Raw genomic sequence first — 57,671 nt, forward strand, 5'->3', positions numbered from 1 at the left:
CCATCGCAGCACCTTACGCCGGGTGAGGTGTTGCACTTCAGATTTGAGGCCGCCTATGGTTAGCATCTGTAGGCCTCAGCATCACACTGCTGTCAAGACCTGTGCTCCAGGTTTTGACGATAGGGACTCTAATACTCGCTGTCGCAAGCGTATTGTATCTTCGACGCAGCACCACAGTTCCCGCACTGAGCACGCTTCGAACCTTGATCCATGCGCAATTGTGCTGGGGTCTTGCTTTCGCCCTGCTACTGCCTTTGGCGGTAGCGATCAAGAATGGGCTCAGCTTTGACGTATGGAGTATCAGCACTGGCGCGGGCTCTGGCCTTTTATATGGTGTTAGCCCTTTCAAAATGGGAATGGAACCCGTATATTCCGGATTCCACTATGATGCTGTTATTACGCCTTTTACGGTGGATCCGAAAGTAGAAGGCAATCCACTAACAAAGCTGGCAGACAATATCAACACGCAGGTAGCGGTGGAGTTGATTAAACAGACCACTTTCGCTGACAACATTTCCTTTTTCGCATTCAAGCTGAAGGCCTGGTTGCTTTACAGTACGCCTGAGTTGACCATCAGGCCCTCTCAACGCGCGGTGCGGTGGTTTGAGTGGTTGAGCATCGCCAGCGCTGCCGCCGTTCTCGTCTGGAGGTGTCGACCGCGCGATGCGAAGAGCGCGTGGTCTCTCGCCAAGCTTCAATTACCGGGCGCGCGGGTGATGGCGCAAATCAAGCTTGCGACGATGGCAATTCTGCTTGGCTTGGTCTTGGCCATGGCGTTGCAGCTCGCACCCGTTCTCTACAACGAACGGTACAACAATTACTTTCTGGAGCCTTGGCTGATCGTGCTTTCCGGTGTTTCTGTCGGGATCTTGCTGCACCCACCGGTAGCTCGCTCACCGCGCCATCAACTCGCGCCGGTAAGCTTGCGCCCACTCTGGAAAACTACCGTTTCCCACTCGGGCGCGATATTGCTTTTGGTTTTGGTGGTAGCGTCTGTTGCGCTGGCGCAGTGGGCCATGCGTCATGAGAATTTCGCTATTGACCCTCACCGACCGGGTCCTACAGAAGTGGTACTCCAAAACAAAACCATGGGCACCGCGCGTATGGAGCACGCCGAATCCCTCGGCTCAAACAAATGGCGCACTGGAACCTCATCGACTTCCATCATTGTCACGCTGCCCTCGTTTGACCCCGCCAGCCTCGAGCCGAAGGCATTTATGGATGGAATTTGGCGAGTACGCCTCTCGGTCCTGACACCGCGTGGCTCCAGTTCCTGTCTTCCTGCCAACCTCTCAGTCTCGAACGCCCATCCCGTTTGGCAATGGTACAGCCCCGATCCAATGCTGCATCTCCGCCCTGATGGCAAGATGCGAACCTACGCAATTCATGGAAACGACAATCTACGACCCGCCGGTCCTGGCCAATTGATTCTAGCTTTGCAATGTCCCGAGGGCACTGAAGTTACTTGGGGCGGCGCGGAACTGTTGCGCGTCACGACGCCGGAAGCCGCGCGTGCTCTGATACACCACGGACAACCCATAAATCCGTATCGTCCATTAGAACTGGAATGAGTACCCGCCAACGCTTTCGCCCATGACGCCTCGCATCGCTTTCATCACCATCCTGTGCGTGATCGGAATTTCGCTAGGCCAGCTCTTATTCAAGAAGGCCGCCCAAGCCCTGCCAGCCACCGCAAGTTGGGAACACTGGGTATGTAATATCTGGCTCGTCACCGCCTTGATCCTTTATGCAGGCACTACGTTGGCTTGGGTCTGGGTGCTTCGTCATGCACCGCTGCACCTTGCCTATCCATTCATGGGTTTGGCCTTCTTGCTGGTGCCACTCATGGCCTCGTTGTGGCTTAAGGAACCCTTGCATTGGCAAACCTTAGTGGGTGGCGCACTGATTCTGGCTGGCGTATGGTTGGCCGCGTTCGGGCGCTAACAGCATGCAAGTTGCCGTCGCTATCCCTTGCTACAAGGTCCGTTCTCACATCCTGGACGTGATTGCGCGCATGCCGTCGCAAGTGCAACGCATCTATGTGGTAGACGACAAATGCCCCCAACAAAGTGGTCGACTCGTACAGGACCAATGTCGCGACGAACGCGTGCGGGTGCTTTATCACGAAGAGAACCAGGGCGTCGGTGGTGCGGTGCGCACCGGCTACCGGGCAGCGCTCGAGGAGGGTATGGACATCATCGTCAAGGTTGATGGCGATGGACAGATGGATCCAGCATTGATTCCGCACTTCACGCGCCCCATCGAGCGTGGCAAGGCCGACTACACCAAGGGAAATCGCTTCTACCGCCCCGAGTCACTCAAGGGAATGCCGCCGATCCGGCTGTTCGGCAATGCGGTGCTGTCGTTCATCAACAAGCTCAGCACCGGCTACTGGTCGATCATGGATCCGACCAACGGCTACACCGCGATCCACACGCATGTGCTGCGCAGGCTGCCGCTGGACAAGCTGGAGCAGCGCTATTTCTTCGAGACCGACATGCTGTACCGTCTGAACACGCTGCGCGCGGTCGTCCACGACGTGCCGATGGACGCGGTCTACGGCGACGAGCAGTCGAGCCTGCAGGTGTCCAAGGTGCTGCCCGAGTTCCTGTGGAAGCACACTGACCGGTTCGTACGGCGCTACGTCTACAACTACCTGCTGCGCGACTTCAACATCGGCAGCCTGTACAGCCTGATGGGTGTGTTGCTGCTGCTCGCCGGCAGCCTGTTCGGCCTGGCGCACTGGCTGCTCAGCAACGCGTCGGGCCAGCCGGCCACCAGCGGCACGGTGATGCTGGCGGCGCTGCCGATCATCGTCGGCATCCAGTTCATCATCGCCTTCCTGCACTACGACGTCAGCCACGTGCCGACCGAGCCGCTGCTGGCAGACCTGCACGACTGAGGGCCAGCCGAGGTGACGCCGCTGCATCGACTGCCGCGCGACGCCTGGGCCGGCGTGTGGGGAGTGTTCACCGATATCGACGACACGCTCACGACCGCGGGCGTCATCACGGACGAAGCGCTGGCCGCGCTCGCGAAGCTTGACGCGGCGGGTGTCACGGTCATTCCGATCACCGGGCGGCCGGCTGGCTGGAGCGCGCCCTTCGCCCTAGCCTGGCCGGTGCGGGCCATCGTGGCCGAAAATGGCGCCGTGGCCTTGCACCGCGCGAACATGGCCTCGGATGGAACTGCCGCCCTGGCCGGTAAAGACAGCGACGATCAGCTGGTGAAAACCTATCAGGCTGACCCCGTCACGCGGGCCGCCAACTACCGACGGCTGCAACAGGTGGCCGAGTGCCTGCTGCGCGAGGTGCCCGGCAGCACGCTGGCGCGGGATTCTGCCGGTCGCGAGACCGACATCGCCGTCGACCACGGCGAATTCACACGGCTTGACCCCGAGCAAATCGATGCCGTGGTGCGAATCATGCGCCGCGAAGGCCTGAACGTCAGCGTCAGCAGCATCCACATCAACGGCTGGATCGGCGAGCATGACAAGTGGCAGGGCGCTTGCTGGATCACGCGCGAACTGCTGGGGCACGAACTGCCAGCAGAAATCGAGCGCTGGATCTACGTCGGCGATTCGACCAACGACCAGGTCATGTTCCAGCACTTTCGCCACAGCGTTGGCGTCGCCAACATCCGCCACTTCGAAAACCAGCTGCAACACCGGCCGCGCCATGTCACCCAATCCGAGCGCGGCGCGGGGTTTGCCGAGGTGGCGGACCGGCTGCTGGCCGACCGCGATACGAGCTGAAGTCCGCCGACACCCGCGAGCATGGGGGCCGCAAACCAGGCGGTGGCGGCCCGCCGATATCCGGCACACATAATGGTGATTTTTTGCCCAGCGCCAAGATCGAGCCGTGAAAACACTGCCCCTGAGAGTTGCCTATTCCCTGAGCGGCCTGCTGCTGCTGGTTCTATTGGTGCTTGGCACGCAAATCCGGCACGGGCTCGAGTACCTGAACGAACCCCTGCGCGGACACTTGGACGCCCAGCCGGCCGACTTCCAGCCTGACGGCACGACCGTCATCAAGGGTTGGGCCTACCACGCTGCGGGAGTTCAGGCGGCCTCGCTCATCGTCGACGAGAAGCGGCGCCTGCCGCTGCAGGTCGGCTTGGAGCGCGCCGACGTGGCCGCCGCCCTGCCCGGTCGGCCGGGTGCCGAGCACTCGGGCTTCGCCGGGGAGTACGAGTTCGGGTCGGCCGTGCACGGCAGCCACACGTTCGAGCTGGAGGTGACGCTGCGCGATGGCCGCGTGATGCACCTGGGACCTTGGCGCCTGGACCTGGGCGCTCGCCCTTGGAAGCTTCCGGCTGCTGATACAGGCAAGACCGCCACGCCGTTCCACCTCTCGATCGCGACCAGCCACATCGCCGCGGGCGGCATCGATGGCATGCAGGAGAAATTTGGGCACTATGAGACCGATTCGATGCGCCTGGCCGTCACCGTGCCAGTCCTCTACATGCGGACCACGCGAGGACGTGCGGGCGACTGGGAGTTTGACCCCCACTTCGATATCGGCAGGAAATGCGGCGAGCGCACGCTGGCCGAGGACAACCTGGACACCATCATCGGCAACGCAATCCAGAAGCGGCGGCCCACGCTGTTCACGCTGAACGGCGGTGTCTGGGCCGATGCGGCTTGCGACGTGCCTGACTGGGACATCAACGACGAGCTTGAGAAGACCAAGGCGCACGTGCAATGGAACGAGCGCAATGAGGCGGTCGAAGACGATTACCTGAGCCACCTCCCGGGGTCCATTCACGCCCCCGAGTTGGCACGCATCCTGTCCTACAACGTCTACAACCAGACCGCCCGGGCCTACAAGAAGCGCAACCTCCAGAGCGCCGCGCGCCTGATCGCGGACCTGGATCGCCAGGCCCCCGAGTTGGTGGTCGGCATCAACCTGGACGCGGACACCTACGTCAACCCGTTCTTCGAAGGCAAGCAGTGGTTCGACTACAACCCGGATACGATCCGGCAGTTCCGCGAATGGCTGCAGGGCACCGGACCCTACGCTGCCGACTGGAACTCGCCCGAGATCCCCAACCTGTCAAGTTACCGGCGGCGCAAGAACTACAGCCTGGAGGAGGTCAGCGCCCTGGCGGGCACGCGTTTCGCGAGCTGGGACGAGGTCGATCCGCCGCGCCGGATGTCGGTGCCGAAAAAGTTCTTCGAGAACCCCTGGTTCGCGGTCTGGGACGAATTCCGGCGCCATCTGATCGACCTGCATTACGACGAGCTTTCCCAATGGGTTCACGAGGCAGGAATACCGGAGCAGAAGATCTTCTCCTCGCAGGGCTTTCAGGCACCGGGCGAGCTCATCAATCCCTTTGCCATCCATGTCGACAGCCCGCCCAAGAACTACGATTCGGGCGGCATGAGCGTGGAGGGGGCCGTGCCGTCGCATGGCCGCCTGGGTGCGATCCTGTATGGCCCATCGGCGCGCAACGACATCCGGACCGAGAGTGGCCAGCCCCTGTTCACCATCTTCAATACCTTGTCGCCCGGTGGCTGGGGTGTGGTGGAATTCCACCCGGCCGACCTCAAGCTGCCCAAGCGCGTACCCAGCTATGCTGAAAGCTATGAAGCGCTGAATCGCATGCTCACCGGCGGCGCCCGATTCGTTTCGGTCATGTCCTGGAATGGTGGCAGCGGCCTGTTCCGAGATCAGCCTGGTTACGTGGCGTTCACCGTGATCAAGGACTCGCCTCTGGAATCCGCCATCACCAGCTTGCTGTCCAATTACGGCGGCCTGCCGCGCGGCTCGATCGTTTGGACTTTCGGCAGTCTCGGAGCAACCAGCGAGGAAGGGTGGAAGACCACCGAAGGCGTCGGCAATTCGGCGTTCGGCCGCTATCACATGCGCACCAGCACGGCAGGCCGCGCCCGGATGGAGCATGTCCCCGAGCTTCGGGATCCGGCACCTCAGACCGCCAGCGCCCTGGTACTGGAAGTGCGCAATGACGCCCCGGTCACGCTCAGACTTCATTCGTCCGGCTCTGACACCGGCGCTGTCGCGTCAACGGCGTCTCTACCACAGGGCACGCAAGCTCAAACGGTAGTGCTGCCGATCCAGGATCGGGCCGTGAAGATGAACGAACTCAAGCTGGAAGTCACTGGATCGGCCAATGCGTCGATCTTCATCGATCGCATGGCACTCCTTCCGTGAGCGCGGACCCGTGCCTTCGTCGCAAGGGCGTACGACGCGCGCGTCGTACGGACGTCACGCCAGCTTGGACGCCAGCGCCCGCCCCGTATGCGTGCCCGCCGCCACCAGTTGCTCGGGCGTGCCAGCAGCGACCAGTTGCCCACCGCCATCGCCGCCTTCCGGCCCCAGGTCGATGACCCAGTCGGCCTCGGCGATCAGGTCGAGGTCGTGCTCGATCACCAGCACGCTGTGGCCGCCGTCGACCAGGCGGTGCAGCACGCGGATCAGCTTCTCCACGTCCTGCATGTGCAGGCCGACCGTGGGTTCGTCCAGCACGTACAGCGTGTGCGGCATCTTCTGGCCGCGCTTGCCAACGTCGTCACGCACCTTCGACAGCTCGGTCACCAGCTTGATGCGCTGCGCCTCGCCGCCGCTCAAGGTGGGCGAGGGCTGGCCCAGCGTGAGGTAGCCCAGGCCCACGTCCTTGAGCAGTTGCAGCGGATGCGCGATGGCCGGCATCGAGGCGAAGAACTCCACCGCCTCGTCGACCTCCATCTGCAGCACCTCGCCGATGTTGCGGCCGCGCCAAGTGACGGCCAGCGTCTCGGGATTGAAGCGCGCGCCGTGGCAAACCTCGCATGGCACCTTGACGTCGGGCAGAAAGCTCATCTCGATGGTGCGCATGCCCTGGCCTTCGCAGCCTGGGCAGCGCCCCTCGCCGGTGTTGAAGGAAAAGCGCCCTGGCGCATAGCCGCGTGCGCGCGCTTCCAGCGTGTCGGCGAACAGCCGGCGCACCGTGTCCCAGAACCCGATGTAGGTGGCGGGGCAGCTGCGTGGCGTCTTGCCGATCGGCGTCTGGTCGACCTCGAGCACGCGGTCGATCGACTCGAAGCCGCGCAGGCCGGCGCAGCCGACCAGCGGCGGCGCGCCGCCGGCGTCCATGGCTTCGCGCCCGGCCCGGGTCGCGCGCTGGCCGACCCAGGCGGCGACATTGGTCAGCAGCACGTCGCGCGCCAGCGTGGACTTGCCCGAGCCGCTGACGCCGGTGACGGCGACCAGGCGCCTGAGCGGCACCGCCACGTCGAGCTGGCGCAGGTTGTGCAGGTGGGCGCCAAGGACAGTGAGCCAGGCGGCAGCAGCTGATGAGGCGCCGCCGCCCTCACCCCTGCCCTCTCCCGCTCGCAGGAGAGGGAGCAGCACCTCCGCCGACTTGCGGGCCCTGCTCCCTCGCCCCTTTGGGGAGAGGGTGGGGGTGAGGGACTGGTCCGCGCTGACATCGACGTCGTCCGATCGAGCGGCGGGCGTGCCCCCACCGTTGCCCTCCTCCAGCGGGGGAGCGAGCGTGACGACGGCGCGCCGCGCCTGCATCGGATGCCGCATCGCATCACGCAGATAGCGACCGGTGGCCGAGTCGGCGGCAGCTTCCAGATCGGCCGCCGTGCCCTGCGCCACCAGCCGGCCGCCGCGCACGCCGGCGCCGGGGCCGATGTCGATCAGGTGCTCGGCCTGGCGGATGGTCTCCTCGTCGTGCTCGACCACCACCAGGGTGTTGCCCTTGTCGCTCAGGCTGCGCAGCGCGCCCAGCAGGATCTGGTTATCGCGCGCGTGCAGGCCGATGGTGGGCTCGTCAAGCACGTAGCACACGCCCTGCAGGTTGCTGCCCAGCTGCGCCGCCAGCCGGATGCGCTGCGCCTCGCCGCCGGACAGCGTGGGCGCGCCGCGGTCGAGCGTGAGGTAGCCGAGACCGACCTGCTCGAGGAAGTCCAGCCGGCTCCGGATCTCGGGCAGCAGGTCGCGCGCAATGTCGGCATCGCGGCCTTCCAGCCGCAGGCCGTCGAACCAGGTGCGCAGGTCGCGGACGCTCAGGCAGGCGAGTTGGGTGATGGAGATGCCGCTTCCCTCACCCCTGCCCTCTCCCGCGAGCGGGAGCGGGGGTAAGGCCGCGCTCGGGTCACTGCGCTCATTCGCGCCCCAGTCTTGCGCCCTCGCCCCTTTGGGGAGAGGGCTGGGGTGAGGGGCCGACGGCGCTTCGACGAGCGCGGCCGGCCCCCCTCCCAGCCTCCCCCCAGCGGGGGGAGGAGCAAGTTCCAGCAGCACCGCACGCGCCATCGGATTCAGCCGCGTCCCCTGGCAGCTGGGGCAGACCGCGTCGCCCATGTCCTCCACCTCGGGTTCGGCAAAGGTCTGCTCGCGCCCCTTCTGGTCGCTGCCCAGCACCGAGTCGTCGAGCGCCTTGCGCTGCTCGCGCGTCAGCCTGACGCCGGTGCCGACGCAGTCGGGGCACCAGCCGTGCTTGCTGTTGTAGGAGAACAGGCGCGGGTCCAGTTCGGCGTAGCTGGTGGCGCAGACCGGGCAGGCGCGCTTGGTGGAGAACACCTCGATGCGGCCGATGCCGGCCGTGGGCGCGCCGGTTTCCATCGCGTGGCGCAGCCCGGCCATGTCGTGCAGCACATGCACCACGCCCTTGCCATGCTCCAGCGCACGCGCCAGCGATTCGCGCAGCTGCGCCTCGTTGCCGGCGCTGACCGGCAGGCTCATCACCGGCAGCTCGATGGTGTGTTCCTTGAAGTGGTCGATGCGCGGGAAGCCGGTGGTGGGCAGGAACTCGCCATCCACCCGCAGGTGCGTGAAGCCGCGCGGCCGCGCCCAGTCGGCCAGCTCGGTGTAGACGCCCTTGCGGCCGATCACCAGCGGGCTGAGCAGGCCGACGGTCTGGCCGGCAAAGCGCTGCAGGATCTGCGCCGCGATGCGCTCGGGCGTCTGCGGCTGCACGGCGGCGCCGTCGTGCACGCAGTGCTGCACGCCCAGCTTGACGTACAGCAGGCGCAGGAAATGCCAGACCTCGGTGATGGTGCCCACCGTCGACTTGCGGCCGCCGCGCGACAGGCGCTGCTCGATCGCCACCGTGGGCGGGATGCCGTACACGGCGTCCACCTCGGGCCGGCCGGCCGGCTGCACGATGCTGCGCGCGTAGGCGTTCAGGCTCTCCAGGTAGCGCCGCTGGCCCTCGTTGAACAGGATGTCGAAGGCCAGCGTCGACTTGCCCGAGCCGCTGACGCCGGTGATGACGTTGAACCTGCCGCGCGGGATGTCGACGCTGAGGTTCTTCAGGTTGTGCTCGCGCGCGTGCACGATCTCGATGGCTGGCTCCACGTCTGGCGCCGGGACGTCCGCCTGATAGCCGACTCGCCGCTCCTGCACGCCGAACGCCGACTGCGGGGCGTTCAGGGCCGCGACATAGTCGCGCAGCGCAGCGCCGGTGTGCGAGGTCGGGTGCTGCGCCAGGTCGTCCGGCGTGCCTTGCGCCACGATCAGGCCGCCGCCGTCGCCGCCTTCCGGCCCCAGGTCGATCAGCCAGTCGCTGGCCCGGATCACGTCCAGGTTGTGCTCGATCACGACCAGCGAGTGGCCGGCGTCCAGCAGCTTGCGCAGCGCGCGCATCAGCTTGGCGATGTCGTCGAAGTGCAGCCCGGTGGTCGGCTCGTCGAACAGGAACAGCGTGCCCTTCTTCGCCGTCGGCTGGCGGCTGGCGGTGGCGCGGCTGGACGCCGGGCCGCCCCAAGTCCAGCCAGTCCCCTCGGGGGGCAGCGAAGCACGCGAAGCGGCAAGCGTGGGGGCATGTTTCGCCGCCTCGGCCAGGAAGCCGGCCAGCTTCAGGCGCTGCGCCTCGCCGCCCGACAGCGTCGGCACCGGCTGGCCGAGCTTCATGTAGTCCAGCCCGACGTCGACGATCGGCTGCAGCGCGCGCAGCACCTCGCGGTCCGGCGCGAACAGCCGCACCGCCTCGGCCACCGTGAGCTCGAGCACGTCGGCGACGTTGAGATGGCGCGCGCGCAGCTCGCCGACGGCGTGGCGGTCGATCCGCACTTCGAGGATCTCCGGCCGGTAGCGCTTGCCGTTGCAGTCGGGGCAGCGCAGGTAGACGTCGGAGAGGAACTGCATCTCGACGTGCTCGAAGCCCGAGCCGCCGCAGGTCGGGCAGCGCCCGTCGCCCGAGTTGAAGCTGAACTTGGCCGCCGTGTAGCCGCGCTGGCGCGCCAGCGGCGCGGCGGCGAACAGCGCGCGGATGCTGTCCCAGGCGCCGACGTAGCTGGCCGGGTTGGAGCGCGCGGTCTTGCCGATCGGCGACTGGTCGACGAACACCACGCCGGCCAGCTGCACGGCGCCCAGCAGCCGCTGGTGCGCGCCGGGCGCCTCGGTGGCCTTGCCGAAGTGGCGCAGCAGCGCCGGCGCCAGCACGTCCTGGATCAGGGTCGACTTGCCCGAGCCCGACACGCCGGTGACGGTGACCAGGCGCTGCAGCGGCAGGGCGACGTCGATGCCGCGCAGGTTGTGCTCGGTCACGCCCTCCAGGATCAGGCGCGGCGTGTTGGCCGCCACCAGCCGCGTGAAGCTGGCGTCGATGGCCTTGCGGCCGCCCAGGTAGGCGCCGGTCAGCGTGTCGGCGCCGCGCAGCTCGTCGGGCGTGCCGTCGAACACGATGCGCCCGCCGGCCACGCCGGGGCCGGGGCCGAAGTCGAGCACGCGGTCGGCGGCCAGCATCACGGCCGGGTCGTGCTCGACCACCACCAGGGTGTTGCCGGCGCGCTTGAGGCGCAGCATGGCCTCGGTGATGCGGTCCATGTCGCGCGGGTGCAGGCCGATGCTGGGCTCGTCCAGCACGAACAGCGTGTTGACCAGCGAGGTGCCCAGCGCCGTGGTCAGGTTGATGCGCTGCACCTCGCCGCCGCTGAGGGTGCGGCTTTGCCGGTCCAGCGTCAGGTAGCCGATGCCGACGTCGGCCAGGTATTTCAGGCGGGTCTGGATCTCTTCCAGGATCAGCTTGCGGGCCTGGGCGTCGGCGCTTCTTGCCCGTTCCCCCGCTGGGGGAAGGTTGGGAGCGGGGTCAGCTGGGTCTGCATCAGATCTGGCATGCCCCGACCCCTGCCCTCCAGCGGAGGAGAGGGTGGACTCACTCAGCGCATCGAAGAAGCGCCGCAGCCGATCGATCGGCAGCAGCATCAGGTCGTGCAGGCACAGGCCGGGCAGCGCTTCCAGCTGCGCGCGCGTCCAGTCGACGCCGACCGGCATGAAGCGCTGCGCCGGCGGCAGCACCGCGTCGGCGTCCTGCTTGCTGCCGACGCGCCACAGCAGGCTTTCGAGCTTCAGCCGCGCGCCGCCGCAATCCGGGCAGCTGGTGTAGCTGCGGTACTTGGACAGCAGCACGCGGATGTGCATCTTGTACGCCTTGCTCTCCAGGTACTTGAAGAAGCGGCGGATGCCGTACCACTGCCGGTTCCAGTTGCCTTCGCGGAAGTTCGGCGTGCCCTCGATCACCCACTGCCGCTGCTCGGGTGTCAGCTTGTTCCAGGCGGTGTCGCGCGGGATGCCGGCGCTTTCCGCATGGCGCATCAGGTCGTCCTGGCACTCGCGCCAGGCCGGCGTCTGGATCGGCTTGATGGCGCCGGCGCGCAGCGTCAGCCGCTCGTCCGGGATCACCAGGCCCCAGTCGACGCCGATCACGCGGCCGAAGCCGCGGCAGCTGTCGCAGGCGCCCACCGCCGAGTTGAACGAGAACATCGACGGGATCGGGTCGGCGTAGCGGATGTTGCTCTCGGGGCAGTGCAGGCCGGTGGAGAATTTCCACAAGTCGCCTGCCCCCACGCTCCCCGCTTCGCGTGGTTCGCTGCCCCCCGGGGGGACTGCCCCGCCTTGGGACGGCCCGGCGGCGGGGCCGACTCCGGCCCCCACGCTTCCCGCTTCGCGTGGTTCGCTGCCCCCCGAGGGGGTGGCCCCGCCTTGGGACGGCCCGGCGGCGGGGCGAGCACCTTCATCCGGCAGCGTGTAGACAACCATGCGCCCGCCTCCGCGCCGCAGCGCCAGCTCGATCGCCTCGATCACGCGCGCGCGCTCGGCATTCCCGATGCGGAAGCGGTCGGCCACCACGTCCAGCACCTTCTTGCCGTCGCGCTCGCGCTCGGCCTGCACGCGGGTGAAGCCGCTGGCGGCCAGCCACTGCTGCACCTCGTCGGCGCTGGTGCCGGCGGGCAACTCGACCGCGAATGCGACCACCAGGCGCGGGTCACCAGCCTCCATCGCGCGACGGCGGATCTCGTCGCAGATGCTGTCCGCGTTGTCATGGCGCACCGGCAGCGCGGTCGCGCGATCGAACAACTGGCCGGCGCGCGCGAACAGCAGCTTCAGGTGGTCGTTCAGCTCCGTCATGGTGCCGACGGTGGAGCGCGACGAGCGCACCGGGTTGGTCTGGTCGATGGCGATCGCCGGCGGCACGCCATCGATCCGGTCCACCGCCGGCTTGTCCATGCGGTCGAGGAACTGGCGCGCATAGGCGCTGAAGGTCTCGACGTAGCGCCGCTGCCCTTCGGCGTACAGGGTGTCGAACACCAGGCTGGACTTGCCCGAGCCGCTGGGGCCCGTCACCACCGTCAGTTCGCCGGTGCGGATATCGAGATCGAGGTTCTTGAGGTTGTGCTGGCGCGCGCCACGGATGCGGATCAGGCCGGGCGGCGAGGACGGTGTGTTCATGGGCTGGGCCAGAATTCTAGGTGGGCTCTGCGACAATGGTCCGGCACCCGGCAGGTGCCCACCCCGGCGGTGCTGTCACCGCTTCCCGATCCACTCCGGCATAGGTTGCGCCATGCAAGCTTTGGACATACCCACCCTGCTGGCGGCCCACCGCGTGTTCGGCCTGCTGCCCGAGGGCGAGCGGCTGGCGCTGGCAACCCACTGGCAGTACCAGCATTTCGCCAGCGGCGAGATCGTGCTGACCGAAAGCGAAATGCCCGAGCGCATGGGCTGGCTGCTGTCCGGCGGCGTCGATCTGGTCGATCCGGACGCCGTGTGGCACTTGCCGCTCAGGCCGCATGAACTGTTCGGCGCCGGCGCCACCGCGCTCGAGTACGACGACGCGCTGCACGCCGTGGCGACCGCGCCCAGCGAGGTGCTGTTCCTGGGTGTCGACAGGCTGCGCGAGCTGGTGCAGGCGAACCCGCGGCTGCTGCCGCTGCTGCCGGCCGTTCCGCGGCTGCCACGCGCCCGCCCGCGTGCGGCCACGGCGCAGTCCGGCAACATCATGACGCAGCCGATCGCCAGCCTGATCAAGCGCACGCCAGTCAGCATCGACCGCGCGCAAAGCATTCGCGAGGCGGCCCGGCGCATGGCCGAGGCCAAGGTATCGTCGATCCTGCTGACGCAGGACGAGCAGCTGTTCGGCCTGGCCACCGACCGCGACCTGCGCAGCCGCGTGCTGGCGGCCGGTCTGGACACCGAGCGGCCGGTGGCCGACATCGCCACGCTGGCGCCGCTGACGCTGCAGACGCGCGACTCGGTGTTCGACGCCATGGTGCTGATGGCGCGGCAGAACGTGCACCATGCGCCGATCCTGGACGGCGCCAGGCTGGTCGGCATGGTCACCGCGACCGACCTGACTCTCTACCACAGCCCGTCGGCGGTCTACCTGACCAGCGACATCTACCAGCAGCCCGACCTGGCCGGCCTGGTGGCCTGCAGCGGCCGCGTCAAGGACCTGCAAAGCAGCCTGGCCAAGGCCGAGACCAGCGCCTACAGCACCGGCCACATCATCACCTCGGTCACCGACGCCTTCACCGTGCGCCTGATCCAGCTGGCCGAGCGGCAACTCGGGCCGGCGCCGGTGCCCTACGCGTGGGTCGCCGCCGGCTCGCAGGCGCGCATGGAGCAGGCGGCGCGCACCGACCAGGACAACTGCCTGGTGCTGTCTGACGACTACCGCGCCGAGCAGCACGGCGAGTACTTCCGCGCCTTCTCGAAGCTGGTCTGCGACGGACTGGACGCCTGTGGCTACGTGCATTGCCCGGGCGAGATCATGGCGATGACCGACAAGTGGCGCCAGCCGAAGGCACGCTGGCAGCAGTATTTCACCCAGTGGATCAACAAGCCCGAGCCGATGGCGTTGATGCTGACCTCGGTGTTCTTCGACCTGCGCGCCGTGCACGGCGACACCGATCTGCTCGACGGCCTGCGCCAGGAGGTGCTGGGGCGCACGCGTGGCCACACCCTGTTCCTGGCCCACATGGTCAGCAACGCGCTGAAGCAGCGCCCACCGCTCGGCCTGTTCGGGCAGATCACCGTCAGCCGCGGCGGCGAGCATCCGCGCAGCGTGGATCTCAAGCACGGCGGCGTGGTGCCGATCGTCGACCTGGCCCGCATCTACGCGCTGGCCGGCGGGCTGGCGCCGGTGAACACGCAGGACCGGCTGGAGGTGGCGGCGCAGAGCGGCGAGGTCAGCCCGCAATCCGCGCGCGACCTGGTCGACGCGCTGGAATTCATCGCCGGCTTGCGCATCGATCACCAGACGCGCCAGATCGCGGACGGCCAGCCGCCCGACAACCACCTGAAACTGGAGGAACTCTCCAGCTTCGAGCGCGGCACGCTGCGCGACGCCTTCGGCGTGGTGCAGAAGCTGCAGGCGGTACTGGCGCAGCGCTACCAGGCCGGCTTCTGAGCGGAGCTTGAGCGCAGCGCGCGTTGGCGGCTGCGCAGCGGTGCGCCGGTTCTCACGCCCAATGCCGAACGCCGGACCCCCCTAGTACTTGAGCCGCGCGTAATAGGTCTTCTGCGCCGCCGCGCGCGCCTGGCCCAGGGTGGTGATGCCCATGTCCCTGAGCAGCGGGATCAGCTTGATCAGGATCTCGGCCGTCACCAGCGCGTCGCCCAGCGCGGTGTGGCGGCCCAGCACGGTGACGCCGAAACGCTCGGCGATGGCCTCCAGCCGGTGCGATTCCTGGTTCGGATGCACCGCGGCCGACAGCAGCAGGGTGTCCAGCACCGGCTGGTGGAAGGCCAGGCCGGTGCGCTGCTCCAGCAGCTGCAGGAACTTCATGTCGAAGGCCGCGTTGTGCGCCACCAGCACGGTGTCCTGCGCGTACTGGTGGAACGCCGGAATCACCTCCTCGATGCGCGGCTGGCCGGCCACCATCTCGGGCGTGATGCCGTGGATCGGGATGCCGGCGGCCGGAATGTCGCGCCCCGGATCGACCAGCTGCTCGAACGATTCCTGCCGCAGTAGCCGGCCGTTGACCACGCGGGCGGCGCCGATCTGGATGATCTCGTCGCCGCCCGAGGGGCTGAGGCCGGTGGTCTCGGTGTCGAACACGGTGTAGGTCAGCTCGCCCAGCGGGCGCTCGTCCAGCTCGCCGGCACCGGCGGCGGCGCCGAACAGGTCGAAGTCGAAGAACTCGGGCCGGCTCTCCACCGCCTGCACCATGTCCATGTCGAGTTCGTCCTGGGCACTGGCCAGCGGCAGCAGGAAGCGGAAGAAGGCCTGGTGGCGCACCCGGTCGCGCTCGAACCACATCTCGGCATCGTGCCGGTCCAGCACCTCGCGCACCGACATCGGCGAAGCCTCGCCGCCGATGCGCATCGGGTCCAGCTCCCAGCTCATCACGGTCTCGGTGCTCATGGCGTGGCCGGTCCACACCAAGTCGAGCTGCGCGCGCCCGCCCTGCGGCGCCAGCCGCAGCGCCAGCGTGCGCAGCTGGAACTCGCCAGCCAGGCGCTCGCCCAGGTAGGTCAGCGCCTGCAGCATCGAGAAGCTGTCGAGCCGCAGCCACAGCGCCGGGTCGGCGGCCTCGATGGTGACCGGCAGCCGGCACTGCGCCTCGATCTGCTTGGCCGCGACGTCGACGAACTCGAGGCCGCGGATGTCGTCCAGCGGCCAGCGCGTGTGCAGGTTGCGTGACGACTTGTGGGCCACCTCATCGATGTGGGCCTTCATGGTCGCCGCCTCGTCGCGCAGCACCGCCAGGAAGCGCTCGCGCATCGCCGGCTCCAGGTCGTCGTAGCCCAGCATCTCCACCGCCGCCTGGGTGCTGGCCAGCGAGGACCGGCTCTTCTCGATCAGCCCGTACAGCAGGCGGTCGCGCGCGGTCTGCTCGTCGAAGCTGCGCGTGATGTTGTCGAGCATCAGCAGGAAGCCGCTCAGCTCGGGCGGCCCGGCGGCATCCTGCGCGGTGTCGGTCACCGGCGCCATCTGCACCCGCAGCAACTGGCCGCCGCGCGTGCTGGTGACGAACTGCGCCGCCGGGTGCTGGGCGCCGCGCGCCAGCCGCTGCTGCACCGTCTCCAACGCGTGCTCGACCAGCTTCTTGTCGAACACCGCGTAGATCGAGCGGCCGATGCCGATCAGCTCGGCGCCGCCGGTCAGCTGCGGCGCGCTCGACAGCGCGCGGAACTGCATGCGGGCCCGGTTGTTGTAGAGCAGGATGCGGCCGTCGCGGTTGCACACCACCACGCTCTGCGTCAGCTCGGCCATCAGCGCCGCCAGCCGGTTGCGCTCCTGCCGCACGCTGGCGCTGGCCTGCGCCACCTGGGCGGCGACGTCGCCGCGCAGGCCGTCGCGCTGCGTGGCCAGGTCGTTGATGGCCTCGATCAACGCCTGGCGCTCGGCGGCCGGGTGGGTCTTGAGCTGCAGCGGCTCGGTGGCGTTGACCAGCGCCCGGGTCTGCTCGGCCAGCTCGGGCAGCGCCGCCACGCGCGGCACCCACCACTTCATCAGGGCGCCCATCACGGCAAGCACCCCGATCAGCCAGGCCAGCACCAACAGCGAGATGCGCGGCGTCAGCAGCTCGGCGAACTGCACCCGGCCGGGCTCGTCCAGCGTCAGCTGCACCATGCCCAGCGTCAGCGCCAGCCACAGCGCCAGTACCAGCGCCACCAGCACCAGCGGCAACAGCAGCAGGCGCCGGTTCCTCAACTGGCTGCCCCGATCAGCTTGCGCACCTTCTCGACCAGCTCGCGGGTCGAAAACGGCTTGGTCATGTAGCCGTCGGCGCCCAGCGCCAGGCCCTTGCTGACGTCGTTCTCACGCCCCTTGGCGGTCAGCATCAGGATGCGCACGCCGTCCAGCGAGGCATCGGCGCGGACTTCCTGGCAGACCTCGAAGCCGGTCTTGCCGGGCATCATCACGTCCAGCAGCACCAGCGCAGGACGCTCGCGCTGGATCATCTCCAGCGCCTGGATGCCGTCGGTCGCCACCAGCACGTTGTAGCCTTCGCGCTTCATCAGGTATTCCAGCGAGATGACGATATTCGGCTCGTCGTCGGCCACCAGCAGTTTGTGCGTCATGTCGTCTCGTCCTCCAGCGCCGGCGCCCCTTCCTGCCGGTCTTGCGGCGGCGCCAGCGGCAGCGTGAAATGGAAGGTGGCGCCCTGCCCGGGAGTCGAGCGCACACCGATGCTGCCACCATAGTGTTCCACGATTTGGCGGCTGATGGGCAGGCCCAGGCCGGTGCCCTGGCGGCGCTCGCGCGGATCACCGACCTGGCGGAACTTGTCGAAGGCGGCTCGCTGATCCGCCGCCGAGATGCCCGGGCCGTTGTCGGTCACCGACACCGTCAGATCCGCCGCGCCGACCTGCAGCGCCAGCCGCACCCGCCCGGAGCCACGGGGCACGAACTTGGCCGCGTTGGACAGCAGGTTCAGCATCACCTGCTGCAGCTTGTCCGCGTCGGCGTGCACCAGCGGCGCCGGCTGCGCCTGCGGCTCCGGCACGGCCAGCTCGAGCTGGCAGCCGTGCTCTCGGAACAGCTCGCGCGTGATCTCCGCCGCCTGCAGCACCAGCGCCCGCATGTCGACCGCGGCATCCTGCCACTCGACGCTGCCGGCCTCGATCTTGGCCATGTCGAGCACCTGGTTAACCAGGCGCGACAGGCGCTCGGTCTCGGTGACGACGATGCCGGTGAACTGCTGGCGCTGCTCCAGCGGCATGTCCGGGTCGTCGAGCATCAGCTCGGCCAGCGCCCGGATCGAGGTCAGCGGCGTGCGCAGCTCGTGCGTCACCGAGGACATGAACTCGTCCTTCAGCACGTCCAGGCTCTTGAGCTGCTCGTTGGCCTCGCGCAGGCGCGCGGTGGCCTCCTCCAGCGAGCGCGACTTCTCTTCCAGCGCGCGCGAGTAGGCGCGCAGCTGCGAGGCCTCCTCCAGCATGCTCAGCACGTCGTCGGTGGTCAGCGGCTCCTCCTTGGCCACCGACGACACCAGCACCCGCGCCGACGCGCCGCCGACGGCGCCGGCCAGCTTGGTCTCGACGAAGCTGACGAAGCGCGCATCGGCGCGGCTGGCGGCCTCCTGGCCCCAGCGCGCGGCGTACTCGTCGATCATGGCGCGCGCGCGCTCGTAGCCGAAGAAGCGCTCGCAAAGCTGGCGCAGGTCCTCGACCCGGACCTCGCCGCGCCAGAACACCGGCGTGGCGCCGCCGCTGCGGCTGCCGGCGTCGACGAAGATCAGCGCCTGGCTGGTCTCGCGCGCCGACGGCTCGCGCGCCAGCGACAGCGCCACGTAGACCGAGACGTTGAGCAGCAGGCTCCAGAACAGCGAATGGGTCAGCGCGTCGAGGCCGGTGAGGCCGAACAGCGCCTCCGGTTTGAGCCAGCCGATGCCGCCCGGGCCGTCGCGCACGAAGGCGTCACCCATCCAGCCGGACTTGGCGATGGACGGCAGCATCAGCGTGTAGACCCAGATGCCGAAGCCGGCCGACAGCCCGCCCAGCGCGCCGAGCCGGGTGCCGGCGCGCCAGTACATGCCGATCAGCGCCGCCGGTGCGAACTGCGCCACGGCGGCGAAGCTGATCAGGCCGATGCTGACCAGCGCGTAGGCTTCGCTGGCGATGTGGAAGTAGGCGTAGCCGAACAGCAGCAGCAGCAGGATGGTGACGCGCCGGATGTTGAGCAGGATGCGCGTCAGGTCGGCCATGCCCTCGCCCAGCACGGCGCGCCAGCGCAGCAGCAGCGGCAGCACCAGCTCGTTGCTGACCATGATCGATACCGCGATGCTCTCGACGATCACCATGCCGGTGGCCGCCGACAGGCCGCCGATGAACACGAACAGCGCCAGCGCCTGCTGGCCCGCCGCCAGCGGCAGCGACAGCACGAAGTTGTCGGGGTTGGCGTCCTGGCCGGTGAAGTACAGCAGGCCGCCGAGCGCGATCGGCAGCACGAACACGTTGATCGCCAGCAGGTAAGCCGGGAACACCCAGCTGGCGCGCCGCAGGTGGTGCTCGTGCACGTTCTCGACCACCATGATCTGGAACTGGCGCGGCAGCATCAGCACCGCCAGCATGGCCAGCAAGATCATGGTGAACCACTGCGGCCAGGCGAACGCGGCGCCCTGCTCCAGCCGCATCAGCTGGCGCAGCTCCGGCAGCGCCCGGGCGCGCGTGAAGATGTCGGTGAAGCCGTCGTACAGCCAGTAGGTCACGAACACGCCGACCGCCAGGAAGGCGATCAGCTTGACCACCGACTCGAAGGCGATCGCCGCCACCATGCCCTCGTGGCGCTCGGTGGTGTCCAGGTGGCGGGCACCGAAGATCATGGTGAAGCCGGCCAGCACCAGCGCCAGGTAGAAGGTGCCGTCGCGGCTCCAGGGCACCTGGCTGCTCGATTCCGCCACGCCGGGATGGGTCAGCAGGCCGTAGGCCGCCGACACCGCCTTCAGCTGCAGCGCGATGTAGGGCACCACGCCGACGATGGCGATCAGCGTCACGCTGACGGCCAGCAGCCGGCTCTTGCCGTAGCGGCTGGCGATGAAGTCGGCGATCGAGGTGATGCGCTGCACCTTGGCGATGCGCACGATCTTGCGCAGCACCATCCAGCCCAGCACCATCGCCAGCGTCGGCCCCAGGTAGATCGGCAGGAACCACAGCCCGCCGCTGGCCGCCCGACCGACGCTGCCGAAATAGGTCCAGGCTGTGCAGTACACGCCCAGCGACAGGGCGTAGGTCCAGGGGCTGCTGATCAGCGAGTGACCTTGGGCGGCACGCCGGTCGCCCCAGTAGGCGACCACGAACAGCAGCGCAAGATAGGCCAGCGACACCGTCAGGACGAGCGCCGTGCTCATGGGTTCGACCAGCGGCACGGGTATCGCCTAGCGATCCAACTGCAAGGGGCGCTGGGCCTGCTCGTCTTCGCCCGGCTCGCCGCTGGCGGCGCCGCGCAACTCCATCAGCAGCGCCAGCGCGACGATGATCAGCAGCCAGATGACGAAGGCAGCGGTCGGCAGCAGCGGCCAGCCCAGCACGAACGCATCCTGATCCCAGATGCTGAACAGCGGGAAGTTCAGCAGCAGGCCGCCCAGCACGAACAGCCCGAGCAGGCGCTCCGTCAGCTTGATCTTCCCCATGGTCGCAGCCTCCTGTCCCGTATCAGCCGCGCTCGCAGGCAGGCTGCGAGCCGGTCCGTGCTTGCGGCCGGATCCGGAGTGCCGCCACCCCAGTCACGCCGGCGCCTCTTGGCATGCTACCCAAAAAAGTCTGTTGCGCAAACCAGACGCCAGTGCGGCGCACGCCGGCACGCCATTCACCGCGGCCGATCAGCGGCACGCCTGCCGATAGATCGCGTCCTGCGCGCTGATTTTTTCCACCGCACCCGCAGCTCGGCGCTCTTTTGGATCGATGGGCACCCGCTCCAGGGTCTTGCAGTTCAGCACGAAGGCCTGCGTATCGAGCCCGTCGATCGGGTCGACGCGGAAGGTGTATTCGATATATTCCACCAGCACCTGGTGATCCTGCAGCTTGCTGGAGAATTTTCCGTCCAGGATGGTGAATGCGCTGACCGCCGGATAAGCGTAGCGCCAGGGTTTGAGAAAGGATTGATCGCGCTTTTCCGCAATCACCGTGGTGCCCGCAGGCAACTGGCTGAGCTTGAATGCATACCAGCTGTAATCGTAATAGGCCAGATAACCCATCATGCCGGCCGCTGCCGCGACGGGAATCGTCCATTTGGGCACTTTGCCACGCGTCAAGCGCCTGAGCCCAAACGCAGCACCTCCCATGCATACCGCCATGATCAACACGGCAAACAGGTGCCAAATCATCTTTTATCTTGCTCCGGAGAAAAAAGTGGGCTTTCTGTTCGAAAGCCCACCTGGAACTCAGCGTATCAAATCAGACACGCATCACGGATAACGCACCCGGCGCACCATGGCACGCAGCTCTTCGCTTGGTTTCTCGGTGGCGTTCGATACCACCACCGAGGTGATGATATTGATCGCGGCACCGATGACGCCGAAGGACAGCGGCGAGATTCCCAGCATCCAGTGCTCGGGCGTATTCGGGAAGTTGTTGGTGCCCGGAATGAACAGCCAGCCGAGGTACATGAAGATGTACGACACGGTCGCCAGGCCACCGGCCAGCATGCCGGCCGTCGCGCCCTTGGAGTTGATGCGGCTGACGAAAACCCCCAATACCAGGGCCGGGAATATCGTCGCCGCCGCCATGCCGAAGGCCAGGGCCACCGTCTGCGCCGCAAAGCCTGGCGGGTTCAACCCGAGCCAGGTGGCAATGACGATGGCGCCGACCATCGCCAAGCGTGCATTGAGCAGTTCCTGCTTCTCCGACAGATGCGGCATCAAGGTGTTCTTCAACAAGTCGTGACTGACCGCCGACGATATCGCCATCAGCAGGCCGGATGCAGTCGACAGCGCCGCCGCGATCCCGCCCGCCGCCATCAGACCGATCAGCCAGGGCGGCATGTTGGCCACCTCGGGCAGCGCCAGCACCAGGATGTCGTTGTTCACCGACAGTTCGTTGCCGTTCCAGGTCTTGGCGTGCTCGGCCTGGGTCGGCAGTTCCTTGTTGGCGTTGTTGTAGAACTGAATGTGGCCGTCGTTGTTCTTGTCCTCGAACTTCAGCAGGCCGGTCTCTTCCCAGTTCTTCACCCATTGCGGACGCTCGTCATAGACCAGCGGCGCCGCCTTGGTGCCGTTCGGGTAGATGGTCTCGATCAGGTTCAGGCGCGACATCGCGGCCAGTGCCGGCACCGTGGTGTAGAACAGCGCGATGAACACCAGCGCCCAGGCGGCCGACCAGCGGGCGTCGCGGATGTTGGGCACGGTGAAGAAGCGGATGATCACGTGCGGCAGGCCGGCGGTGCCGACCATCAGCGTCAGCGTGAACAGGAACATGTTCCACTTGTTGCTGACGTCGGCGGTGTAGTCCTGGAAGCCCAGGTCGCGCACGACCTCGTTGAGCTTCTGCAGCAGCGGCTGGCCGGAAGCCAGGTGCTCGCCGAACAGGCCGGTCTGCGGCAGGAAGTGGCCGGTCATCATCATCGACAGGTAGGCCGCCGGGATGGTGAAGGCCAGGATCAGCACGATGTACTGCGCCACCTGGGTGTAGGTGACGCCCTTCATGCCGCCCAGCACCGCGTAGACGAACACCACCACCGCCGAGATCAGCAGCCCGGTGTCGGACTTGACCTCCAGGAAGCGGGCGAACGCCACGCCGGCGCCGGTCATCTGGCCGATCACGTAGGTCAGCGAGATCACCACCAGGCACAGCACCGCCACCACGCGCGCGCTCTTGCTGGCGTAGCGCTTGCCGACGAAGTCGGGCACCGTGTAGGAGCCGAAGCGGCGCAGGTAGGGCGCCAGCAGGGTGGCCAGCAGCACGTAGCCGCCGGTCCAGCCCATGATGAAGGCCGAGTTGACGTAGCCGATCGAGATCAGGCCGGCCACCGAGATGAAGGACGCCGCCGACAGCCAGTCGGCCGCCGTGGCCGCGCCGTTGATGACCGGGTTGACCTCGCCGCCGGCGATGTAGAACTCGCGCGTGGTCCGGGCCCGGGCCCAGACCGCGATCCAGGTGTAGACGACGAACGAGCCGATGACGAAGATGAAGTTGATCCAGAACTGATCCATGGTCACTCCTCCAGGCCGAATTCTTTATCGAGCTTGTTCATTCTCCAGGCGTAGAAGAAGACCAAGAACAGGAACGTCAGGATCGAACCCTGCTGCGCAAACCAGAAACCCAGATCGGTGCCGCCAACCGAAATACCACTCAACATGGGGCGCAGCAGAATCCCGAATCCATAGGACACCAAAGCCCAGACGATTAAACAAAAGCTGATTAATTTCACGTTGGCACGCCAATATGCGTGATCTCTTTCTGTAAGTTCTTTCGGCATGTTATCTCCTGTTATTCCTGCCCGGCTGTGTTTCGGGCGGGAGTGTTGATTCCGAATGGGAAGACCAAATCATTGCCGGCTTGATCCACCTTCGCACTTCAGTATTGCACGCTGGAACGGCAGGGCATGTGCAGCCACCAAGCTGGGACATGAAAAATATTGGTTAGAGCATCTCCTTGCATGATTAAAGAAAAGTTACACACTCCCTGGGACCTGTCTTGGCAACCCGGTGTCGATTCCGAGTTGCCTGTCGCCGCGCTGCACGGCAGTTTGCCGAATGGCGCCTGATCCGCCCGGTCAGGTGATCCTGCCCTTTGTGACGGCACCGAAAACCAGCGCGGGCACGCAGCCATCATCGGTGGCGGCGCTCCACGAATACGCCGGAAAACCGGCGCCCCGATTCGCTGCCGGCAGGCCGGCATCCTGGACGGATGCGGTTCAGCACGTCGGCAAGAAAATGCCGGATGCAGGCACTTGAACAGGCATGACATGGCTCCGGCTTGGTTGAACACAGATGGCACGACACACCGGTTTGCCACCGCCGTGCTGCCAGACAAGCGCCGCCGCGGCCCGGCCGGCACGGCGCAGTGCCATCTTTCGATTCCCGCTTACAGGTTTCTGACTGAGAACGGTTTCGGCGCCGCTTTCAAGGGATAACCCTCACGTAAGTAGACGGTCAGTGGGCGATTTAAAAATTGCTGTTGGCTGCTGCCCACACTGCTGCGTCAGTGGCCTTCAACCCTTCAGGAGACAAACCACCATGACCACCTCCAACGCGGACTCGGTCGTCGAGCGCATCCAGCGCAACCCCAAGTACCACGAGTTGAAGTCCAAGCGCAACCGCTATGGCTGGACGCTCGCGATCATGATGCTGGTCGTGTACTACGGCTACATCGGGCTGATCGCCTTCGACAAGGAATTCCTTGCCCTGCCCATGGGCAGCGGCGTCACCACCATCGGTATCCCGATCGGCATGGCGGTGATCGTGTTCACCATCGTCATCGTCGGCATCTACGTGCGGCGCGCCAACACCGAGTTCGACGCCATGACGCGCGACATCCTGAAGGACGCGACCAAATGAAGACCATCAGCAATACCCTGGCCGCGCTCGCCCTGCTGGGCGCCGGCAGTGCCTGGGCCGCCGGCGGCGACGTCGGCGTGGCCGCCAAGCAGGCCACCAACTGGACCGCGATCATCATGTTCACGGCCTTCGTGGTGGCCACGCTGTGGATCACCAAGTGGGCCGCCGGACGCACCAAGTCGGCAGCCGACTTCTACACCGCCGGCGGCGGCATCACCGGCTTCCAGAACGGCCTGGCGATCGCCGGCGACTACATGTCGGCGGCCTCCTTCCTCGGCATCTCGGCGGCGGTGATGACCAACGGCTACGACGGCCTGATCTACTCGATCGGCTTCCTGGTCGGCTGGCCGATCCTGACCTTCCTGCTGGCCGAGCGGCTGCGCAACCTGGGCAAGTTCACCTTCGCCGACGTCGCCGGCTACCGCTTCCAGCAGACGCCGATCCGCGCCTTCGCCGCCAGCGGCACGCTGGTGGTGGTGGCGTTCTACCTGATCGCGCAGATGGTCGGCGCCGGCCAGCTGATCAAGCTGCTGTTCGGCCTCGACTACTGGATCGCAGTGGTGCTGGTGGGCGCGCTGATGATGATCTACGTGCTGTTCGGCGGCATGACGGCCACCACCTGGGTGCAGATCATCAAGGCCGTGCTGCTGCTGTCGGGCGTCAGCTTCATGGGCTTCATGGTGATGGCCAAGTACGGCTTCAGCCCCGAGGCGCTGTTCGCCGAGGGCGTGCGCGTGCGCACCGAGATCGCCGCCAACGGCGGTGCCGACCCCACCGCCGCAGCCAAGGCCGGCCTGGCGATCATGGGTCCGGGCGGCTTCATCAAGGACCCGATCTCGGCGATCTCCTTCGGCATGGCGCTGATGTTCGGCACGCTCGGCCTGCCGCACATCCTGATGCGCTTCTTCACCGTGCCCGACGCCAAGGAAGCGCGCAAGAGCGTGTTCTGGGCCACCACCTGGATCGGCTACTTCTACATCCTGATCTTCATCATCGGCTTCGGCGCCATCACCCTGGTGCTCACCAACCCCGAGTTCGCCGACACCGCCAAGGGCGTGATCCACGGCGGTGCCGGCACGGCCAACATGGCGGCGGTGCTGGTCGCCAAGAGCGTCGGCGGCAACGTGTTCTACGGCTTCATCTCGGCGGTGGCCTTCGCCACCATCCTGGCGGTGGTCGCAGGCCTGACGCTGTCGGGCGCCTCGGCGGTGTCGCACGACCTGTACTCGACCGTGTTCAAGAAGGGCAAGGCCGAAAGCGCCAAGGAACTGCGCGTGTCGCGCATCACCACCCTGGTGCTGGGCGTCATCGCGGTGCTGCTGGGCATCCTGTTCGAGCGCCAGAACATCGCCTTCATGGTGTCACTGGCCTTCGCGATCGCGGCCTCGGCCAACTTCCCGGTGCTGCTGCTGTCGGTGCTGTGGAAGGACTGCACCACCAAGGGTGCGGTGATCGGTGGCTTCCTGGGCCTGATCTCCTCGGTGGTGCTGACGCTGTTCTCGCCCTCGGTGTGGGAAGCCACGCTCGGCAACCCGAAGGGCTCGGCCTGGTTCCCCTACACCTCGCCGGCGCTGTTCTCGATGACCATCGGCTTCCTCGGCATCTGGATCTTCTCGCTGCTCGACCGCAGCGCGCAGGCCGCCAAGGAGCGCGCCGCGTTCCCGGCGCAGCAGGTGCGTTCGGAAACCGGCCTGGGTGCTTCGGGCGCGTCGGGCCACTGAGCCTGTACACCCCACGCCGACCCGCAGTCGGCGGCGCCATCGAAAGACCGGGCCTCGGCCCGGTTTTTTCATGCCTTCGTGCCTGCGCGGCGCCAGGCCAGTTGCCAGGCCTCATTCGCCGGCCAGCGCGCGCAGCTTGATGAAGGCCAGCCCGGCCATCACGGCCTCGCTCGGCGCCGCCTGCGCATCGCCGCCCCAGGGCAGCGCCAGGTCGGCCATCATGCTGGCGAAGCGCAGGTCGATCCCGACGTTGTCCTGCTGCGCGTGCGGCGGCAGCTGGCGGAACTTGTGCCGGTAGTACAGCGCCGACACCTCGATGCGCGGCTGCGGCAGCCCGACGCCGATCAGAGGCCGCACCAGCCGGTCGAGCATGGCGACGTCGAACTCGAGGTAGTAGCCGACCAGCGGCCGCGCGCCGATGAAGGCCAGCACGCGCCGTGCTGCCTCCGCCGGTGCCAGGCCGGCGGCCACGTCCTGCTCGCGCAAGCGGTGCACGCGGATCAGCTCGGGCGAGAGCGCCTGCTCGGGCCGCACCAGCAACTCCAGCCGCTCGCTGGTCAGCAGGCGCCGGCCGCGGATGCGCACCGCGTCGATGGCGATGATCTCGTCGCGCCGGACGTCCAGCCCGGTGGTCTGGCAGTCGATCGCCACCCACTCGTCGGGCGGCGGCGCGTCGAACAGGGGGCGGAACGCCGGGTCCTTGAGCTGGCGCAGCCGCCAGGCCCGTGTCAGGGCGGCGCGCCAGCGGTCGATCAGGCCGGACGAAGCCACCTCAGACCGCGCTCAGCTTGAAACGGTGGCGCAGCTGCGCCTTGAAGCGGCGCACCACGCCGAGCGCGTCCTTCAGCAGGTCGCGCTCGGCGGTGCTGAGCGCGTTGATATCGACCACGCCGGACACCGGCTGGCCACGGTCGAGTTCCATCAGCCCGGCCTCCAGCCGCACGCCCATGAAGACGCGCAGCGCCTCGCCCAGTTCGCGCGCGGTCGCCGCCGACAGCTCGCCCGCGGCCTGCAGCGCCTGGATGCGCTCGACCGTGGACTGCTCGCGCAGCCGGTGCGCCAACGCCAGGCTGCGCACGCCGTGCACCAGCGGGAAGATGCCTTCCTTCTTCAGGTTCATCAGCCGCTCGGCGTCGGCGCCGGCCAGCTCCAGCACCCGGTTCCACCAGCCGTCGCTGCTGCCGAAGGCGTCGATGGCGGCGGCAAAGCGCGCCAGCGTGGCGTCGTTGTCGGTCGCCAACGCCATCAGGCCCTCACGCACGCCCTCCAGCAGGCGCGCATCGCCGGCCACCGCGTGGGCGTCGAGGAAGATCGCCAGGTTCATCAGGCTGTCGGCCTCGGGCATCAGCAGCCAGCGCCGCACGGTGCGCGCGAAGTCGCCCGCGCTCATGCGCCACTGCGGGTTGTTGACCATGATGCGGCCCGGGCATTCGGGGTAGCCGAAGCTCGCCAGCGCCGCCGAGAAGCGGTCGCAGATGGCCTGCAGGTCGTCCGGTGGCGTGTAGTCGTCGCGCCAGACGAGGCCGTTGTCCTGGTCGGTCTTCAGCAGCTGCTCGCCGCGGCCTTCGCTACCCATCACGAACAGGCAGCTGGCCGCCACCAGGTCGGGCGGCGCGATCAGCGCCCAGGTGCGCGCGAACAGGCGCGCGTTGAGGTCGCGCACCATGGTCGCCACCAGCGGCACGCGGGTGCCGCTGCGCACCATGCGCCCGATCATCGGCGTGATGCGCCCGGCCGCATCGGCCAGCTCGTCGAGCGTCTCGGCGGCGTCGATCTGCATGCCGATCAGGTGCGAGTGGTTCGACAGAAAGGCGAACACGTCGAGCGACTCCAGCACGCCGCGCACCTCGCCGCGATCCATCACCACCACGCGGTGGATCGCATGCCGCAGCAGCAGCGCCAGCGCGTCGCCGACCTGGTCCTGCGCCTGCACCGTGATCAGCTGGTAGTTGGCCAGCGAGCCGACCGGCATCTGATCCAGCGGCGTGCCGCGCAGCACCGCCTTGTGCAGCGCGGTGGCGGTGAAGATGCCCAGGCGCGGCGGGTCGGTGCTGTTGTCGCGCACCAGCACGTTGCTGGTCTTCTTCTCGTGGAACACCCGCACCACCGACACGATGTCGGTGTCGGCGTCGACGATCTGCACCGGGCGCAGAAAGGCCTGCTCCACGCGCGCGGTGTTGAGCGCGATCAATTCGTTCTGGTGGCGCCGCTCGCCCAGCGCCGACAGCTTCTGGCCCAGGTCGGAAAACAGCAGCGCGCCAAAGGTGGCGTTGGCGGCGATCAGGTCTTTCACCGTCTGGCGCGCCAGCTCGTAGGCCACCACCTCCTCGGCGGCGACGAAGCGGCTGGAGGACTTGCCGGCGACCAGGGCGCGGCCGTCAAAGCAGTCGTCCGGACCGTAGACGGTGACGATCTCGGCGCCGTCGAACTGGGTGACGTGGCCCTTGATGATGACGAACAGGTGCGTCGGCGCCGCGCCGACGTCGAGCAGCACCTCGCCCGGGCGGAAGTACGCCACGTCGAGGTTGTCACGCACCAGGCGCTGCTGATCCTGCGTCAGGCAGTCGAAGGGCGAGGCGTTGAAGTTGAAGGCGCTGGGCATGGGCGGGGCGGCTCGTGCAACGGATCAATCGGGGGCGCGGCGCCGGATGCCCGGGCTCACGCGGTCGGCGGCCTGCCAGATCTTGTCCAGCACCGCATCGCCGGCCAGCTGGGCGCGCAGCATCGGCAGCGCATCGAAACCCCAGAACAGGCGGCCATCGACCACGAAGCTCGGCACGCCGAACACGCCGGCCCGCAGCGCCGCGTCGGTGGCGTCGCGCAGCGCCTGCCTGGCCTCGTCGCCGGCCGGATCACGCGCCGGCGCCAGCACCTGGCTCAGCGCCGCCATCCGCGCGGCATCGTCGGCACCGGCGCCGGAGCGCCAGACATGGTGGAAGATGGTCTCGCACACGTAGCGACTGGGCGCGCCCTGGCGCGCACAGGCCCAGGCCAGGCGCAGCAGGCCGAGCGGGTTGAACGGGTGCGCCGCCGGCAGCTGCATGGCGATGCCGTGCTGCTGCGCCAGCCACAGTACCTGGCGGTAGGTCCAGTCGCGCTTGGGCGCGATCTCGGCCGGGCCGAGCTGGCCATGCTGCTTGAGCAGGCCGGCAAACAGCACCGGCCGGTAGGTCACCTCATAGCCCAGGCCTTCGAGCGCACGCGGCAGCTGCTCGAACGCCAGGTAGGCGTAGGGCGAGATGAAATCCAGGTAGCAGTCGATGCGCTTCATGACGAACCCGCCTCGCGCTCGCGCCGGGCCCGGATGCGGCGCCAGACCGCACGCCGGCCGGCCTCGTCCAGAGCGCTCCAGGCGCCGATCTCGTCCAGGCTGCGCTGGCAGCCCTCGCACCAACCGGTGCGCGCACTGATGCGGCAGACCTGGATGCAGGGCGAGGGCACCGGCGCCGCGCCCTGGTCTGGATCGAAGTCGATCCAGCTGACCGTGGGCGCCGCGCTGGAAGCTCTCATGCCAGCCTCAGACCTTGCGCTGCACCACGTCGGCCACCGGCGCGCCGGTCAGGCGCTCCAGATCGGCCGGCTTGAGCCGGAACACGCCGTGCGGATGACCGGCCGCGGCCCAGATCTCGTCGAAGCGGAACAGCTCGCGGTCGATCAGCGTCACCGGCGGCTGGGCGTGCGCCACCGGCGCAACACCGCCGATGGAAAAACCCGTCCGGGCCTTGACGAAGTCGGCATCGGCGCGGCCGAGCGGGCCGACCAGGGCCTCGACCCGCTGCTCGTCGACCCGCCGGTCGCCGCTGGTGATCACCAGCACCGCCGCGCCGTCGCTCTTGCGGCGGAAGATGATGCTCTTGGCGATCTGGCCGACCACGATGCCGAGCGCATCGGCCGCCTGCTGGGCGGTGCGCGCCGCGTCGTCGAGCATCAGCGGCGCATGCGGGTGCCCGGCGTCCTGCAGCGCGGCGGTGACCCGACGCACGCCTTCAGGCAAGGATTTCGACTCAAGTGAAGTGTTCATGAGTCAATCCTCGATCCAGATCGATGATTCGACATCCGAAGGCCGCAGAGCAGGCCAAGCCAGCGAACGCCATGCCCCAACTCAAGCCGGGCATCGGCGTTGTCGCCCCTCGCGCAGCAGAGGGGGGAAGGCGCGCAGCGACTCAGGGGGGTGCTCTTCATGCTGCCCGCTTGTTCAGTACCGCGGTCGCCACGCGCGAGCCGCTCTTGCGCTGCAGGAAGTCGCTGATGAACGCCCCGGCGTCGATCAGCCTGTCCAGGTCGATGCCGGTATCGATGCCCATGCCGTGCAGCAGGTACACCACGTCTTCCGTCGCCACGTTACCGGTCGCGCCCTTGGCGTAGGGGCAACCACCCAGGCCGGCGACCGAGGACTGGAAGTTCCACACGCCCAGTTCCAGCGCCGCCAGCGTGTTGGCCAGCGCCTGGCCGTAGGTGTCGTGGAAATGCCCGCTGACCTGGTCGATGCCGTAGTGCTGCAGCGTCGCCTCGATGGCGGCCTGCACCTTGCGCGGCGTGCCGACGCCGATGGTGTCGGCGACGTCGACCCGCTCGACGCCGATGTCCTTCATCAGGCCGGCCAGGTAGGCCACCTTCTCCGGTGCGATCTCGCCCTCGTACGGGCAGCCCACGGTGCAGCTCATGGCGCCGCGCACCGCGATGCCGTTGGCGCGCGCGGCCTCGACCACCGGCGCGAAGCGCTCGATGCTCTCGGCGATCGAGCAGTTGATGTTCTTCTGGCTGAAGGCCTCGCTGGCGGCACCGAACACCACGATCTCGTCGACGCCGGCAGCCAGCGCCCCCTCGAAGCCCTTCATGTTCGGCGTCAGCACGCTGACCCGCACGTCGGGCCGGCGCCGGATGCCGGCCAGCACCTCGGCAGCGTCGGCCATCTGCGGCACCCACTTGGGACTGACGAAGCTGGTGACCTCGATCTCCTTCAGGCCGGCGTCCTGCAGCCGGTGCACCAACTCGATCTTGACCGCCGCCGGCACCGGCTGCTTCTCGTTCTGCAGGCCGTCACGCGGGCCGACATCGATGATCTTGACGCGGGTGGGCAGGCTCATGGCTTCTCTCTTGGCTCGGGTTCTCTCATACCGGTCAGCTCTCGACGGCGGGGAAACCCGTTCGCACGGAGCTTGTCGAAGTGCAGACTGTACGCAGGGCTTCGACAGGCTCGGCCCGAACGGTTTTCATGTTCTTGAACGCTGTCCCGTATCAGGTCGCAACGGCCCAGTTTAGCGGCTCGGCGCCAGGCTGGCACGCTCGTGCCCGGCGGCACGCTCAGTAGCCCCGTGCGCGCTGCACTAGGCCCCTGGGCTGCTCACCGCGCTGCAGCGCGCGCACGCCCTCGGCGACCTGGCGCACGGTGTCGGCGCGCACGGTCATGCCGGAGATGTGCGGCGTCAGCGTGACGCGCGGGTGCGCCCACAGCCAGTGCTGCGGCGGCAGTGGCTCCTCGACCATCACGTCCAGCGTGGCGCCCGCCAGGTGGCCGCTGTCGAGCAGCGCGCGCAGGTCGTCCTCGACCACCAGTGCGCCGCGCGCCGGGTTGATCAGGTAGGCGCCGGCCTGCAGCCGCGCCAGCCGCGCGCGGTTCAGGATGCCGTGGGTGGCCGGCGTCAGCGGCAGCATGCAGACCAGCACGCGCGTGGCGGCGAGGAACGCCTCCAGTTCGTCATCGCCCGCGAAGCAGCGCACGCCGGGCAGATCGCGCCCGCTGCGGCTCCAGCCGTGCAGCGGGAACTCGAACTGCTGCAGCGCCTGCGCCACGCGCGCGCCGAGCACGCCCAGGCCCATGATGCCGACCGGAAAGTCGGCGCGCGAGCGCAACGGCCGCTGGCTCCAGTCGGCCGCCTGCTGCTGGCGTTGGTAATGGTCGAACTCGCGGAAGTGCCGGATCAGCGCGTGGCCGACGTACTCGGCCATCTGCACCGCCATGCCGGCATCCTCCAGCCGCAGCAGCTGCAGCGCCGGCGGCAGGCGCAGCGCCAGCAGCTTGTCGACCCCGGCGCCGAGGTTGAACACCGCCTTGAGCTGCGGCTGTTCGTCGAACAACCGTTGCGGCGGCGACCAGACCAGCGCGACGTCGTAGTCCGGCGGCAGGCCGGGCTGCCAGGGTTCGATGTGCGCCTCAGGCAGCGCCTGGCGCAGCTCGCTCAGCCAGGCATCGGCCGGACGATCATCGCGATTGCACAGCAGGATGCGCATGCGCTCGGATCAAGCCGCAGTGTCAGCGCGACATCCGCAGCAGCGCGTCGGTGCGCAGGCGCTCGTGCAGGCGGCGGATCTCGCGCTCCAGCGTCCGGCGGCGCGCCTCCAGGTCGGCGCGATGCTGCGGCGACAGATCCCTGCGGTGCCGCAACTCGCGCTCCACGTCGTTCAGCTTGCGCGAGCGCTCGTCGATCTGCCGTTCCAGGTCGCGGACGTGCTTCTCGAACCGGTGGCGCTCGCGCGCCGGCTGGTAGACCGACAGGAAGGCCGGCTCCAGTTCGGGCGGGCACAGGCCGATCGGGTAATCACGGCCGCGTTGCGCCCAGGCCGTGGCATTGGCCGGCGTGCAGAGTTCGCGCCGGCCTTGCTCCCAGCCGCGTCGCCATTCGGCCATGTTGGCCGGAACGCCCTTCTCGTTGCAGCTCTTGGCGCGCTCGGCGCCGTAGTCGAGCATCTCGCCGGTGTGCGCGTCGGTGTTGCCGAGCGCATGCCAGTTGGCGCTGCGGCATTCCTCCTCGGTCATGCTGGCGCAGCCGGCAGCCAACACCAGCACCGCCAGGCTCAGCAGCAGGCGCGGACGCCGCGCAGGCCGATCGATCTTGTCGTGCATGTCCCCCTCCCATCCTCACCGGATTGATCAGGGGTTCATGATGCCACCACGGTCAGCAGTTCAACACCTTCGGCCACTTGGTCGCCAGGGGCATACAAGACCTCCTGCACCACGCCGTCCTGCGGCGCGGCGATGGTGTGTTCCATCTTCATCGCTTCCATCACCGCCAGCGGCTGGCCCTTGGTCACCTTGTCGCCGGCCTTGACCGCGATCGACACCACCTTGCCCGGCATCGGCGCCGTCAGGCGGCCGCCCTCGCCAGCGCCCTCGGCCGAGTGCGAGAGCACGTCGAGCTCGGTGATGGCGGTGGCGCCGCGGCTGCCGAAGATGTGCTCCACCTCGCCGCGCGCGTAGACCTGGACCAGTTCGCGGTCGCCGCCATAGCGCAGGTCGATGCGGCCGTCGGGCTGCGCCGTGAACGAGATCGGCGTTGGCTCGCCGTTGTCGACCTGCAGCTGCAGGCCGTCGTCCAGGTAGCGCAGCTTGGCCACCACCGGCTGGCCGGCGTACTCCAGGTCGATGCGGCGCATGGCCACGCCGTGCGAGCGGAAGCCGTCGCTGCGGCTGAACGGGTCGTGGGTCTCGGCGGCGCGTTCGGCCAGCACGGTCTGCGCCACGGCGGCGGCCACCGCCATCGGCAGGCCGATCGGGTCGCGGTCGAACAGTTGACTGGATTCACGCTGGATCAGCGCCGTGTCCAGCCGCCCCTGGCTGAACGACTCGGTCGCCAGCACGCGGCGCAGGAACTGCACGTTGGTCTGCACGCCGACGATATGGACCTGCGCCAGCGCGGCGTCGAGCTTGCCCAGCGCCTCCTCGCGCGTGCTGCCCCAGACGATCAGCTTGGCGATCATCGAGTCGTAGAACGGGCTGATGGCGTCGCCCTCGCGCACGCCGTCGTCAATGCGCACCTCGTCAAACTCGAAGCTCGCCGCCGGCGGCTTGCGGTACACGGCGAGCTGGCCGGTGGCGGGCAGGAAGTTGTTGTCGGGGTTCTCGGCGCAGATGCGCGCCTCGATGGCGTGTCCACCGATGTCGAGGAACGCCTGCTCCAGGGGCAGCGGCTCGCCACTGGCCACCAGCAGCTGCCACTCGACCAGATCCTGCCCGGTGATGGCCTCGGTCACCGGGTGCTCGACCTGCAGGCGCGTGTTCATCTCCATGAAGTAGAACTTCATGTCTTCCGGTTTGTCGTAGCCGCCCGGCTGCTCGACGATGAATTCCACCGTGCCGGCGCCGACGTAGTTCACCGCGCGCGCCGCCGCCACCGCCGCCTCGCCCATGCGCTCGCGCAGCTCCTCCGTCATGCCGGGCGCGGGGGCTTCCTCCAGCACCTTCTGGTGGCGCCGCTGCACCGAGCAGTCGCGCTCGAACAGGTAGACGTAGTTGCCCTGCGTGTCGCCGAACACCTGGATCTCGATGTGGCGCGGGCGCTGCACATATTTTTCCACCAGCACCGCGTCATCGCCGAAGCTGTTGATGGCCTCGCGCTTGCAGCTTTCCAGCGCGGCGGCGAAGTCCTCGGACTTGTCGACCGCGCGCATGCCCTTGCCGCCGCCGCCGGCGCTGGCCTTGATCAGCACCGGGTAGCCGATGCGGTCGGCTTCCTTGCGCAGCAGTTCGGGATCCTGGTCGGCGCCGTGGTAGCCGGGCACCAGCGGCACGCCGGCGGCTTCCATCAGGCGCTTGGACTCGGCCTTCAGGCCCATGGCGTTGATGGCGCTGGCGGGCGGGCCGATGAAGACCAGGCCGTGGTCGACGCAGGCCTGGGCGAAGTCCTCGTTCTCGCTCAGGAAACCGTAGCCGGGGTGGATGGCCTCGGCGCCGGTGGCCTTGGCGGCGTCGATGATGCGCCGCCATTGCAAGTAGCTGTCCTTGGGCGCGCTGCCGCCCACGTGCACCGCCTCGTCGCAGGCCATCACGTGCTTGGCGTGCGCGTCGGCGTCGGAATACACGGCCACGGTCTTGACTCCCAGGCGGCGCGCGGTGGCCGCCACGCGGCAGGCAATCTCGCCGCGGTTGGCGATCAGGATTTTCTTGAACACGGTCTTCTCCTCAGGAATTCATCAGGCATGGCCGGAGGCTGGCGCGCTGCCACCGAAGAAGTCCTTCAGCTTGGCGATCACCAGCCTCAGGAACTTCCACAGCACGATCAGCAGCAGCACGGAAATCACGAACATCACCGCCAGCACGACGCCGAAGGTGAGCGGGTATTGCGTCGCCAGCCACATCACGCCCACGGCGAGCCCGTCCTCGAAGAACGAGGCCAGCCAGTTGCTGACCGGCTCCGGGCTGGTGTTGATGGCGGCGCGCGTGGTGGCCTTGGTGGCGAACGAGGTGGCGGCCAGCGAGCCGCCCAGGATGCCGGCAACCAGGCCCATGGTGGCGGAATCGGCGCCGAACACCCCGGCCGCCAGCAGCGCGCCGGCGGGAATGCGGATGACGCTGTGCACCGTGTCCCACAGGCTGTCGATCCACGGGATCTTGTCGGCGAAGAACTCGACCAGCAGCATGAAGCCGCTGGCGGCCAGCACCGCCGGGTGCTCCAGCAGCTTCAGTCCCTCGGGCAACGGGATCCACTCGGCCAGCCCCATGGCGCCGGTCAGGAACACCACGGCGTACAGCCGGAAGCCGCTGGCCCAGCCCAGCGCCGCCGCCAGCGCGGTCAGCGCCGGCATGTCCATTTTGGCGACCACCGGCGCCACCGCGCCACCCACCGCCGCACCGGCCTGGCCCACCGCCTCGCCCACAGCCGCCGCCGCCTCGCGGCTCGGGTGGATGCCCATGGCGTGCAGCCACTGCACCAATTGCTGGATCAGCTCTTCCATCCCCGCCCCGCCTATCGAAGTGAGCGGAAGGACACACGCGCCTGCCCGCGCCCGCACAACGCGCACGCCGGCCCGCAGGCTGACGCCGCGGCCGGGCGGCCGGCGCCCGGCCGCGGTGGAGCGATGACGGCAGCGTCATGCATGGCCGCCCACGATGGCCCCATCGCCGCGCGGACGCCAGCAGCGGTCAGGCCTCATGTCCATCTCAGCCCTGCACCCAGGCCGGCTTGCGCTTGTTCAGAAAGCTCTGCACGCCTTCCTTGCCTTCGTCCGAGGCGCGGATGTCGGCGATCGCCTTCACCGTGTGGTCGATCAACAGGCGCGTGATGTCGCGGTCGGCCACGTACTGCACCAGCTTCTTGCACTCCTTGATGGCATTCGGGCTGGCCGCCATGAAGGCCTTGACCCACTGGTCGACCACCGCATCCAGCCGGTCGGCGGCGACCACCTCGTGCACGAAGCCGATGCGGTGTGCCTCCGCGGCATCGAAGCGCTCGGCGGTGAGGAAGTAGCGGTGCGCCGCGCGCGGCCCCATGGCGCGGATTACGTAGGGGCCGATGGTGGCCGGGATCAGGCCCAGCTTGACCTCGCTCAGGCAGTAGTTGGCGCTGTCGACGCTCACCGCCACGTCGCAGCACGCCACCAGGCCCATGCCGCCGGCGTAGACGTCGCCCTGCACGCGCGCGATGGTCGGCTTGGGGCATTCATAGATCGTGCGCAGCATGAAGGCCAGCTTGTCGGCGTCCTGCTCGTTCTCCTCGCGCGAGTAGTCGGCCATGCGGCGCATCCAGTTCAGGTCGGCGCCTGCGCAGAAGGCCGGGCCCTCGGCCATCAGCACGATGGCGCGCACCCGCGCATCGTCGCCAAGCTGGCTGAAGGCGTGGGTCAGCTCGGCGATCACCTCGTCGTTGAAGGCGTTGCGCACGTCGGGGCGGCTGAGCACCACGGTGGCGACCTGGCCCTGGGTGGAGATGCGGACGGCTTGGGTCATGGCTGGACGGGTTCCTGTTGCAGCATGGTGACGAGGTCGAGCACCGGCGCGGGCTGGCCGAACGCGGTGAGCGCCGCGCTGATCTGGCCGCGGTGGTGCGTGCCGTGGTTGAAGACGTGGGCCAGCGTGGCGGCGAAGGGCAGCGACACGGCAACGCCCCTGGTGGTGGTGTAGTCCAGCGTGGCGTCGAAGCGCGCGGCCGGCCAACCCTCGATCAGCGGCTGCCAGCGCGCCGCGCCCTCGCCCAGGCGCGCGGCCAGGCGCAGGCGATCCGGCTCGACCTCCTCGTCGAGCACAACCCTGGGCGACACGCCTTCGGCGAAGCGGCGGAACCACAGCAGGTGCTCGCCCACCAGCAGGTGGTTGAGCGTGCCGTGCAAGCTCTTGAAGAACAGGCCGACGTCGCGCCGGTAATCGGCTTCACCCACCGCCGCCACGGCGTCAAGCACGCGCTGCGTGGCCCAGGCGTTGTAGCGCGCCAGCATGGCGAAGTGGCGGTGTGCATTCACGCCGGCAGGCTCACATGCGGAACACGCCGAACTTCACTTCCGGGATCGGCGCGTTCTGCGCCGCCGACAGGCCCAGCGCCAGCACGCGGCGGGTGTCGGCCGGATCGATCACGCCGTCGTCCCAGATGCGGGCGGTGGCGTAGTAGGGGTGGCCCTGGACCTCGTACTGCTCGCGGATCGGCGCCTTGAAGGCTTCCTCCTCCTCGGCGCTCCAGCTGTCGCCCCTGGCCTCGATGCCGTCGCGCCGCACCGTGGCCAGCACGCTGGCGGCCTGCTCACCGCCCATCACGCTGACGCGTGCGTTGGGCCACATCCAGAGGAAGCGCGGCGAGTACGCGCGGCCGCACATGCCGTAGTTGCCGGCACCGAAGGAGCCGCCGATGATGATGGTGAACTTGGGCACGTTGGCGGTAGCCACGGCGGTGACCATCTTGGCCCCGTGGCGCGCGATGCCCTCGTTCTCGTACTTGCGCCCGACCATGAAGCCGGTGATGTTCTGCAGGAACACCAGCGGAATCTTGCGCTGGCAGCACAGCTCGATGAAGTGCGCGCCCTTCTGCGCGCTCTCACCGAACAGGATGCCGTTGTTGGCGACGATGCCAACCGGCATGCCCTCGATGTGGGCGAAGCCGCAGACCAGCGTGGTGCCGTAGCGCGCCTTGAATTCGTGCAGCTCGGAGTTGTCGACGACGCGGGCGATGATCTCGCGCACGTCGAAGGGCTTGCGGGTGTCGGTGGGGATCACGCCGTACAGCTCCTCGGCGGCGTACTTGGGCGCCACCGGCGCCTGCAGCGCGCCGTGGTAGCTCTTCTTGCGGTTCAGGCGCGACACCGCCAGGCGCGCCAGCGCCAGCGCGTGCATGTCGTTTTCGGCCAGGTGGTCGGCCACGCCCGACAGGCGCGTGTGCACGTCGCCGCCGCCCAGATCCTCGGCGCTCACGACCTCGCCCGTGGCCGCCTTCACCAGCGGCGGGCCGCCCAGGAAGATGGTGCCCTGGTTCTTGACGATGATGGTCTCGTCGCTCATGGCGGGCACGTAGGCGCCGCCGGCGGTGCAGCTGCCCATCACCACCGCGATCTGCGGGATGCCCTTGGCGCTCATGTTGGCCTGGTTGTAGAAGATGCGGCCGAAGTGGTCGCGGTCGGGGAACACCTCGTCCTGCGTCGGCAAGTTGGCGCCGCCCGAGTCGACCAGGTAGATGCAGGTCAGGTGGTTGGCCTCGGCGATCTCCTGCGCCCGCAGGTGCTTCTTCACCGTCATCGGGTAGTAGGAACCGCCCTTCACCGTGGCGTCGTTGCAGACGATCATGCAGTCGACGCCGCTGACGCGCCCGATGCCTGCCACCACGCCGGCGCCCGGCGCGCTGTCGCTGCCGTCGCGGTCGGGGTACATGCCCAGCGCCGCCAGCGGCGCCACCTCGAGGAAGGGCGTGCCGGGGTCGAGCAGCATCTGCACCCGTACCCGCGGCAGCAGCTTGCCGCGGTCCATGTGCTTCTTGCGCGCCGCCTCGCCGCCACCGAGGCCGACCTGCCGCACCTGCGCCTTCAGGTCCTCGACCAGCTTGCGCATGGCCTCGGCATTGGCCTGGAATTCCGCCGAACGCGGGTTGAGCTTGGATTCAATGGCGAGCATGAAGCACCTTTGCTGTTGGTCTTGGGGCGGGATCGCGTGCCGAGCGCCGGCGCTCAGGCCGTCTTGGCTTCGGTCAGGCCGAGCTCTTCCTGCATCAGTTCACGGATCCTGAACTTCTGGATCTTGCCGGTCACCGTCATCGGGAACTCGCCGACGAACTTCATGTAGCGCGGCACCTTGTAGTGCGCGATCTTGCCCTTGCAGAACTCGCGCACCTCGACCTCATCCAGGCTCTGGCCGGGCTTAACGATGATCCAGGCGCACAGTTCCTCGCCGAAGCGCTGGTCCGGTACGCCGACGACCTGCACGTCCTGCACCTTGGGGTGGCGGTAGAGGAACTCCTCGATCTCGCGCGGATACACGTTCTCGCCGCCACGGATCACCATGTCCTTGCTGCGGCCGACGATGTTGACGTAGCCCTCTTCGTCCATGGTCGCCAGGTCGCCGGTGTGCATGAAGCCCTCGGCATCGATGGCCTCGCGCGTGCGCGCCTCGTCGCCCCAGTAGCCCTGCATCACCGAATAGCCCTTGGTGCACAGCTCGCCGGTGGTGCCGATCGGCACCGTCTCGCCGGTTTCGGGGTTGACGATCTTCACCTCCAGGTGCGGCTGCACCAGGCCGACGGTGGACACGCGCTTGTCCAGCGGCGTGTCGGTCTGGCTCTGGCAGCTCACCGGGCTGGTCTCGGTCATCCCGTAGGCGATCGTCACCTCGGCCATGTTCATGTCGCGCTGCACGCGCTTCATCACCTCGATCGGGCACGGACTGCCGGCCATGATGCCGGTGCGCAGGGTGCCGAGGTCGAACTCGGCGAAGCGCGGGTGGTCGAGCTCCGCGATGAACATGGTCGGCACGCCGTGCAGGCCGGTGCACTTCTCGTCCTGCACCGTCTGCAGCACGCTGAGCGGCTCGAAGGCGTCGTTCGGGTAGACGATGCAACCGCCATGCGTCAGCACCGCCAGGTTGCCCAGCACCATGCCGAAGCAGTGGTAGAGCGGCACCGGGATGCACAGGCGGTCCTCTTCGGTGAGCTTCATCGCCTCGCCGATGAAGAAGCCGTTGTTGAGGATGTTGCGGTGCGTCAGCGTCGCACCCTTGGGGAAACCGGTGGTGCCGCTGGTGAACTGGATGTTGATGGCGTCGCTGTTGTGCAGCAGCCGGGCAGCCTCGGCCAGGCGCGCATCCTGCGGGTCGCCGGTCTTCATCAGCTCGGAGAAGCGCATGAAGCCCGACTCGTCGGCGCCCTCACCGGGGACGTCGATCCAGATCGCGTGTTTCAGATGCGGCAAGGTCTGCGATTCGAGCGGCTGGCCGGCGCGCGCGTGCGCCCACTCGGGCGCCAACTCGCGCAGCATGCCGAGGTAGTCGCTGGTCTTGAAGCGCGGCATCACCACCAGCGCCTTGCAGTCGACCTTGTTCAGCGCGTATTCCACCTCGGCCGTGCGGTAGGCCGGATTGATGTTGACCAGCACCATCCCCGCCATGGCGGTGGCCAGCTGCATCAGCACCCATTCGGCGTTGTTGTGCGACCAGATGCCGATGCGGTCGCCCGGCTTCAGGCCCAGCCGGAGCAGCGCGCTGGCCAGGCGGCGCGATTCGGTCTGCAGTTCGCGGTAGGTGTAGCGCCGCCCCTGGTGCACCACGACCAGCGCCTCGCGCTCCGGAAAGCGCTCCACCATGGCGTCGAAGAAAGCGCCCAGGGTCTGCTCGATCAGCGGTGTATCGGTACGGCCGCGCGTGTGGCTGTGCGTGAGAGGGGTACTCATCCGGCTTGCCTCCTTGAGTCGTCATGTATCGGCGCGCCTGCCATCCTAACGCGCGCATGTGGCACGAGCATAGCCCGCGACACCGTGCAGGTGGTGCCAGACGGGTTGCAAATCACGCCATTTCACCCATACTGCGCCCATGTCCGCCCGCGCCGCCGCCAGCCCTGGTTCGTCCGCGTCCGCCCGCACGCCAATGGCCTTCGTGCGGGCGATCCTGCTGGCCTACGCACGGCGCGGGATGGATCCGGGTGGGGCCCTGCGCAAGGCACAAATCGCGCCAATAGACACCCGACATGGTGGCCGCCGCGTCACCGCGCTGCAGTTCGAGCGCCTGTGCGCCGCCGCCATGCAGGAGCTGGACGACGAGGCCCCCGGCTGGTTCAGCCGCCGCCTGCCCTGGGGCAGCTACGGCATGCTGGCACGCGCCTCGATCAGCGCGCCGACGCTGGGCCTGGCGCTGCGGCGCTGGTGCCGCCACCACGGGCTGCTGACCGAGGACGTGACGCTGACGCTGAAGACCGCCGGCGCACAGGCCCGCGTCGAGATCACCGAACACCGCGATCTCGGCGCGCTGCGCGAGTTCGCCCTGTTGTCACTGCTGCGCAACCTGCACGGACTGGCCTGCTGGTGGGTCGATGCCCACATCGCGCCGCAGCTGACGCAGTTTCCGTTCGCAGCGCTGCCCCATGCCGACGTGGTGGCGCGGCTGTTTCCCGGGCCGCTGCGCTTCGGCGCGGCGCCGGCCGCGCTGTGCTTCGACGCCCACTGGCTGGACACGCCGCTGCGGCGCGACGGCGCTGCGCTGGACCAGATGCTGCGCCGCGCGCTGCCGATCATGGTCTGGCCCTACCGGCGCGAGGCCTTGCTGGCGCCGCGCCTGCGCCAGTTGCTGCAGCGCCCGCGCACCGCGCACACCGCCGACTCGCTGGCGGCGCAGCTGGGGCTGTCGCCGCGCACCCTGCACCGCCAGTTGCGCAGCGAGGGCAGCAGCCTGCAGGCGCTGAAGAACGAGGTGCGCCAGGCACGCGCCACCGAGCTGCTGCTGCGCACGCCGCTGCCGCTGGCGCGCGTGGCGCGCGCGGTCGGCTTCGACAACGACAAGAGCTTCATCCGCGCCTATCGAGGCTGGACCGGCCAGACGCCGGAAGCGCTGCGGCGCGCCCAGGCCGAGCCGCCAGCGCCTTGACGGACACGGCAGCGCTCCGGCACCGTCAGCCCGGCGCGCCCCCGCGCCACAGCGCCGGCAGATCGCCCATACGCTCGAACAGGCGCAGCGCACCAGCCTCGCGCAAGGTCTGGCCATCCGATCCCGCCGGGCAATAGCCCCACACGGTGGCGCCAGCAGCGACGCCGGCCGTGACGCCCGTCGGCGTGTCCTCGATCACCAGGCAGCGCCCGGGCGCGACGCCGACCGAACGCGCGGCCGCGAGGTACACGTCGGGCGCCGGCTTGGTGCGCGGCAGCTCGTGGCCGCTGAACACGTGCGGGCCGAACCAGGGCGCCAGCCCGATCTTGGCGAGCTGCAGCTCCAGCTTGCCGCGGTCGGCGCCGGAGGCGCAGGCGATGCGGCCGCCGGTCAGCGCATGCGCGGCCTGCACGGCCTCGAGCGCGCCGGTGATCGGCTGCAGGCGCGCATGCAGCTGCTCGTCGCGCCGGTCGTAGAAGGTCTTCATCCAGGCATCGGTCAGCGGTTGGCCGGTGCGCGACTCGATCAGCGCCGCCCGGCTGCGCACGGTGCGGCCGATGAAGTGGTGCATGCACTGCTCGATCGGCATGTCCCAGCCGCTTTCGGCCAGCAGATCGCGCAGCACGCCGTGGGTGATGCGTTCGCTGTCGACCAGCACGCCATCGCAATCGAACAGCACGGCTTCGAACATCATGTCTTGCGCTCCCGCATCGCACCACTGGCGTACAGCCAGCGCCCGCCCGCGCGCCGGAAGCGGCTGCGCTCGTGCAGGCGCACGGCGCGCCCGGCCTGCCCGGCTTCCCGATAGCGGGCAATGAATTCGACCTCGGCGGCATCAAGGCCCAGGTTCTTCACCTCGCGCACCTCGAGGCCGAGCCAGCGGGTGGCCGGGTCGAGCTCCAGCGACGGCGGCCGGTCGGCGACATCCCAGGTCGCCAGCAGGTAGTCCGCCCGCCCGCGCACGAAGGCGGTATAGCGCGAACGCATCAGGCTTTCGGCGTCCGGGGCGGGGCAGTCATCCCAGTGATCGAGGTAGCGGCCGCAGCACGCCTCGTAGGGCAATGGCCTGCCGCGTTCGCCCGGCCGGCCGCAAGGGCAGGCTGTAACCGTGCTCGCCAACCGGTGCGCCGTCAAGACTTGCCGGATCCGCGGCGCGCGCGGTGTGCTTCGTAGCTTTCCACCGGTGCACCCTGCTTGCGCCAGTTGGAAAAACCGCCCTCGATGTGCGCGACGTTGGTCATGCCCATGTCCTGCAGCGCCTTGGTCGCCAGCGCACTGCGCCAGGCCGCGGCGCAGAACAGGATGTATTCCTTGCCCTCGTCGCCGAACACCGGCCTGTAGTAGGGGGACTCGGGGTCGACCCAGAACTCCAGCATGCCGCGCGGCGCGTTGACGGCGCCCGGCACCGTGCCCTCGCGCTCGAGCTCACGCACATCGCGGATATCGACCAGTTGCACGGCCGGGTCGCCGATGCGCTGGCGCACCTGCTCGACGCTGTAGGTGGTGATCTCGGCCATGGCCTCGGCGACCAGGGCGCGATATCCCTTGGTGATGGGCATCGGTGTCTCCTTGTGTCCTCTTGTTCCTGATCGGGTCTGCGCCGAATCTACCGCTTCCAGAACTGCGGCGTGAACAGCACCATCACCGACAGCAGCTCCAGCCGTCCCAGCAGCATGGCCAGCGAGCAAAGCCAGATCTGGAAGTCGCTCAGCACCGCGTAGTTGCCGGCCGGGCCGACCTTGCCCATGCCGGGGCCGATGTTGTTCAGGCAGGCCACGATGGCGGTGAAGGCGGTCACCACGTCGAGCCCCGAGGCCAGCATCAGCAGCGTCAGCCCGATCATGGTGCCGCCGTAGATCAGCATGAAGGCCATGATGGCGCTGATCACGTCGGGTGGCACCACCGAACGCCCCAGCACCACCGGGTACACCACGCGCGGATGCACGATGCGCACCAGTTCGCGCTGGGCGATCCTGAGCAGCACCAGCACCCGCACCATCTTGATGCCGCCGCCGGTCGAGCCGGCGCAGGACACGAAGCAGCCCAGGAACAGCAGCAGCACCGGGATGAAGGACGGCCACAGCAGGTAGTCGGTGGTGGCGTAGCCGGTGGTGGACGCCACCGACATGACCTGGAACGCAGCCTGGCGGATGGCGGTCGGGAAATCCTCGAACACCTGCTCGATCAGCAGCATCGCCGTGACCAGCAGCGTGGCGACCAGCAGCGTGACGAAGTAGGCACGCACCTCGGCATCCTTGGCCACCGGCGCCAGCGAGCGCTGCCGCCACAGCAGGAAGTAGCGCGCGAAGCTGATGCCGGCCAGCAGCATGAACAGCACCGCGCTCCACTCCAGCTGCGGCGAGTTCCAGTAGCCGAAGCTGGCGTCGTGCGAGGACAGGCCGCCCAGCCCGACCGTGGTGCACATGTGCATGAAGGCGTCCGACCAGCTCATGCCACCCCAGCGGTAGGCCAGAAAGCACCCCAGCGAGAGCACGAAGTACACGCCCCACAGGCCGCGCGCGGTCTCGGCCAGGCGCGGCGTCAGGCGCTGCTCCTTCATCGGGCCGGGCATCTCGGCCTTGTACAGCTGCGCGCCGCCCAGGCCCAGGAACGGCAGGATGGCGATCGCCAGCAGCATGATGCCGAGGCCGCCGATCAGCTGCAGGAAGCAGCGCCAGATGTTGATCGACGGCGCCAGCAGATCGAGTCCCGCCAGCGCCGTGGCGCCGGTGGCGGTGAGGCCGCTCATGGCCTCGAAGTAGGCGTCGGTGAAGCTGATGCCCTGCACCGTGAACAGCAGCGGCAGCGCCGCGTAGGCCGGCAGCACCACCCACACCAGCGTCACCAGCAGGAAGCCGTCGCGCACCGTCAGCTCGCGGTTGGCGTGCCGGTTGCGCAGCCACAGCCAGGCGCCGGTGGCGAGCGTGAACGCAAAGCACCAGGTCCAGACCCGCACATGCGTGCCGCCCTCGCCGAACCAGTCCCAGGCCATCGGCACGAAAAAGGCCAGCGAGAAGCCCATGACGACCCACGAGAGCACCAGAAAGGCGGGAGCGAAGCGCGTCATGGGTTCAACGAGGATCGGATGCCGCTGTGCAAGCAGCCTTGGCCGCTCCCGCATCCAGGTGCCACTTCGCGGGACTGCGCAGCCAGCCCTGCGGCAGCATCCGGAGGCCGCGGAACAGGCCAGACCGGAACACCGGGGCCGGGCTCGGCGATCCGAACGCCAGCGTGGTCCCGCTCGGGGGAAGGCGCCGCAGGCGACTCAGTGGAGGATTGACGCCGGGGGTCATAGAAACGTTGCACGCACCTGGAACAGCTTCTCCACCTCGCGCACCATGCGCTTGTTGGGCAGGAAGATGATCACGTGGTCGTCGGTCTCGATCACGGTGTCGTGCGCCGGCACCACGGTGCGCGCATCGGCGCCGACGCCGCGCACAATCGCACCGATGCGGGCACCGACCGGCAGCTTGATCTGCTCGATGCGCCGGCCCACCAGGTGCGAGGTCTTGGCGTCGCCGTAGGCCACGCCCTCCAGCGCCTCGGCGGCGCCACCGCGCAGGCTGTGCACCGCCGCCACGGCGCCGCGCCGCACGTGCATCAGCAGCTCGCCGATGACAGCGTTGGCGGGCGAAATCGCGATGTCGATGGTGCTGCCCTGCAGCAGGTCGGCATAGGCGCGGCGGTTGATCAGCGCGATCACGCGCCGCGCGCCCATGCGCTTGGCCAGCATGCTCGACAGGATGTTGTCCTCGTCGTCGCTGGTGACGGCGATGAACAGGTCCATGTCGGCGACGTTCTCGTCCAGCAGCAGTTCCTCGTCGGTGCCGTCGCCCTGCAGCACCAGCATGTCGGGTGGCAGCTCGGCCGCCAGGTAGGCGCAGCGCTTGCGGTTGGCCTCGATGATCTTGACCTCGCACTGGCCGACCAGGCCGCGCGCCAGCCGCAGGCCGACCTTGCCGCCGCCGGCGATCATCACGCGGCGCACCGGCCGGTCCGGGTTGCCGATGGCGTGCAGCGCCGGCCGCACGCTCTCGCGCCCGGTCAGCACGAACACCTCGTCGCCTGCCAGCAGGCGGGTCTCGGCCGCCACCGGAAGCTCCTGGTCGCGCCGGTAGATGGCGACGATGCGCATCGGCACGTCGCGCTTGCGGGCCCGGAACTCGGCGATGGTGTGGCCGGCCAGGTAGCTGTCGGCCGACACCCGCACCACCACCAGGTGCGCCTCGCTCTGCGAGAACTTCACCACCTGCAGCGCCTCGGGGTACTCGATCAGCTGGTGGATGGTCTGGGTGACCGAGGCCTCGGGGCAGATCACGCGGTCAACCGCGAAACCGTCCTTTTCCAGCAGCTTGTCGCCCTGCACGAACTCGGGCGAGCGCAGGCGCGCGATGGTGGTCGGGATGCCGAACACGTCGTGCGCGATCTTGCAGGCCACCAGGTTGGTCTCGTCGAGCGCCGTGCAGGCGATGAACAGGTCGCAGTCGGCGGCGCCGGCGTGGCGCAGCACCGAGGGCTGCACGCCGTTGCCGGCCACGCCGCGCAGCTCCAGGCGTTCTTCCAGCAGGTGCAGGCGCTCCGGATCGGGGTCGATCACGGTGATGTCGTTGGCCTCCGACACCAGGGTTTCCGCCACGCTCTCGCCTACGCGGCCAGCGCCGAGAATGATGATTCGCATGCAGATCGCGCCTTCTGACGGCTTGGCGTCGTGACCGGGCCGCTACTGCCCGTGTGTCAATGAAAGCGAGTCGACGCCGCGCCAGACCCGCATCCTATCCGGGTCCGGCTACAGGCCACGCGCGATGATGATCTTCTGCACGTCGCTGGTGCCCTCGTAGATCTGGCATACGCGCACGTCGCGGTAGATGCGCTCGAGCGGGAAGTCGCTGACGTAGCCGTAGCCGCCCAGGGTCTGGATCGCCGCCGTACACACCGCCTCGGCGGTCTCGGTGGCCAGCAGCTTGGCCATGGCGGCCTCCTTCAGGCAGGGCCGGCCGGCGTCGCGCAGGCTGGCGGCGTGCCAGATCAGCTGGCGCGCGGCTTCCAGCTTCGTCGCGCACTCGGCCAGCCGGAAGCTCACCGCCTGGTGGTTGAAGATGGCGGTGCCGAAGGCCTCGCGCTCCTTGGCGTACTGGATCGCGACTTCGAGCGCGCTGCGCGCCATGCCGACCGCCTGCGCGCCGATGCCGATGCGCCCGCCCTCCAGCGCCGACAGCGCGATCTTGTAGCCTTCGCCCTCCTCGCCGATCAGGTTGGCGGCCGGCACGCGGCAGTTCTCCAGGTTGATCTGCGCCGTATCGCTGGAGTGCTGGCCCAGCTTGTCCTCGACGCGCGCCACCACCCAGCCGGTGTTGCCGAGCCGGTGCGTCGGCACGATGAAGGCCGACAGGCCGCGCTTGCCGGCGGCCTTCTCGGTGACCGCGATCACCACCGCCGCGTGGCCGTTCTTGCCGCTGGTGATGAACTGCTTGACGCCGTTCAGCACGTAGTCGCCCCCGTCCCTGATGGCCGTGGTACGCAGGCTGGACGCATCGCTGCCGACGTGCGGCTCGGTCAGTGCGAAGGCGCCCAGCATCTCGCCGCGCGCCGCCGGCACCAGCCACTGCTGCTTCTGCTGCTCGCTGCCGTAGCGCATCAGGATCGCGTTGTAGGGGCAGTTGGTGACGCTGATCGGCGTGCTGGTGCCGCCGTCGCCGGCGGCGATCTCCTCCAGCACCAGCGCCAGCGTCAGGTAGTCGAGCCCGGCGCCGCCGTATTCCTCCGGCACGCAGATGCCGTAGGCGCCGAGTTCGGCCAGGCCGCGGTGCGCCTCCTCGGGAAAGCTGTGCTCCTTGTCCCAGCGGGCCGCGTGCGGCCACAGCTGCTCCTGTGCGAAGGCGCGCACGGCGTCGCGGATCATTTCCTGGTCTTGGGTCAGCAACATATCAATCATCCAGCGCGCCGGGCTCCACCCGCAGCGCTCAAAGCACAAAGAATCCAGCGGCCGCGGAGCAGGCCATGCCAGCAGACGCCGTGGCCGGGCTTGCACCGGCCACTGGCGTTGTCCCCCTGGGGGGAAGGCGCCGCAGGCGACTCAGGGGGGATTTCATTCTTTCACCACGTGTCGAAGCGTTGTCCGTCGTACTGGATGTAGGCGCCGCGGTCGGCCGACGTCAGGCCGGCCATCACCTGGCGCAGGCCGGTGGCGCTGGCCTCGGGCGTCACCGGCGCCTGCCCGCCGCCCATGTCGGTCTGCACCCAGCCGGGGTGCAGGCAGACCAGGATGGCATCGGGGTAGTCGTGCTGCGCCGACGCCACCGCCATGTTCAGCGCCGCCTTGCTGGTGCGGTACAGCCAGGCGCGGCTGTCCGGCACGGTGGCGATGCGGCCCATCACGCTGGAGACGAAGCCGAAGCGCCCGCCCGGCGCCAGCAGCGGCGCCACCTGCACCAGCGCCTGCATGGCGCCCAGCACGTTGGTGCGCATCACGGCGTCGAAGTCGGCCTGGGTGGGCGGCTGCGTGGCGTTGCCGTGGCTGGTGATGCCGGCCACGTACAGCGCGATGTCGATCTGCTCGCCGTCGAGCTGCCAGGCCAGGCCGCTGATGCTGGCCGGATCGGCCACGTCCAGGCGCAGCGCCTGGGCACCCAGCTCACGCAGCGCCTGCAGGCTGTCGTCGCTGCGCCCGGTGGCGATCAGGCGCTCGCCGGCGGCGGCGTATTGCCGCGCCAGTTCGAGGCCGATGCCGCGCGAGGCACCGATGATGAGGATGGTGGCCATGTCGATGCCGACCTTACTGCAAATCCGCCAGGCGCCGCGCCCGCCCAGGTCTGGCGGCTTGCGGCGCCCGGGCTCAGACCAGTTCCAGCGTCACCGCCGTCGCCTCGCCGCCACCGATGCACAGCGTGGCCAGGCCCTTCTTCAGGCCGCGCGCCTTCAGGGCGTGGATCAGCGTCACCATGATGCGCGCGCCGCTGGCGCCGATCGGGTGACCCAGCGCGCAGGCGCCGCCGTTGACGTTGACCTTGTCGTGCGGCACCTTCAGGTCGTGCATCAGCGCCATCGGCACCACGGCGAAGGCCTCGTTGACTTCCCACAGGTCGACGTCGTCGACCTTCCAGCCGGCCTTGGCCAGCGCCTGCTCACTGGCGCCGATGGGGGCGGTGGTGAACCAGTTGGGCTCCTGCGCGTGCGTGGCATGGCTGACGATGCGCGCCAGCGGCTTGCAGCCGAGCTTCTTCGCCGTCGACTCGCGCATCAGCACCATGGCGGCGGCGCCGTCGTTGATGCTGGAGCTGGCGGCGGCGGTGATGGTGCCGTCCTTCTTGAAGGCGGGCTTCAGGGTCGGGATCTTCTCGGGGTTGATCTTGCCCGGGCCCTCGTCGGTATCGACCACGCGCTCGCCCTTGCGGTCCTTCACGGTCACCGGCGTAATCTCGGCCTTGAAGGCCCCGGTCCTGATGGCGTTCTGCGCGCGCTGCACGCTGGTCATGGCGAACTGGTCCTGCTGTTCGCGCGTGAACTGGTACTTGGCGGCGCAATCCTCGCCGAAGGTGCCCATGCTGCGGCCGGCCTCGTAGGCGTCCTCCAGGCCGTCGAGCATCATGTGGTCGAACACGCGGTCGTGCCCCATGCGGTAGCCGCCGCGGCCCTTTTGCAGCAGGTAGGGCGCGGCCGTCATGTTCTCCATGCCGCCGGCCACCAGCACCTCGTGCGAGCCGGCCACCAGCATGTCGTGCGCGAACATCGCCGCGCGCATGCCCGAGCCGCACATCTTGCTGAGCGTCACGGCGCCCGCGCTCTTGGGCAGCCCGCCCTTGAACGCCGCCTGGCGCGCCGGCGCCTGGCCCTGGCCGGCCATCAGGCAGTTGCCGAACAGCACCTCGGTGACCAGCTCCGGCTTGATGCCGGCGCGCTCGACCGCGGCCTTGATCGCCGCGCCGCCCAGGTCGTGCGCGGCCAGGTTGCTGAAATCGCCCTGGAAGCTGCCCATGGGGGTGCGGGCGGCGGAAACGATGACGATGGGATCGGACATGGTGTTCTCCTTCAGTGATGTGCAAATGAAACCGGTTGGCGGCCCGCGCAGGCGGGCTCGGCGCCTACTCTGACGACTCTCCCACGCCGGTGCTGGCCGCGGCTTGATCTGCCGCAGACGCCGGCGTGCCGGCCGCGGACGGCGCTGGCGCCGCGTCGGCGTGGCCACCGCCCGCGACACCGAAACGCCGGTGCGCGCCATAGGGGAAGAAATCCAGCACCTCGCCGCGCTGGATGCGCTCCTTGTTGCGCTGCCAGAAATCGACGTCCAGCAGATCGGCATGATGCCGCATGAAGGCCTCGCGCACGCGCGGGTTGCCGAGCAGGAAGGGACCGAAGGTCTCGGGGAACACGTCGTGCTTGCCGACGCTGTACCAGATCTCGCCGCTCAGCTCGTCCTCCTCGGTGCGCGGCGGCGGCACGCGGCGGAAGTTGCAGTCGGTGATGTACTCGATCTCGTCGTAGTCGTAGAACACCACCCGGCCGTGGCGCGTGACGCCGAAGTTCTTCCACAGCATGTCGCCGGGGAAGATGTTGGCCGCCACCAGGTCCTTGATGGCGTTGCCGTACTCGATCACCACGCGCTCCAGCTGCACCCCGGCCACCAGGTCGCCCTCGCCGGCGTCGAAGGCCTCCTGCAGGTACAGGTTGAGCGGAATCATGCGCCGCTCGATGTAGGCGTGGCCGATGATGACCTCGGTGCGGCCATCGCCGTCGCGGTCGGAAACCTCCAGCTGGCTCGGCGCGAGCTGCTCGATCTCGGCGATCAGTTCGTCCTCGAAGCGCGCGCGCGGGAACGCCAGCGACGAGAACTCCATGGTGTCGGCCATGCGGCCGACGCGGTCGTGGCGCTTGACCAGGTGGTACTTGCCGCGCACCTGCTCGGGCGTGGTGTCCTTGGGCGCCGGGTACCAGTCGCGGATGATCTTGAACACGTAGGGGTAGCTCGGCAGGTCGAACACCAGCATCACCATGCCCTTGATGCCGGGCGCGATGCGGAAGCGGTCGGTCGAGTGCCGCAGGTGCCACAGCAGGTCGCGGTAGAACAGGTTCTTGCCCTGCTTGGCCAGACCGAGCGCGTTGTAGAGCTCGGCGCGCGGCTTGCGCGGCATCAGGCCACGCAGGAACTGCACGTAGGCCGACGGGATCTCCATGTCGACCATAAAGTAGGCGCGCGAGAAGCTGAACAGGATCGCCAGGTCCTCCTCGCCGAACAGCGCCGCGTCGACGTGGAGCACGCCGGGCTCGCGGTGCAGCAGCGCCAGCGCGAACGGCAGTTCCCGGAAGCCGTTGATCAGCTTGCCGACCAGGTAGGCGCCCTTGTTGCGGTAGAACGGGCTGGTCAGCACCTGCAGCTGGAAGTTCGGGTGCTGGCGGCTCTCGCCCAGCTCGCGCCGCATGGCATCGGCGACCAGGCTCGCGTCGCGCGCCAGATCCTCGAAGCGGCAGTGCAGGCCGAACGACTCCAGCACCGTGCGCACGGTGTCGGCGAGCTGCTCGACCGCCGGGTAGAACGCCCGGTAGGTGGTCTTGGCCCGGGGATCGTCGGTCTCCATGTACTCGGTGCTGATGGCCGGGCGCACGAAGATGAAGTCGTTGTGGAAGTAGCTGCGGTGCAGGATGCGGGTGGTGACCGAGTTGAAGAAGGTCTCGGCCAGCTCGGGCTGGCGGTGCCGCAGCAGCATGCCGATGTAGAGCAGCTTGACCTGCTGCCACACCGCCATCGGCTGCGCGCCGGCCTTGAACTCGCGCTCCAGCCGGCGCTGGCATTCACGCACGCGCAGGTCGTAGAACTCGATGCGCTCGCGCTGGGCGCGCTGCTGGCCGAGCCAGTCGCAGGTCTCGAAGCGGTGCTTGGCGCGCGCGCTTTCAGTGCGGAACAGGATGTAGTGGCGGTTGAAGCCGTCGATCATCGCCTGCGCGATGTCGTGCGCCAGCGGCGAATCGAGGGCCTGGCGCGGCACGGCGCTCAGTCCTGCGCCGTCCCCGGCGCCGCCTGGTCATCCGCGTCGCCGCGCGGAAAGCGCTTGATGGCCGCGCGGTACACGTCGACCACCTCATCGGGTCCCGAGATGGTGACGCCGAGATCCTTCACCACGCCGTCCTTCAGGCCGTAGCACCAGCCGTGCACGCTGAGCGACTGGCCACGCTTCCAGGCGTCCTGCACGATGTTGGTCTGCGCCACGTTGCCGACCTGCTCGATCACATTCATCTCGCACAGCGCATCTTCCTGCGCGCTGCCGCACAAATGCATCAGGCGACCACGCTGGCGCATGCGCACGTCGTTGACGTGGCGCAGCCAGTTGTCGGCCAGGCCGATGCGCTCCTGGCGCAGCACCGCCAGCACGCCGCCGCAGCCGTAATGGCCGACCACCATGATGTGCTCGACCCTGAGCGCATCGACGGCGAACTGGATCACCGACAGCGCATTCAGGTCCGAGTGCGTGACCACGTTGGCCACGTTGCGGTGCACGAACACCTCGCCCGGTGCCAGGTCGATCACCTGGTTGGCCGGCACCCGGCTGTCGGAGCAGCCGATCCACATGTACTTGGGATGCTGCTGCTGGGCCAGTTCCTTGAAGAAGCCCGGCTGCTGGCGCTCCACGCGCTCGGCCCAGGCGCGGTTGTTGTCGAGCAGGTTGCGCAGGGCGCGGGGATTGGGGACGGGGGAATCGGGCATGACGATAGATCCTTCAACGCGTGGCGGGCGCGGGCACGGGCGCCGCCGTGCCAGCGTCGGCTGGCGCCAGCAACGCGTGCACCATGGGCGGTTGTACGGAGGCGCCACCGGCAAACGGCCGTTCGTGCGTCGCCAGCAGGTAGAGCACCGAGCCATTGCCGAGGACGAACAGCAGTGCAGCGGTCAGGTAGGCCGAGCGCATGTGCAGCGTGATCTCCGACATGGTCAATGTGCAGGTGAACAGCAGGCAGAACACCACCAGCCACTTGGGCCAGTCCATCCGGCCCTCGGACAGCAGGTTGCGCTTGGCGCGCAGTTCGCGCAGTTCCATCACCCCGTTGCGCATGCGTTCGAGGTTGGTCTGCTGCGCTTCCGGGACGCCGTGCGCGTCATCCGTCCAGACGTCGATCTGGTCCAGGATCGGCCCCAGGCCGTCGTCGGCCGCGGGCCGCTTGCCGAGCCTGAACAATCGCCAGTCCTCCGGGATCTGCACCTGCTCGTAGCGTTCGATGGCGGCGCCCATCGGCGTGCGGAACGGCTCGGCTAGGCGCTTGTGGTAGACGTGGAACAGCTGCAGCAGCGCCGACTCCTGCTGCACCGTGTCCTGCGCGTCGATGAAGCGCTTCCAGCTGTCATTGACCAGCAGACCCATCACGATGGCGGCGGGGAACACGATGGCGGTCATGAACGGCGGCGGCAGCAGGCTGGGCCTGTGCCTCGCCTCGCCGCGGCGAAACGGCAGGATCGCCAGTGTGGCCAGCGCCATGATGCTGGCGGCCAGCAGCAGGCACACCAGGAACAGCGCGGGTTCGTTCAGCCGGTAGATCACGTCGGGGCCGCCTCGTCTGATTGCCTTATCGGCTGCTTCGCATCCTCAGCGCGGACGCTGGGCCACGTACTCGATCGCCGACGCATACCTGGCCGCCAGCTCCTGGCCGTCTCGGACGCGCATCTGCGTGTCCACCAGCAGGCCGTCCTTGAGACCGTAGATCCAGCCGTGCACCGTCACCGGCTGCCCGCGGCGCCAGGCATCCTGCACCACCGTGGTACGGGCGGTGCTGGCCACCTGCTCGATCACGTTGATCTCGCACAGCGCGTCGAAGCGGTGCTCGGCCGGCAGGCTGTCAATCAGGGGCAGGTGTCGCTCGTGGATGTCGGCGATGTGGCGCAACCAGTTGTCCACCAGGCCCACGCGCAACCCCTGCATGGCGGCCTTGACGCCGCCGCAGCCGTAGTGGCCCACCACCATCAGGTGTTCCACGCGCAGCTGGTCGACCGCGTACTGGATGGTCGACAGGCAGTTCAGGTCGGTCGGCAGCACCACGTTGGCGATGTTGCGGTGCACGAACACCTCGCCCGGGTACAGGCCGACGATCTCGTTGGCCGGCACGCGGCTGTCCGAGCAGCCGATCCACATGTGCTGGGGCGCCTGCTGGTTCAGCAGGCGCTGGAAGATGCCGGGTTGCGCCGCCTCGATGTCATGGGCCCACTGGCGGTTGTTCTTGAACAGATGATCCAGTCGTTCTTCCGACTCGGAGCGGATCCCCATGCATGTTCTCCTGGGACGTTGGCATTGATTGGTGTGCGCCATACGGCCGCGTCTGACGCTGGGCTGCCCCGCTCAGACGGCAGGGCAACAACGTGCGGCGAGCGCCGCACGTGCTCAAACTTTACATGGTTTCGGCGAACAGCTCGCGCCCGATCAGCATGCGGCGGATCTCGCTGGTGCCGGCGCCGATCTCGTACAGCTTGGCGTCGCGCCACAGGCGGCCGAGCGGGTATTCGTTGATGTAGCCGTTGCCGCCGAACAGCTGGATGCCGTCGCCGGCCATCCTGGTCGCCATCTCGGCCGTCCACAGGATCACCGAGGCGCAGTCCTTGCGCACCTGGCGCACGTGGGCGGCGCCCAGCGCATCGAGGTTCTTGCCGATGGTGTAGAGGAAGGCGCGACCGGCCTGCAGCACGGTGTACATGTCGGCCACCTTGCCCTGCACCAGCTGGAATTCGCCGATGCTCTGGCCGAACTGTTTGCGGTCGTGGATGTAGGGAATGACGTTGTCCATCACCGCCTGCATGATGCCGATGGGGCCGCCGGCGAGCACCGCACGCTCGTAGTCGAGGCCGCTCATCAGCACCTTGGCGCCCTGGTTCAGGCCGCCCAGGATGTGGCTCTCGGGCACCTCGACGTCCTGGAACACCATCTCGCCGGTGTGGCTGCCGCGCATGCCGAGCTTGTCGAGCTTCTGCGCGGTCGAGAAGCCTTTCATGCCCTTCTCGACCAGGAAGGCGGTGACGCCGCGCGCGCCCAGCTCGGGCTCGGTCTTGGCATAGACCACCATGGTGTCGGCGTCCGGCCCGTTGGTGATCCACATCTTGCTGCCGTTGAGCAGGTAGTAGCCACCCTTGTCCTCGGCCTTGAGCTTCATGCTGATGACGTCGGAGCCGGCGCCCGGCTCGCTCATGGCCAGCGCGCCGACGTGCTCGCCGCTGATCAGCTTGGGCAGGTATTTCTGCTTCTGCGCCTCGGTGCCGTTGCGCTTGATCTGGTTGACGCACAGGTTGGAGTGCGCGCCGTAGCTCAGGCCGACCGAGGCGCTGGCGCGGCTGATCTCCTCCATCGCGATCATGTGCGCCAGGTAGCCCATGTCGGCACCGCCGTACTGCTCCGGCACGGTGATGCCGAGCACGCCGAGCTCGCCCATCTTGGGCCACAGGTCCATCGGGAACTGGTCGCTGCGGTCGATCTCGCCGGCGCGCGGCGCGATCTCGGCTTCGGCGAAGCTGCGCACGGCGTCGCGCAGGGCGTCGATGTCCTCGCCGAGTTGGAAGTCCAGGCCGGGCAGGTTACTCATGGGGTGTCTCCTTGAATGAAATCAGTAGGTCTTGGGCACCGGCACCAGCGTCTGCTGCATCAGCGCGCACGGGCCTTGCTTGCCATCATCGGCGATGTGGGTGACTTCGGCAGTACAGACGATCAGGCGCTTGCCCGGTTTCACCACGCGGCCGATGGCGCGCAGCGCACCGCCCTGGTAGCTGCCGAGGAAGTTGATCTTGTATTCAGCGGTGACGACCTCCATGCCCTCGGGCGTGATCGTCAGCCCGGCGTAGCCGCCGGCGATGTCGGCCACCGCGCCCATGGCACCGCCGTGGAAGCCGTCCTGCTGCTGCGTCACCTTGTCGGAGTACGGCAGCCAGATCTCGACCAGGCCGGGCTCGACCCGGCGCAACTCGGCGCCCATGTGCTGCATCATGCCCTGGCGGGCAAAGCTGAGCGCGACGCGCTCGTGGATCGACTGGGTGGTGGTGTTCATGGCAACCCGTGATTTTGATTGACGCTTACGTAAACGTCAATCAAATTCTGGCCTGGTCCGGGCCTTTTTCGCCGGCGCCCGCTCCAGGCGCGCCAGCAAGGCGCGCGCCTCCTTCTCGTGCTCGCCGATCTCCTGCAGCGTGGCCTGCAACTCGGCCTGCTGGGCCTCAAGCTGCGCGCGGTGGCCGGCCAGCACCTGCAGGAACTTGCGCAGCTGCGGGCCGGTGTCGCGCGGGCTGTCGTACATGTCGATCAGCTCCCTGGCCTCGCTCAGCGACAGGCCCAGGCGCTTGGCGCGCAGGGTCAGCTTCAGGCGCGTGCGGTCGCGGTTGGAATATACGCGCTGGCGCCCGCCGGGGCCGCTGCGCCCGGGCTGCAGCAGGCCCATGTCCTCGTAGAAGCGCATGGCGCGCGGCGTCAGGTCGAACTCACGCGCCAGGTCGCCGATGGAATAGGTGGTGGCCACGATGGTCAAGCCGCTGTCGCGCAGGTACGCGCGCGCCAGGCGCCTCCTTCATAGAATGGGCTTTCGATTGACGTATGCGTCAATCCGCCCGCCATCCTACCGCAGCATTCCCGCGCCGCCCGCCCCATGTCCCTCGCCGCCGAACTCGAACGCGCCCTGCACTACCCCCTGGCCGAGCGCCTGCCGCCACGCGGAGGGGCGATCGAGCTGGCACCGGGCATCAAGTGGCTGCGCATGGGGCTGCCGTTCGCGCTCGACCACATCAACCTGTGGCTGCTGCGCGAGCGCATCGGCGGCCGCGACGGCTGGACCGTGGTCGACACCTGCATCGACCACCCGCAATCGCGCGCCGACTGGGAACAGGTGTTCGCCGGCGAGCTGGACGGCCTGCCGATCCTGCGCGTCATCGTCACCCACATGCACCCCGACCACGTCGGCCTGGCGCACTGGCTGTGCGAGCGATGGGATGCCCCGCTGTGGATGAGCGGCACCGACTACATGGCCGCGCGCCACGCCAGCCAGGTGGTCAACAGCTTCGGCGGCGAGCGGCTCGCCGGCCACTTCCACAGCCACGGCATGCAGGACGAGGCCGACCTGGAGCAGATCCGCCAGCGCAAGAGCTACTACAGCGGCCTGGTGCCGGCGCTGCCGCCCAGCTATGCACGCCTGATGGACGGGCTCACCGTCACCATCGGCGGCCAGGCCTGGCGCTGCATCGCCGGCTACGGCCACGCACCCGAGCACATGGCGCTGTACTGCGAGGCGCTGAACATCCTGATCAGCGGCGACATGGTGTTGCCGCGCATCTCGACCAACGTCAGCGTCTACGAGATGGAGCCCGAGGCCGATTCGCTGACGCTGTTCCTCGACTCGATCGACCGCTTCCTGCCGCTGCCCACCGACGTGCTGGTGCTGCCCTCGCACGGCAAGCCCTTCACCGGACTGCACACGCGCATCCGGCAACTGCATGAGCACCACCGCGAGCGTCTGGACGAGGTGATGGCGGCCGCGCGCATCCGGCCGGTGAGCGCCTACGACGTGCTGCCGGTGCTGTTCCGGCGTCCGCTCGATTTGCACCAGACCACCTTCGCGCTCGGCGAGGCGGTGGCGCACCTGCACCGGCTGTGGTTCGCTGGCCAGCTCAGGCGCGAGCGCGACGCGCAGGGCATCTGGCGCTTCGCCGCGACCAACTGAGCCGCACCGATCCGCGCTGTTTCAGCAGCGCACCGTCGCCGGCTCGCGTGCCGCCGCGCGTTCGCGCAGCAGCAGCGCGGCCTTGCGGTCGATGCCCCAGCGGTAGCCTGACAGGGCGCCATCGCTGCGCACCACGCGGTGGCAGGGGATGGCCACCGCCAGCTGGTTCGCCGCGCAGGCCTGCGCCACCGCCCGAACCGCACGCGGCTGGCCGATGCGCCGCGCGATGTCGGCATAGCTGACCGTGCTGCCCGCCGGCACCTGGCGCAACGCCTGCCACACGCGCTGCTGGAACGCCGTGCCGCGCAGGTCGAGCGGCAGCTCGAGCCCCAGCGACGGCTGCTCGACAAAGCCGATCACC

At 68.2% G+C, this 57,671-nt stretch carries 48 protein-coding genes (1 of these 48 running past the window's edge); 10 read left to right on the forward strand and 38 right to left on the reverse strand.

Features of this window, described 5'->3' with window-relative positions; all coding sequences use genetic code 11:
• The first annotated feature begins 203 nt into the window (after window positions 1-203).
• The 5 genes from PK606_RS09435 (at window position 204) to PK606_RS09455 (ending at window position 6,173) form a co-directional block, all read left to right on the forward strand.
• Complete coding sequence (locus tag PK606_RS09435) at window positions 204-1,571, forward strand: hypothetical protein (protein WP_324563158.1); 1,368 nt, start codon at window positions 204-206, stop codon at window positions 1,569-1,571.
• A 22-nt stretch (window positions 1,572-1,593) separates the two neighbouring features.
• The gene (locus PK606_RS09440) at window positions 1,594-1,944 is read left to right on the forward strand and encodes a DMT family transporter (protein WP_324563160.1); all 351 of its coding nucleotides are present in this window, start codon (window positions 1,594-1,596) and stop codon (window positions 1,942-1,944) included.
• A 4-nt stretch (window positions 1,945-1,948) separates the two neighbouring features.
• Window positions 1,949-2,902, forward strand: a complete 954-nt coding sequence (locus PK606_RS09445) for a glycosyltransferase family 2 protein (RefSeq protein ID WP_324563162.1) — start codon at window positions 1,949-1,951, stop codon at window positions 2,900-2,902.
• Between the two features lie 12 nt (window positions 2,903-2,914).
• Window positions 2,915-3,754: an HAD-IIB family hydrolase gene (locus PK606_RS09450; protein ID WP_324563164.1), complete on the forward strand. Its 840-nt coding sequence runs from the start codon at window positions 2,915-2,917 to the stop codon at window positions 3,752-3,754.
• A gap of 106 nt (window positions 3,755-3,860) precedes the next feature.
• Window positions 3,861-6,173: a hypothetical protein gene (locus PK606_RS09455; protein ID WP_324563166.1), complete on the forward strand. Its 2,313-nt coding sequence runs from the start codon at window positions 3,861-3,863 to the stop codon at window positions 6,171-6,173.
• A 54-nt stretch (window positions 6,174-6,227) separates the two neighbouring features.
• Here the strand turns inward: PK606_RS09455 and uvrA are convergent, their stop codons facing one another.
• Window positions 6,228-12,677 (reverse strand): excinuclease ABC subunit UvrA, encoded by a 6,450-nt coding sequence (gene uvrA / locus PK606_RS09460; RefSeq protein WP_324563169.1) that lies wholly within the window; start codon window positions 12,675-12,677, stop codon window positions 6,228-6,230.
• Window positions 12,678-12,798: 121 nt separating this feature from the next.
• Between uvrA and PK606_RS09465 the strand changes: the two genes are divergently transcribed.
• Entirely contained in the window at window positions 12,799-14,634 is a 1,836-nt protein-coding gene (locus PK606_RS09465) for a putative nucleotidyltransferase substrate binding domain-containing protein (protein ID WP_502920816.1), read from the forward strand.
• 81 nt (window positions 14,635-14,715) lie between these two features.
• Here PK606_RS09465 and PK606_RS09470 read toward each other — a convergent pair whose 3' ends face one another.
• The 7 genes from PK606_RS09470 to PK606_RS09500 all read right to left on the reverse strand — a co-directional run bounded on the left by PK606_RS09470 (window position 14,716) and on the right by PK606_RS09500 (window position 23,088).
• Complete coding sequence (locus PK606_RS09470; protein ID WP_324563172.1) at window positions 14,716-16,884, reverse strand: 3'-5' exonuclease; 2,169 nt, start codon at window positions 16,882-16,884, stop codon at window positions 14,716-14,718.
• Entirely contained in the window at window positions 16,881-17,255 is a 375-nt protein-coding gene (locus tag PK606_RS09475; RefSeq protein ID WP_324563174.1) for a response regulator transcription factor, read from the reverse strand. Before PK606_RS09475 ends, PK606_RS09470 begins: the two co-directional genes overlap by 4 nt.
• The gene (locus PK606_RS09480; RefSeq protein WP_324563176.1) at window positions 17,252-20,023 is read right to left on the reverse strand and encodes an ATP-binding protein; all 2,772 of its coding nucleotides are present in this window, start codon (window positions 20,021-20,023) and stop codon (window positions 17,252-17,254) included. Before PK606_RS09480 ends, PK606_RS09475 begins: the two co-directional genes overlap by 4 nt.
• 27 nt (window positions 20,024-20,050) lie before the next feature.
• On the reverse strand, window positions 20,051-20,305 hold the full coding sequence (locus PK606_RS09485) for a hypothetical protein (protein WP_324563178.1): 255 nt from the start codon (window positions 20,303-20,305) through the stop codon (window positions 20,051-20,053).
• A gap of 189 nt (window positions 20,306-20,494) precedes the next feature.
• Window positions 20,495-20,998, reverse strand: a complete 504-nt coding sequence (locus PK606_RS09490) for a hypothetical protein (protein WP_324563180.1) — start codon at window positions 20,996-20,998, stop codon at window positions 20,495-20,497.
• Window positions 20,999-21,079: 81 nt separating this feature from the next.
• A complete protein-coding gene (locus PK606_RS09495; protein WP_324563183.1) occupies window positions 21,080-22,822 on the reverse strand; it encodes a sodium:solute symporter family protein in 1,743 nt (580 codons plus the stop codon).
• Window positions 22,823-22,824: 2 nt separating this feature from the next.
• Window positions 22,825-23,088 carry a DUF4212 domain-containing protein gene (locus PK606_RS09500; RefSeq protein ID WP_324563185.1) on the reverse strand — a complete coding sequence of 88 codons (264 nt, stop codon included), beginning with the start codon at window positions 23,086-23,088 and terminating at the stop codon, window positions 22,825-22,827.
• A gap of 760 nt (window positions 23,089-23,848) precedes the next feature.
• On the opposite strand from PK606_RS09500, the gene PK606_RS09505 reads away from it, so the two are divergent.
• Together PK606_RS09505 and PK606_RS09510 are read left to right on the forward strand one after the other, a co-directional pair.
• The gene (locus PK606_RS09505) at window positions 23,849-24,169 is read left to right on the forward strand and encodes a DUF485 domain-containing protein (RefSeq protein WP_324563187.1); all 321 of its coding nucleotides are present in this window, start codon (window positions 23,849-23,851) and stop codon (window positions 24,167-24,169) included.
• Complete coding sequence (locus tag PK606_RS09510) at window positions 24,166-25,890, forward strand: cation acetate symporter (RefSeq protein ID WP_324563189.1); 1,725 nt, start codon at window positions 24,166-24,168, stop codon at window positions 25,888-25,890. Before PK606_RS09505 ends, PK606_RS09510 begins: the two co-directional genes overlap by 4 nt.
• Window positions 25,891-26,001: 111 nt before the next feature.
• Here PK606_RS09510 and PK606_RS09515 read toward each other — a convergent pair whose 3' ends face one another.
• From PK606_RS09515 to PK606_RS09590, 14 genes are all read right to left on the reverse strand, one after another.
• On the reverse strand, window positions 26,002-26,661 hold the full coding sequence (locus PK606_RS09515) for a 3'-5' exonuclease (RefSeq protein WP_324563191.1): 660 nt from the start codon (window positions 26,659-26,661) through the stop codon (window positions 26,002-26,004).
• Between the two features lies 1 nt (window position 26,662).
• Window positions 26,663-28,492 (reverse strand): putative nucleotidyltransferase substrate binding domain-containing protein, encoded by a 1,830-nt coding sequence (locus tag PK606_RS09520; RefSeq protein ID WP_324563193.1) that lies wholly within the window; start codon window positions 28,490-28,492, stop codon window positions 26,663-26,665.
• Window positions 28,493-28,516: 24 nt separating this feature from the next.
• On the reverse strand, window positions 28,517-29,161 hold the full coding sequence (locus tag PK606_RS09525; protein WP_324563195.1) for a 2-hydroxychromene-2-carboxylate isomerase: 645 nt from the start codon (window positions 29,159-29,161) through the stop codon (window positions 28,517-28,519).
• Complete coding sequence (locus PK606_RS09530) at window positions 29,158-29,400, reverse strand: DUF1289 domain-containing protein (RefSeq protein ID WP_324563197.1); 243 nt, start codon at window positions 29,398-29,400, stop codon at window positions 29,158-29,160. Before PK606_RS09530 ends, PK606_RS09525 begins: the two co-directional genes overlap by 4 nt.
• A 7-nt stretch (window positions 29,401-29,407) precedes the next feature.
• The gene (locus PK606_RS09535) at window positions 29,408-29,911 is read right to left on the reverse strand and encodes a YbaK/EbsC family protein (protein ID WP_324563199.1); all 504 of its coding nucleotides are present in this window, start codon (window positions 29,909-29,911) and stop codon (window positions 29,408-29,410) included.
• 157 nt (window positions 29,912-30,068) lie between these two features.
• The gene (locus PK606_RS09540) at window positions 30,069-30,977 is read right to left on the reverse strand and encodes a hydroxymethylglutaryl-CoA lyase (protein WP_324563201.1); all 909 of its coding nucleotides are present in this window, start codon (window positions 30,975-30,977) and stop codon (window positions 30,069-30,071) included.
• Window positions 30,978-31,194: 217 nt separating this feature from the next.
• Entirely contained in the window at window positions 31,195-32,121 is a 927-nt protein-coding gene (locus tag PK606_RS09545) for a 2-hydroxyacid dehydrogenase (RefSeq protein WP_324563204.1), read from the reverse strand.
• A 22-nt stretch (window positions 32,122-32,143) separates the two neighbouring features.
• A complete protein-coding gene (locus PK606_RS09550; RefSeq protein ID WP_324563206.1) occupies window positions 32,144-32,734 on the reverse strand; it encodes a DUF2799 domain-containing protein in 591 nt (196 codons plus the stop codon).
• Window positions 32,735-32,769: 35 nt separating this feature from the next.
• Window positions 32,770-34,779 (reverse strand): acetyl/propionyl/methylcrotonyl-CoA carboxylase subunit alpha, encoded by a 2,010-nt coding sequence (locus tag PK606_RS15925; protein WP_349770586.1) that lies wholly within the window; start codon window positions 34,777-34,779, stop codon window positions 32,770-32,772.
• 21 nt (window positions 34,780-34,800) lie between these two features.
• Window positions 34,801-35,562, reverse strand: a complete 762-nt coding sequence (locus PK606_RS09570; RefSeq protein WP_324563208.1) for a DUF4126 domain-containing protein — start codon at window positions 35,560-35,562, stop codon at window positions 34,801-34,803.
• Between the two features lie 205 nt (window positions 35,563-35,767).
• Window positions 35,768-36,553, reverse strand: coding sequence for an enoyl-CoA hydratase/isomerase family protein (locus PK606_RS09575; RefSeq protein WP_324563211.1), 786 nt, complete (start codon window positions 36,551-36,553; stop codon window positions 35,768-35,770).
• Window positions 36,550-37,062 carry a DinB family protein gene (locus PK606_RS09580; RefSeq protein ID WP_324563213.1) on the reverse strand — a complete coding sequence of 171 codons (513 nt, stop codon included), beginning with the start codon at window positions 37,060-37,062 and terminating at the stop codon, window positions 36,550-36,552. The genes PK606_RS09575 and PK606_RS09580 overlap by 4 nt, the downstream gene beginning before the upstream one ends.
• A gap of 10 nt (window positions 37,063-37,072) precedes the next feature.
• Window positions 37,073-38,695, reverse strand: a complete 1,623-nt coding sequence (locus tag PK606_RS09585; RefSeq protein WP_324563215.1) for a carboxyl transferase domain-containing protein — start codon at window positions 38,693-38,695, stop codon at window positions 37,073-37,075.
• A gap of 53 nt (window positions 38,696-38,748) precedes the next feature.
• The gene (locus tag PK606_RS09590; protein ID WP_324563217.1) at window positions 38,749-40,461 is read right to left on the reverse strand and encodes an AMP-binding protein; all 1,713 of its coding nucleotides are present in this window, start codon (window positions 40,459-40,461) and stop codon (window positions 38,749-38,751) included.
• Window positions 40,462-40,600: 139 nt separating this feature from the next.
• On the opposite strand from PK606_RS09590, the gene PK606_RS09595 reads away from it, so the two are divergent.
• Window positions 40,601-41,647, forward strand: coding sequence for an AraC family transcriptional regulator (locus PK606_RS09595; RefSeq protein WP_324563220.1), 1,047 nt, complete (start codon window positions 40,601-40,603; stop codon window positions 41,645-41,647).
• A 25-nt stretch (window positions 41,648-41,672) separates the two neighbouring features.
• Here PK606_RS09595 and PK606_RS09600 read toward each other — a convergent pair whose 3' ends face one another.
• From PK606_RS09600 to PK606_RS09670, 15 genes are all read right to left on the reverse strand, one after another.
• Window positions 41,673-42,341, reverse strand: coding sequence for an HAD family hydrolase (locus tag PK606_RS09600; protein ID WP_324563223.1), 669 nt, complete (start codon window positions 42,339-42,341; stop codon window positions 41,673-41,675).
• Window positions 42,338-42,766, reverse strand: a complete 429-nt coding sequence (locus tag PK606_RS09605) for a YchJ family protein (protein ID WP_324563225.1) — start codon at window positions 42,764-42,766, stop codon at window positions 42,338-42,340. The genes PK606_RS09600 and PK606_RS09605 overlap by 4 nt, the downstream gene beginning before the upstream one ends.
• Before the next feature lie 11 nt (window positions 42,767-42,777).
• Window positions 42,778-43,206 carry a rhodanese-like domain-containing protein gene (locus PK606_RS09610; protein ID WP_324563228.1) on the reverse strand — a complete coding sequence of 143 codons (429 nt, stop codon included), beginning with the start codon at window positions 43,204-43,206 and terminating at the stop codon, window positions 42,778-42,780.
• 47 nt (window positions 43,207-43,253) lie between these two features.
• Entirely contained in the window at window positions 43,254-44,714 is a 1,461-nt protein-coding gene (locus PK606_RS09615; RefSeq protein WP_324563231.1) for a TrkH family potassium uptake protein, read from the reverse strand.
• A gap of 222 nt (window positions 44,715-44,936) precedes the next feature.
• On the reverse strand, window positions 44,937-46,325 hold the full coding sequence (trkA, locus tag PK606_RS09620) for a Trk system potassium transporter TrkA (RefSeq protein ID WP_324563233.1): 1,389 nt from the start codon (window positions 46,323-46,325) through the stop codon (window positions 44,937-44,939).
• Window positions 46,326-46,433: 108 nt separating this feature from the next.
• Window positions 46,434-47,570 carry an acyl-CoA dehydrogenase family protein gene (locus PK606_RS09625; protein WP_324563236.1) on the reverse strand — a complete coding sequence of 379 codons (1,137 nt, stop codon included), beginning with the start codon at window positions 47,568-47,570 and terminating at the stop codon, window positions 46,434-46,436.
• Window positions 47,571-47,740: 170 nt separating this feature from the next.
• Window positions 47,741-48,406: an SDR family oxidoreductase gene (locus PK606_RS09630; RefSeq protein ID WP_324563239.1), complete on the reverse strand. Its 666-nt coding sequence runs from the start codon at window positions 48,404-48,406 to the stop codon at window positions 47,741-47,743.
• Window positions 48,407-48,479: 73 nt separating this feature from the next.
• Window positions 48,480-49,661: an acetyl-CoA C-acyltransferase gene (locus tag PK606_RS09635; protein ID WP_324563242.1), complete on the reverse strand. Its 1,182-nt coding sequence runs from the start codon at window positions 49,659-49,661 to the stop codon at window positions 48,480-48,482.
• A gap of 64 nt (window positions 49,662-49,725) precedes the next feature.
• Window positions 49,726-51,633, reverse strand: coding sequence for a bifunctional isocitrate dehydrogenase kinase/phosphatase (gene aceK / locus PK606_RS09640; protein ID WP_502920820.1), 1,908 nt, complete (start codon window positions 51,631-51,633; stop codon window positions 49,726-49,728).
• Window positions 51,630-52,340: a carbonate dehydratase gene (can, locus tag PK606_RS09645; RefSeq protein WP_324563245.1), complete on the reverse strand. Its 711-nt coding sequence runs from the start codon at window positions 52,338-52,340 to the stop codon at window positions 51,630-51,632. Before can (PK606_RS09645) ends, aceK begins: the two co-directional genes overlap by 4 nt.
• Before the next feature lie 13 nt (window positions 52,341-52,353).
• Entirely contained in the window at window positions 52,354-53,169 is an 816-nt protein-coding gene (locus PK606_RS09650; RefSeq protein WP_324563247.1) for a bestrophin-like domain, read from the reverse strand.
• Between the two features lie 45 nt (window positions 53,170-53,214).
• Window positions 53,215-53,889, reverse strand: coding sequence for a carbonate dehydratase (gene can, locus PK606_RS09655; RefSeq protein ID WP_324563249.1), 675 nt, complete (start codon window positions 53,887-53,889; stop codon window positions 53,215-53,217).
• Between the two features lie 121 nt (window positions 53,890-54,010).
• Window positions 54,011-55,192, reverse strand: coding sequence for an isovaleryl-CoA dehydrogenase (locus PK606_RS09660; protein WP_324563252.1), 1,182 nt, complete (start codon window positions 55,190-55,192; stop codon window positions 54,011-54,013).
• 21 nt (window positions 55,193-55,213) lie between these two features.
• Window positions 55,214-55,651, reverse strand: coding sequence for a PaaI family thioesterase (locus PK606_RS09665; protein WP_324563254.1), 438 nt, complete (start codon window positions 55,649-55,651; stop codon window positions 55,214-55,216).
• A gap of 36 nt (window positions 55,652-55,687) precedes the next feature.
• On the reverse strand, window positions 55,688-56,116 hold the full coding sequence (locus PK606_RS09670; protein WP_324563276.1) for a MerR family transcriptional regulator: 429 nt from the start codon (window positions 56,114-56,116) through the stop codon (window positions 55,688-55,690).
• Between the two features lie 126 nt (window positions 56,117-56,242).
• Here PK606_RS09670 and PK606_RS09675 point away from each other — a divergent pair, with 126 nt between their 5' ends.
• On the forward strand, window positions 56,243-57,310 hold the full coding sequence (locus PK606_RS09675; RefSeq protein WP_324563257.1) for an MBL fold metallo-hydrolase: 1,068 nt from the start codon (window positions 56,243-56,245) through the stop codon (window positions 57,308-57,310).
• 21 nt (window positions 57,311-57,331) lie between these two features.
• Here the strand turns inward: PK606_RS09675 and ada are convergent, their stop codons facing one another.
• A protein-coding gene (gene ada / locus PK606_RS09680) for a bifunctional DNA-binding transcriptional regulator/O6-methylguanine-DNA methyltransferase Ada (protein ID WP_502920817.1) crosses the window boundary here: on the reverse strand, window positions 57,332-57,671 show its 3' end. Its footprint extends 734 nt past the window's final position; 340 of the gene's 1,074 nt are visible here — the last part of the coding sequence; its start codon lies beyond the right edge, outside the window — the gene reads right to left on this strand; it ends in the stop codon at window positions 57,332-57,334.

Source organism: Ottowia sp., assembly GCF_035444425.1.
GTDB lineage: Bacteria > Pseudomonadota > Gammaproteobacteria > Burkholderiales > Burkholderiaceae_C > Ottowia.

Coding starts and splice junctions, on each gene's coding strand:
- PK606_RS09440 (WP_324563160.1), top strand. CDS start 1,594: ATGACGCCTCGCATCGCTTTCATCACCATCCTGTGCGTGATCGGAATT.
- PK606_RS09445 (WP_324563162.1), top strand. CDS start 1,949: ATGCAAGTTGCCGTCGCTATCCCTTGCTACAAGGTCCGTTCTCACATC.
- uvrA (WP_324563169.1), bottom strand. CDS start 12,677: ATGAACACACCGTCCTCGCCGCCCGGCCTGATCCGCATCCGTGGCGCG.
- PK606_RS09475 (WP_324563174.1), bottom strand. CDS start 17,255: ATGACGCACAAACTGCTGGTGGCCGACGACGAGCCGAATATCGTCATC.
- PK606_RS09480 (WP_324563176.1), bottom strand. CDS start 20,023: ATGAGCACGGCGCTCGTCCTGACGGTGTCGCTGGCCTATCTTGCGCTG.
- PK606_RS09485 (WP_324563178.1), bottom strand. CDS start 20,305: ATGGGGAAGATCAAGCTGACGGAGCGCCTGCTCGGGCTGTTCGTGCTG.
- PK606_RS09490 (WP_324563180.1), bottom strand. CDS start 20,998: ATGATTTGGCACCTGTTTGCCGTGTTGATCATGGCGGTATGCATGGGA.
- PK606_RS09495 (WP_324563183.1), bottom strand. CDS start 22,822: ATGGATCAGTTCTGGATCAACTTCATCTTCGTCATCGGCTCGTTCGTC.
- PK606_RS09500 (WP_324563185.1), bottom strand. CDS start 23,088: ATGCCGAAAGAACTTACAGAAAGAGATCACGCATATTGGCGTGCCAAC.
- PK606_RS09505 (WP_324563187.1), top strand. CDS start 23,849: ATGACCACCTCCAACGCGGACTCGGTCGTCGAGCGCATCCAGCGCAAC.
- PK606_RS09510 (WP_324563189.1), top strand. CDS start 24,166: ATGAAGACCATCAGCAATACCCTGGCCGCGCTCGCCCTGCTGGGCGCC.
- PK606_RS09520 (WP_324563193.1), bottom strand. CDS start 28,492: ATGCCCAGCGCCTTCAACTTCAACGCCTCGCCCTTCGACTGCCTGACG.
- PK606_RS09525 (WP_324563195.1), bottom strand. CDS start 29,161: ATGAAGCGCATCGACTGCTACCTGGATTTCATCTCGCCCTACGCCTAC.
- PK606_RS09530 (WP_324563197.1), bottom strand. CDS start 29,400: ATGAGAGCTTCCAGCGCGGCGCCCACGGTCAGCTGGATCGACTTCGAT.
- PK606_RS09535 (WP_324563199.1), bottom strand. CDS start 29,911: ATGAACACTTCACTTGAGTCGAAATCCTTGCCTGAAGGCGTGCGTCGG.
- PK606_RS09540 (WP_324563201.1), bottom strand. CDS start 30,977: ATGAGCCTGCCCACCCGCGTCAAGATCATCGATGTCGGCCCGCGTGAC.
- PK606_RS09545 (WP_324563204.1), bottom strand. CDS start 32,121: ATGCGCATCCTGCTGTGCAATCGCGATGATCGTCCGGCCGATGCCTGG.
- PK606_RS09550 (WP_324563206.1), bottom strand. CDS start 32,734: ATGCACGACAAGATCGATCGGCCTGCGCGGCGTCCGCGCCTGCTGCTG.
- PK606_RS09570 (WP_324563208.1), bottom strand. CDS start 35,562: ATGGAAGAGCTGATCCAGCAATTGGTGCAGTGGCTGCACGCCATGGGC.
- PK606_RS09575 (WP_324563211.1), bottom strand. CDS start 36,553: ATGACCCAAGCCGTCCGCATCTCCACCCAGGGCCAGGTCGCCACCGTG.
- PK606_RS09585 (WP_324563215.1), bottom strand. CDS start 38,695: ATGCTCGCCATTGAATCCAAGCTCAACCCGCGTTCGGCGGAATTCCAG.
- PK606_RS09590 (WP_324563217.1), bottom strand. CDS start 40,461: ATGAGTACCCCTCTCACGCACAGCCACACGCGCGGCCGTACCGATACA.
- PK606_RS09595 (WP_324563220.1), top strand. CDS start 40,601: ATGTCCGCCCGCGCCGCCGCCAGCCCTGGTTCGTCCGCGTCCGCCCGC.
- PK606_RS09600 (WP_324563223.1), bottom strand. CDS start 42,341: ATGATGTTCGAAGCCGTGCTGTTCGATTGCGATGGCGTGCTGGTCGAC.
- PK606_RS09610 (WP_324563228.1), bottom strand. CDS start 43,206: ATGCCCATCACCAAGGGATATCGCGCCCTGGTCGCCGAGGCCATGGCC.
- PK606_RS09615 (WP_324563231.1), bottom strand. CDS start 44,714: ATGACGCGCTTCGCTCCCGCCTTTCTGGTGCTCTCGTGGGTCGTCATG.
- trkA (WP_324563233.1), bottom strand. CDS start 46,325: ATGCGAATCATCATTCTCGGCGCTGGCCGCGTAGGCGAGAGCGTGGCG.
- PK606_RS09625 (WP_324563236.1), bottom strand. CDS start 47,570: ATGTTGCTGACCCAAGACCAGGAAATGATCCGCGACGCCGTGCGCGCC.
- PK606_RS09630 (WP_324563239.1), bottom strand. CDS start 48,406: ATGGCCACCATCCTCATCATCGGTGCCTCGCGCGGCATCGGCCTCGAA.
- PK606_RS09635 (WP_324563242.1), bottom strand. CDS start 49,661: ATGTCCGATCCCATCGTCATCGTTTCCGCCGCCCGCACCCCCATGGGC.
- can (WP_324563245.1), bottom strand. CDS start 52,340: ATGCCCGATTCCCCCGTCCCCAATCCCCGCGCCCTGCGCAACCTGCTC.
- can (WP_324563249.1), bottom strand. CDS start 53,889: ATGGGGATCCGCTCCGAGTCGGAAGAACGACTGGATCATCTGTTCAAG.
- PK606_RS09660 (WP_324563252.1), bottom strand. CDS start 55,192: ATGAGTAACCTGCCCGGCCTGGACTTCCAACTCGGCGAGGACATCGAC.
- PK606_RS09665 (WP_324563254.1), bottom strand. CDS start 55,651: ATGAACACCACCACCCAGTCGATCCACGAGCGCGTCGCGCTCAGCTTT.
- PK606_RS09675 (WP_324563257.1), top strand. CDS start 56,243: ATGTCCCTCGCCGCCGAACTCGAACGCGCCCTGCACTACCCCCTGGCC.